This is a genomic window from Rhodothermales bacterium (genome assembly GCA_034439735.1).
Taxonomy (GTDB): Bacteria; Bacteroidota; Rhodothermia; order Rhodothermales; family JAHQVL01; genus JAWKNW01.
The window spans coordinates 1-50,602 of the sequence record JAWXAX010000239.1 but is presented as its reverse complement, the minus strand read 5'-3'; the positions used below and the strand labels follow the sequence as shown (position 1 = coordinate 50,602).

Annotated in this window: 40 protein-coding genes; 25 read left to right on the top strand and 15 right to left on the bottom strand. The window is 61.6% G+C overall.

Going from position 1 to position 50,602, the window contains the following annotated elements; all coding sequences use genetic code 11:
* Positions 1-54: 54 nt before the first annotated feature.
* Entirely contained in the window at positions 55-516 is a 462-nt protein-coding gene (locus SH809_17500) for a DUF126 domain-containing protein (GenBank protein MDZ4701512.1), read from the top strand.
* Between the two features lie 97 nt (positions 517-613).
* Here SH809_17500 and SH809_17495 read toward each other — a convergent pair whose 3' ends face one another.
* The 3 genes from SH809_17495 to SH809_17485 form a co-directional block, all read right to left on the bottom strand.
* Positions 614-1,933 (bottom strand): tetratricopeptide repeat protein, encoded by a 1,320-nt coding sequence (locus tag SH809_17495; GenBank protein MDZ4701511.1) that lies wholly within the window; start codon positions 1,931-1,933, stop codon positions 614-616.
* Positions 1,934-2,101: 168 nt separating this feature from the next.
* Positions 2,102-4,282, bottom strand: a complete 2,181-nt coding sequence (locus tag SH809_17490) for a DUF4331 family protein (protein ID MDZ4701510.1) — start codon at positions 4,280-4,282, stop codon at positions 2,102-2,104.
* 206 nt (positions 4,283-4,488) lie between these two features.
* Complete coding sequence (locus SH809_17485; protein ID MDZ4701509.1) at positions 4,489-6,579, bottom strand: AAA family ATPase; 2,091 nt, start codon at positions 6,577-6,579, stop codon at positions 4,489-4,491.
* A gap of 203 nt (positions 6,580-6,782) precedes the next feature.
* On the opposite strand from SH809_17485, the gene SH809_17480 reads away from it, so the two are divergent.
* Positions 6,783-6,962 carry a hypothetical protein gene (locus SH809_17480; GenBank protein MDZ4701508.1) on the top strand — a complete coding sequence of 60 codons (180 nt, stop codon included), beginning with the start codon at positions 6,783-6,785 and terminating at the stop codon, positions 6,960-6,962.
* Positions 6,963-7,098: 136 nt separating this feature from the next.
* The gene (locus SH809_17475) at positions 7,099-8,526 is read left to right on the top strand and encodes an FAD-binding oxidoreductase (GenBank protein ID MDZ4701507.1); all 1,428 of its coding nucleotides are present in this window, start codon (positions 7,099-7,101) and stop codon (positions 8,524-8,526) included.
* A 78-nt stretch (positions 8,527-8,604) separates the two neighbouring features.
* Here SH809_17475 and SH809_17470 read toward each other — a convergent pair whose 3' ends face one another.
* From SH809_17470 to SH809_17455, 4 genes are all read right to left on the bottom strand, one after another.
* Positions 8,605-8,877, bottom strand: a complete 273-nt coding sequence (locus SH809_17470) for a DUF4242 domain-containing protein (GenBank protein MDZ4701506.1) — start codon at positions 8,875-8,877, stop codon at positions 8,605-8,607.
* Positions 8,878-9,064: 187 nt separating this feature from the next.
* Positions 9,065-13,720, bottom strand: coding sequence for a tetratricopeptide repeat protein (locus SH809_17465; GenBank protein MDZ4701505.1), 4,656 nt, complete (start codon positions 13,718-13,720; stop codon positions 9,065-9,067).
* A 12-nt stretch (positions 13,721-13,732) separates the two neighbouring features.
* Positions 13,733-14,320 carry an ECF-type sigma factor gene (locus SH809_17460; protein ID MDZ4701504.1) on the bottom strand — a complete coding sequence of 196 codons (588 nt, stop codon included), beginning with the start codon at positions 14,318-14,320 and terminating at the stop codon, positions 13,733-13,735.
* A 372-nt stretch (positions 14,321-14,692) separates the two neighbouring features.
* Complete coding sequence (locus tag SH809_17455; protein MDZ4701503.1) at positions 14,693-14,869, bottom strand: hypothetical protein; 177 nt, start codon at positions 14,867-14,869, stop codon at positions 14,693-14,695.
* A 496-nt stretch (positions 14,870-15,365) separates the two neighbouring features.
* On the opposite strand from SH809_17455, the gene SH809_17450 reads away from it, so the two are divergent.
* From SH809_17450 to SH809_17420, 7 genes are all read left to right on the top strand, one after another.
* Positions 15,366-17,747, top strand: coding sequence for a winged helix-turn-helix domain-containing protein (locus SH809_17450; GenBank protein ID MDZ4701502.1), 2,382 nt, complete (start codon positions 15,366-15,368; stop codon positions 17,745-17,747).
* 141 nt (positions 17,748-17,888) lie between these two features.
* Positions 17,889-18,500 (top strand): fasciclin domain-containing protein, encoded by a 612-nt coding sequence (locus SH809_17445; protein MDZ4701501.1) that lies wholly within the window; start codon positions 17,889-17,891, stop codon positions 18,498-18,500.
* 165 nt (positions 18,501-18,665) lie between these two features.
* Positions 18,666-19,385, top strand: coding sequence for a hypothetical protein (locus SH809_17440; protein ID MDZ4701500.1), 720 nt, complete (start codon positions 18,666-18,668; stop codon positions 19,383-19,385).
* A gap of 279 nt (positions 19,386-19,664) precedes the next feature.
* Positions 19,665-20,492 (top strand): FIST N-terminal domain-containing protein, encoded by an 828-nt coding sequence (locus SH809_17435; protein ID MDZ4701499.1) that lies wholly within the window; start codon positions 19,665-19,667, stop codon positions 20,490-20,492.
* Positions 20,482-21,516: a HAMP domain-containing sensor histidine kinase gene (locus SH809_17430; protein MDZ4701498.1), complete on the top strand. Its 1,035-nt coding sequence runs from the start codon at positions 20,482-20,484 to the stop codon at positions 21,514-21,516. The genes SH809_17435 and SH809_17430 overlap by 11 nt, the downstream gene beginning before the upstream one ends.
* Positions 21,513-22,643 carry a response regulator gene (locus SH809_17425; GenBank protein ID MDZ4701497.1) on the top strand — a complete coding sequence of 377 codons (1,131 nt, stop codon included), beginning with the start codon at positions 21,513-21,515 and terminating at the stop codon, positions 22,641-22,643. Before SH809_17430 ends, SH809_17425 begins: the two co-directional genes overlap by 4 nt.
* Positions 22,644-22,697: 54 nt before the next feature.
* Entirely contained in the window at positions 22,698-23,411 is a 714-nt protein-coding gene (locus tag SH809_17420) for a DUF2786 domain-containing protein (GenBank protein MDZ4701496.1), read from the top strand.
* 104 nt (positions 23,412-23,515) lie between these two features.
* Here the strand turns inward: SH809_17420 and SH809_17415 are convergent, their stop codons facing one another.
* Positions 23,516-25,531 (bottom strand): hypothetical protein, encoded by a 2,016-nt coding sequence (locus SH809_17415; GenBank protein MDZ4701495.1) that lies wholly within the window; start codon positions 25,529-25,531, stop codon positions 23,516-23,518.
* Positions 25,532-25,666: 135 nt separating this feature from the next.
* On the opposite strand from SH809_17415, the gene SH809_17410 reads away from it, so the two are divergent.
* Positions 25,667-26,284 carry an alpha/beta fold hydrolase gene (locus SH809_17410; GenBank protein MDZ4701494.1) on the top strand — a complete coding sequence of 206 codons (618 nt, stop codon included), beginning with the start codon at positions 25,667-25,669 and terminating at the stop codon, positions 26,282-26,284.
* 46 nt (positions 26,285-26,330) lie between these two features.
* On the opposite strand, the gene SH809_17405 is transcribed toward SH809_17410, so the two are convergent.
* A complete protein-coding gene (locus tag SH809_17405) occupies positions 26,331-28,484 on the bottom strand; it encodes a hypothetical protein (GenBank protein MDZ4701493.1) in 2,154 nt (717 codons plus the stop codon).
* Positions 28,485-28,594: 110 nt separating this feature from the next.
* On the opposite strand from SH809_17405, the gene SH809_17400 reads away from it, so the two are divergent.
* Positions 28,595-29,449 carry an amidohydrolase family protein gene (locus SH809_17400; protein ID MDZ4701492.1) on the top strand — a complete coding sequence of 285 codons (855 nt, stop codon included), beginning with the start codon at positions 28,595-28,597 and terminating at the stop codon, positions 29,447-29,449.
* Positions 29,450-29,523: 74 nt separating this feature from the next.
* Positions 29,524-31,188, top strand: coding sequence for a hypothetical protein (locus tag SH809_17395; protein MDZ4701491.1), 1,665 nt, complete (start codon positions 29,524-29,526; stop codon positions 31,186-31,188).
* 10 nt (positions 31,189-31,198) lie between these two features.
* Here SH809_17395 and SH809_17390 read toward each other — a convergent pair whose 3' ends face one another.
* Complete coding sequence (locus tag SH809_17390) at positions 31,199-31,375, bottom strand: DUF6435 family protein (GenBank protein ID MDZ4701490.1); 177 nt, start codon at positions 31,373-31,375, stop codon at positions 31,199-31,201.
* Between the two features lie 729 nt (positions 31,376-32,104).
* Between SH809_17390 and SH809_17385 the strand changes: the two genes are divergently transcribed.
* Positions 32,105-32,650, top strand: coding sequence for a hypothetical protein (locus SH809_17385; GenBank protein MDZ4701489.1), 546 nt, complete (start codon positions 32,105-32,107; stop codon positions 32,648-32,650).
* A 205-nt stretch (positions 32,651-32,855) separates the two neighbouring features.
* Here the strand turns inward: SH809_17385 and SH809_17380 are convergent, their stop codons facing one another.
* Positions 32,856-33,314, bottom strand: coding sequence for a hypothetical protein (locus tag SH809_17380; GenBank protein MDZ4701488.1), 459 nt, complete (start codon positions 33,312-33,314; stop codon positions 32,856-32,858).
* A gap of 273 nt (positions 33,315-33,587) precedes the next feature.
* Positions 33,588-35,252: an FAD-dependent oxidoreductase gene (locus tag SH809_17375; protein ID MDZ4701487.1), complete on the bottom strand. Its 1,665-nt coding sequence runs from the start codon at positions 35,250-35,252 to the stop codon at positions 33,588-33,590.
* Between the two features lie 379 nt (positions 35,253-35,631).
* Between SH809_17375 and SH809_17370 the strand changes: the two genes are divergently transcribed.
* Positions 35,632-36,054, top strand: coding sequence for a hypothetical protein (locus SH809_17370; protein MDZ4701486.1), 423 nt, complete (start codon positions 35,632-35,634; stop codon positions 36,052-36,054).
* Here the strand turns inward: SH809_17370 and SH809_17365 are convergent, their stop codons facing one another.
* Positions 36,055-36,348 (bottom strand): acylphosphatase, encoded by a 294-nt coding sequence (locus SH809_17365; GenBank protein MDZ4701485.1) that lies wholly within the window; start codon positions 36,346-36,348, stop codon positions 36,055-36,057.
* A gap of 238 nt (positions 36,349-36,586) precedes the next feature.
* Between SH809_17365 and SH809_17360 the strand changes: the two genes are divergently transcribed.
* The 4 genes from SH809_17360 (at position 36,587) to SH809_17345 (ending at position 42,756) form a co-directional block, all read left to right on the top strand.
* Positions 36,587-36,922 (top strand): hypothetical protein, encoded by a 336-nt coding sequence (locus SH809_17360; GenBank protein MDZ4701484.1) that lies wholly within the window; start codon positions 36,587-36,589, stop codon positions 36,920-36,922.
* Between the two features lie 257 nt (positions 36,923-37,179).
* Entirely contained in the window at positions 37,180-38,175 is a 996-nt protein-coding gene (locus SH809_17355; protein ID MDZ4701483.1) for an NAD-dependent epimerase/dehydratase family protein, read from the top strand.
* A gap of 148 nt (positions 38,176-38,323) precedes the next feature.
* The gene (locus tag SH809_17350; GenBank protein MDZ4701482.1) at positions 38,324-40,900 is read left to right on the top strand and encodes a GH116 family glycosyl-hydrolase; all 2,577 of its coding nucleotides are present in this window, start codon (positions 38,324-38,326) and stop codon (positions 40,898-40,900) included.
* A 26-nt stretch (positions 40,901-40,926) separates the two neighbouring features.
* Complete coding sequence (locus SH809_17345; protein MDZ4701481.1) at positions 40,927-42,756, top strand: CocE/NonD family hydrolase; 1,830 nt, start codon at positions 40,927-40,929, stop codon at positions 42,754-42,756.
* A gap of 10 nt (positions 42,757-42,766) precedes the next feature.
* On the opposite strand, the gene SH809_17340 is transcribed toward SH809_17345, so the two are convergent.
* Entirely contained in the window at positions 42,767-43,816 is a 1,050-nt protein-coding gene (locus SH809_17340) for a hypothetical protein (GenBank protein MDZ4701480.1), read from the bottom strand.
* Between the two features lie 314 nt (positions 43,817-44,130).
* Between SH809_17340 and SH809_17335 the strand changes: the two genes are divergently transcribed.
* The 4 genes from SH809_17335 (at position 44,131) to SH809_17320 (ending at position 48,752) form a co-directional block, all read left to right on the top strand.
* Complete coding sequence (locus SH809_17335) at positions 44,131-45,942, top strand: hypothetical protein (GenBank protein ID MDZ4701479.1); 1,812 nt, start codon at positions 44,131-44,133, stop codon at positions 45,940-45,942.
* A 163-nt stretch (positions 45,943-46,105) separates the two neighbouring features.
* Complete coding sequence (locus tag SH809_17330; GenBank protein ID MDZ4701478.1) at positions 46,106-46,333, top strand: hypothetical protein; 228 nt, start codon at positions 46,106-46,108, stop codon at positions 46,331-46,333.
* 195 nt (positions 46,334-46,528) lie between these two features.
* Positions 46,529-47,842, top strand: coding sequence for a Gfo/Idh/MocA family oxidoreductase (locus SH809_17325; protein ID MDZ4701477.1), 1,314 nt, complete (start codon positions 46,529-46,531; stop codon positions 47,840-47,842).
* A 10-nt stretch (positions 47,843-47,852) separates the two neighbouring features.
* Complete coding sequence (locus tag SH809_17320; GenBank protein MDZ4701476.1) at positions 47,853-48,752, top strand: sugar phosphate isomerase/epimerase family protein; 900 nt, start codon at positions 47,853-47,855, stop codon at positions 48,750-48,752.
* A gap of 15 nt (positions 48,753-48,767) precedes the next feature.
* Here the strand turns inward: SH809_17320 and SH809_17315 are convergent, their stop codons facing one another.
* Positions 48,768-49,448: a WbqC family protein gene (locus SH809_17315; protein ID MDZ4701475.1), complete on the bottom strand. Its 681-nt coding sequence runs from the start codon at positions 49,446-49,448 to the stop codon at positions 48,768-48,770.
* Positions 49,449-49,521: 73 nt separating this feature from the next.
* On the opposite strand from SH809_17315, the gene cruF reads away from it, so the two are divergent.
* Both cruF and SH809_17305 read left to right on the top strand, forming a co-directional pair.
* Complete coding sequence (cruF, locus tag SH809_17310; GenBank protein ID MDZ4701474.1) at positions 49,522-50,358, top strand: bisanhydrobacterioruberin hydratase CruF; 837 nt, start codon at positions 49,522-49,524, stop codon at positions 50,356-50,358.
* 55 nt (positions 50,359-50,413) lie between these two features.
* On the top strand, positions 50,414-50,602 hold a 189-nt coding region (locus SH809_17305; GenBank protein MDZ4701473.1), incomplete at its 3' end, for a hypothetical protein.

Below are 50,602 nucleotides of genomic sequence, written 5' to 3'. Positions count from 1 at the left end.
GGAAGATTGCGTGACCTCCGCCGTCGCCGGCCGCATCCTCCGAGACGATACCCTATGGAACGCATAATCCATGGAATCCCCGTCGTCCCCGGCGCGGCCGAGGGGGCGGCGCTGGTCACCGACGAGCCGATCAGCTTCTGGGGTGGTTACGACCAACGAACGGGTGAAATTATCGACCGACGGCATCCGCTTTCCGGGCAGATAGCCGCCGGCCGGGTGCTCGTGGTGCCGTTCACCCGGGGCTCGAGCACATCCACAGCCATCTTGCTGGAGTCCGTCCGCGCCGGCGTCGCGCCGGCGGCCATCGTCAGCCGCGAAGTGGACACCTTCATGGCCCTGGCCTCCATCGTCGCGGATGAGATGTATGGCAAGCCGATCCCGATCGTGGCGCTGGCCGAGGCGGACTTCGAACGGATTGAGGGGGGGCAGCAGGTATGCATCGAGGCGGATGGGCGGATTCGGCTTTTAAACCGTGGTCATCCTGAGCCTGTCGAAGGACCTCCCGAATCACAGTAAAAGGGCTGAAATGAGGGTCTTTGGTCGGCCGGGAGGTCCTTCGACACCTCACGATTACATCGTGAGGGCTCGGGATGACGGGGTTTGGGGCCGGGTTTTATTCCTCAATCAACCCCCGCGCCTCCTCCGCCGCCGTCAGGCTTTCGATGTAGAGATTCGCTTCGAGCGCTGCCCGGAAATGGCGCTCGCTCAGGATCGTATCCCCGATGGCCCGGTAGATGTGGCCGGCGCGGAAGTGCACCATCGCATCACCTGTGTTCAGCCGCATGGCCCGTTCGATCGGCGCGACGGCCTCGGCGGACCGGCCGAGTTTGTGGAGCACCCAGGCATGGGTCTCATTGGCGTGGAGGTGGCCCGGCCGGCGCCGCACTTCAGCTTCCGCCAGCTCCAGTGCCTCCTCCAGACGCTCGCCACGGTCGGCAAGGAAATCGGCGTACTCCATCCGGTTGTTTTCGCCCATCGCGGAGGCCGCGCGGTAGCCGGCCTCGACGCGGTCGAGGTACAGGTTCGCCGTGGCTTCGTCGCCCGAGGCGGCGAAAACCTCCACAAGGACCTCCAGAAACGCACCACGCGGCTCCTGCGCATAGGCCTGGCCGAGGTAGGCGATGGCCGATTCCGTGGCGCCTTCGATATGGGCGATGTGCCCGAGGCCGGCCAGGGCCTGCGCATACCCGGGCGCCTCTTCCAATATCCCATTATAGATCCGTTCGGCGCTTTCCAGATCGCCTTGACCCAGGTACAGGGTGCCGAGGTGCATCAGCGCCCACGTGCGGTCCTCTTGGCCGGGCACGCCGGCTTCGACGGCCAGCTCCATCGCCTCGATGGCGCCTGCCGCGTCGCCGTGCAGCTCGCGCAGGTACGACGCGCGCGCGTACGCCGCAAGACCCGGCCGCATCGCCAGCAATTGGTCGCTCGCCGTCACCGCCGCCTCGTAGTCGCCGAGTTCGACGAAAGCATCGACGAGGATGCCCTGAACGGCAGAGTCGTGCGGATAGACTTTCGCCAGGGCCTCCGCCTCGCCGCGTGCCTCGTCGAATCGGTGCAGGATGTTCAGCAACGAGGCGTGGAGGACCTGCGCGTAGTAGTCATCCGGATTCCGGGCCAGGGCCTGCTCGATGCGCTCCGACGCGAGCGGGACAAAGCGGGTCTCGTCGCCCGTCTGCCTCGATAATTGGAGGTATACCTGGGCGAGGCGGGTGTAGGCTTCCAGGTCGTCCGGCGCCTTCCGGATGCGGTCTTCATAAAAGGCCGCCGACGACTCGGCGTTGAGAAATAGAGACGCCGGCGTCGCCGGCACCTGCGCCACATCGGGCGCCTCCTCCGGTTTGAGCCAGCTATAGGCCAGCCAGCCGGCGACGACTACGACCCCCGTCAGCGCGAGTCCGGTTATTATGGAGGTGAGCTTATGTGTTTTCATGGGACGGGAATGCTTGTCTGATTCCTAAAAATGGTGGTCATCCTGAGCTTGTCGAAGGACCCCTCGATTGTGCAAGACCTGTCTAAAGCGAGGCGCAGCCCATTCGGGAGGTCCTTCGACACGCCCGGGATGTACATCCCGGGCGGCTCAAGATGACCCTCTTTTATTTCACTTCACCAGAATTGCCTTCTTCGTCTGGATCGACTTTCCTTCGGCCTCCAGGCGGTAGAAGTACGTCCCGCTTGGCAGCGCCGAGGCGTCCCAGCTGAGCTGGTGGTTACCTGAGGCGTGGTCCTGATCGACGAGGGTCGACATGAGCCGGCCCTGGAGGTCGTATACCCGGATCGCCAGGTTGCCCGGACGCGTCACCTGGTAGGCGATCGTCGTCGAAGGGTTGAACGGATTCGGGTAGTTCTGGTCGAGCATGAACGCGCTCGGCACCGCCATCCCGAGGCCCTCGATACTCACCGGCAAGTTCATCGGATCGAGCGCGGTGAGCTGCTTGACGTAATCGAACCCACGGTGCGGGGTCGCCTGGTATGGGAATTCGTCGAGCAGGCGGACGTCATTCGCGACGGGGCCGGCCGTGTAGTTGAGCGCATCGACCAACTGCTGCGACGCGAGATCGCTGTAGTCGCCGGCCGTGGCGTCGTCGAACGGCAGCCCGACAGCCGCAAGCACAAGGCCGCCAACCGCCTGGAGGGCGATCGTGGTCACGTCATCCTCCAGTCGGCGCCCGTTCGGGAAGCCGTCCATGTGCGGAATGAACTCGAGGTCCGACGTCATGTTGTACGGGGCGGCCGTAAGACCGAGCACGGCGGTGCGCACGAGGCCCTGACGAGAATACAGCTCAAACTCTTCTCCCGACCGTGGCGTCACCGGCGTGGCCATGTTCAGCCGCAGCATGTCGCCGCCGTACAGCTCCCCTTCTGGCCCCTGGGTGTGCGGGAGGAAGTTGTGGATGAATGGCTTGCCGGCGCTGAGCGGGCCGCCGGTCTTCCCGGTAGCCAGCTGATAAGGGATGGCGTTCGGCACCCCGAAGTAGAAGATCGGGTAGACGTCCACCAGCCTCGGCTCCCCTTCTCCCACCAGCCCTTTCGCCAGCGGAACGGCGAAGGCGGTGCCCGAGAGATCGGGCGGCGGGTCGAGCTTCGTCACTTCAAACGCCCCATCTTTTCCATTCCGGAAGTTGAGACCCGGAGCGCCATCGCCATCGATATCGCCCAACGCGGGGTAGGACATGGACGGCATCCGCAGCGCGGCCAGCGCCGGCACGGCGCCGCCAAACTGGGTGTCGTCCATGTAAAGCCCCAGCTCCGGGTTGGCGAAGTAGGTGATGAAGGTCTGCTCGGCTTCGCTGTACGGCGTCGCGGCGTTCCAGCGGTCCTTTTCGCCGATGGGAATCACCGCCTCGTTGGTAAGCGGCATCCCGAGCCGGGATACCTGAACCCAGGGCCCCGAATACGTAGGCTTCGCGCCTTCAGGAGAGAGTGTAGTGATCTGTGGCCGGCTGGCCGAGGCCCAGACCCCGATCACGAAGTTCGGATCGAGGATGCTCGTGGCCTGATCCGTCCCGTACCCATCTTTCTGCAAGTTTTCGATCGGAATCTTCAGGGAGATCGTGTGGACGTTAAAGCCGGCGATGGCGTCGCGGGCGTTGTCGGCGTTGGAGGGATCCCCCCCGTACTGGCTGCGCGTCTGCCCGAGGTCGAACACGCCGCCGAGGTCGACAAAAAAGGCGTCGTCGCGCGGGCCGGCGAAGATCACCTCGCCGCTCGAGGCGGTCGCGATAGCGTCGTTGACGAGACTTTCGTAGTCCGTCGAGAGGCCGACATCACTACCGAGCGATCTAGGGCCGATGCGGTTCGGAGGCACGATGCCATCCTGCAGAATCGTCAGGAACGACGCTCCGCCGTCCGTGCTTTTCTCGACGGTGTAGGTGGTTTTGAGATTCTGCTTACCGAGCCGGATGTTGAAGAACGTCGTGGGATCTTCATTCTCCTGCTCAAACGTAAAACGGTACGTGATGTCGTCCGTCGCGCTGCCGAGCGCGCCGGCCGAGGGCTGGTTTTTGATGTGGATCTCATACCGGATATTTTCTCCGAACGTGTTGTAGTTCGGGCCGCCCTCCGGCAGTTGGAGCGGGATGTAGTTGGCGATGATGGTGACCGTCTCCGGGTCGTCCGGCGAGCGGAAGGCATAGAGGTCGGTATTATCGGCCAGCGGGTCGTTGCTGATCATCGGCGCCTCACGGTGGCTGGAGGCGTCCCCAAAGTCGGGGAGCCCGAGGCCGGCGGCGACGAGCGCGCCGAGGGCCAGCGGGAATAGAAAACGTTGATATGGTTTCATATGTATATTTCAATCGAGTGAAACGGGCCGCCCCGATCGGAGCGACGTTAACACAATGAGAATACCAGCCCATTCCGCTTACCCACCAGCCCAAAACCCGCTCACCTTTCGCTCAAAAATGGTTGCGGCTCTGCGAAATCATCTCTTGTCAACCTTCCCTTAAGCCTCGAACCTTGAACCTTAATCCCCTATGCTACCCTACTTCCTTATGCCATAACGCCTCGGCGATGGCCTCCACGCCGACGGTGAGGTGCCGGCGGAATGAGCTGTACGGGACGCCAAGTTGTTCGGCGGCGAGCTCCTGGGAGGGCGCCGGCTTCAGGTAGGTCTTTTCGACGGCCTTGAATAGCTTCCGTTCGCGCGGCGAGGCGTCGAGCGTGCCGGCGGCATCCGCGAGCATCGTGCACAGGACCTCGATTCGGTCGGCCGTATCGGCGCCGTGCTGGCAGGCATCCACCACCAGGCGGGAACGGAGGAGCGGGTTGTCGCGCAGCTGCGCGGGGCGTTTGTACATGCATGCGTAATGCATCGCGCACAGCGGTATGAAAATCCTCGCGGCTCAGGACAAATAGCGACGGCTGCGACTCCGGCGCTCGGCCGGCGTCCTCGTGCGAGGGCACCCGGCTGGCGATACGCTTCAGCCATTCACCTGGCGGCGTCACCCGCCAATCGTGCCCGAAGGGGACCCACGTGCCGGCCTCCAGGGCATAGTCCGCCTCGGGTAGCCGATGGAGATCGACATAGGCAAACAGCGTCTGCCAGTGGTCGGGCTCGGCGCAAGGGAGGAAAGAGAACGCCAGCCCCGGCGTTGTCAGATAAAGGCGCACCATCTGGATGAAACACATGCTCTGGATGAGCGAAATGCCCTGATACGTCTCATCCGATAGCCAAAACCGGAACAGCAGCGCGTTTTCGCCTTCTCGCAGTGGCGCGAAGTGCTGCAGGTAGGTCAGGGCGCGATCGACGGCAGGGTCCGCCCGGTCCTCTTCCCCCATGTCGGCCTCGAGCCGTAGCGGCACGAAGACGCCGAGCGGCGCCCCGGCGGGGTCCCGGTAGACGCGGACGCCGGCAGGTTGACGAACGAGCCAGCGACGCGCAACCTCCACCGCCGCCGCTCCTTCGTGGCGCTCGATCATCGCAAGAATCGCCTCGGTATCTGAAATGTGGTAGGCGTCGTCGATGATCGGACTGTTGGACGATTGCTCCATCCAGTCGCTCTGGAGCTGGGTGAAGATCGGCTTGAGGAGCGGATTGTCGCGATGCAGGTACAGATAGTCGATCAGCACCTCACGTATCTGGACGCCGCCGGCGCCGTTCATCTGCCCCATATAATAGTGACGCGCGCGACGCTGGAGTTCGGAGTGCCATTCCGGTGCCCGCCACTGGAGGTCGGCCACAAGCACCTTGCGCGCCATGTCGTGTAGGAAGAGGCCGGCCGGACCGGCATCGATAAATGACAACGTCCGCAACCACTCGAATGGCGCGTGTACGTCATCCTTTTCGAGGAGCGAAGCCAGCGCCTGCTCGGTGGTATGCCGGATCGTGGCGCATACCTGCAGCGCATACCGATGCTCGGGCGTCGGCGCCACGTCGAGGAAATGGGTGAGCAGCGCCTGGATGATGTCCGGCTCGGCCGCCGCGACGGCGCCGGCGTGCTGCTCGATCATGTCACTCATTAGCGACAGCGCGAGCGGGTATCCCCGGGTGAATTCGAGGATGTCGCGATGCCGTTCATCTGGCACCTGCCGCTTCTGGAGGTAGGCGAGGGTCTCGTCGGCGCTCAGGTTACGCAGCGGCGCCACCCGCACGAGCGCCTGCCACCCCGGATCCATCCGCCAGGCGAGCGATGGTTTTAAACGGCCGGCAAAAACCGCCACGACCCGCTCGGGTAGGGCCGGTAAAAACCGCTCGCGCAGCCACCAGTCGAGCGACCCGATCGTCTCCGTCGTGTCAAAAAACAGCGCATGCTCGTTGCCCGAAATCGCCAGATGGGCCAGCGGGTCGGCGCCGGCTTCCAGACCGAGCCCGGCGGCCACCGCCCGCAGGAACGCATCGGGCGCGGGTTCCAGCGACCGGGTATCGATGTACATGGGGGACCAGCCCCGCTGACGGGCCCGGTCGGCGAACATGTGCAAGAGCGATGTCTTCCCGACCCCGCCGGGACCGTAAACAAATAACACGGCGTACGGTCGACTCCCACCGGTGAGCGCCTCGTCGAACAGGTCAAGCTCTGCCTTCCTGCCGACGAACAGACGCTGGCGGGCCGCATTGAGCATATCGGCGAACTTAGTATACATGCGGGACTATCGGATAATTCGCATAGCCAAGGTACGCACCGGCGAGCAATTCTCCAGCAGGTTGTTGAGATGACACCGCTGTGGAACGAGCGATGCTTGAGCATTTCTTGATCTTCTTTCCGTGCAGAATTGAACTCGAAGTTGGATATTCAACCGCACCCGTCGTCAACCGGTGCACAGCTATCCACCTTGCTCCCTGTCATATGAGCCGTCTGCTTTCCCTTCTGCTGCTCGCGCTCGAAAACGCCCTCGATGTCGCGTGGAACGAAGCCCAGCTCGACACCGAATCCCGCCTGCGCGGCGAGGCCGGCCCGGTTTCCGAGCTCCATTTTACACCCGGAAATCCCCGCAACGTGCGGGTGAGGCTGACTTACTTGTTTTAGCCCGAGTTCGGACTCGGGCCGCATCTATCCATCCACGACTACTCACTTTCTCGAAAAAAATGCGTGCCGCGTGATAGGATTCGCGTGATTTTCTCGCTGCATAAGGTAGATCCCCATCCACTTTACCCATCCAGCCATGACCAACGCCACGCTCCGTCTCCGCGAATCCGGCACGACGACCCTCTCTGCCGACGCGCTCGCCACCCTGTCCGGCGTCCTGCGAGGACACCTCGTGTTCCCCACCGACGCCTCCTACGACGAGGACCGCAAGTTATGGAACGGGATGTTCGACCGCCACCCCGGATTGATTGTCCGCTGCAAAGGCCCGTCCGACGTGATCGCCACTATCCAGTTTGCCCGGCAGCACAAGCTGTTATTTACGGTAAAAGGCGGCGGCCACGGCATGGCCGGTCACGCCGCCTACGACGGGACGTTGATGATCGACCTGTCCCTCATGCGCGGCATCCGCGTCGATCCTGTTGCGCGAACCTTGCGGGCTCAGGCCGGCTGCACGTGGGGGGATGTCGACCGGGAGAGCCAGGCCTTTTCGCTGGTGGTCCCGGGCGGTGTCGTGGCCGATACGGGCATTGCCGGCCTCACCCTCGGCGGCGGCTATAGCTGGGTGCGGCGCAAATACGGCATGAGCATCGACGCCCTGTTATCGGTGGACATCGTAACCGCCGACGGACGGTATCTGACGGCCAGCGAAACGGAAAACCCCGACTTGTTCTGGGCGATACGCGGCGGAGGCGGGAATTTCGGGATCGTAACCTCCTTCGAATACCGGGCATTTCCGCTGGGCCCCGAGGTGATGCTCGCCGCCGCCATGTATCCGCTGGAGGATGGCGTCAAGGTGCTGCGCGCCTGGCGCGACCTCGTGCCGAGTCTGCCGGACGAGGTGACCACGGATGCTATTTTGTGGACGGTACCTCAATCGGCTCCATTCCCCGAGGCGATCTGGGGCCGGGCGTTCGTGATGCTGGCCGGCGTCTATGCGGGAGGCGTCGAGGAGGGCCGGCAACGCCTCCAAGCGCTGCGTGAAGTAGGCACGCCGTTCTTTGATATGAGCGGCCCGATCCCGTGGATTGTCCTGCAGGGGATGTTCGATCCCTTTTTCCCGAAAGGCGGACGGTACTACTTTAAATCGGCCTTCCTGAACAGCCTCGGCGACCAGGCTATCGATGCGATCCTGAGCCATCAGGCGGCACGCACCTCCCCGAAAGCCCTCACCAGCATCCGGCTCATGGGAGGCGCCATCGCCCGCCCGGGGGCGTCGGCCACCGGGTTCGGCAACCGGAACGCGCCTTTCCTGCTGAGCATCGACAACCTCTGGGACAAAGCCTCCGAAGACGACGCGCAACTCGCTTGGGCGCGGGCGTACTGGAACGACACGCAGCGGTTCTCCAACGGGCAGATGTACTTCAATTTCCCGGGCGCCCTTGAAGAGGGGCAATCGCTAATCAAGAACTCGTTTGGCGGCAACCACGGGCGGTTGCAATCCATCAAGGCGCAATACGACCCCGAGAACATGTTCCGAATGAATCAAAACATCGTGCCGGCGTAAGACATACATGAGCGTGGGTCGGGTTACGGCCTTTGGCCTAACCCGACCTACGGGGCTTTTGAATAAACGTGCACCCGATCAAACGAACATGGCCGGGTTGATTTCGAGCTTCACTTCCGAGATCTTGTCGGCCGGAATGCCCATACGACGGGCGTGTTCGAGCAGCAATTCGGGGCTGGCTGCCTCGTATTCACAATACATCTTCCCTTCCGCTTCCGACATGTAGGTCCGAATCCACATGATGCCCAGTTCGCGCCCGATTTCAACGGATTTTCTCCCATCCCCGTAAAGCGCCTCTACGGAAGGAGCCTGGAGCCCCTCGATATTACGTTCAATGATATACCGTGGCATCGCTTTGGCTGTTTGATGGTGAGGACAACTTAGGCATTGACGTTACACGCTAAGCCTGAACATGTCCTCCTGAACTCAGTGAAGGATCTGTCTAAAACGCAACCAATGCCGTTATTAGTAGGGATTCGCGTTTCATACAGATGCTTCGCGAGGCTCAGCAGGACAAGATCGCGAAACCTGCGTAAGATCAGTTATTCAAGAGGGCCAATTGATTCAGGAGGTTAATACAGGCCACCTGTAACGTTCGTTCCCCGGTCTCCGTGGCGATATCGAGGGCTTTTTGTGCCGATTTCCGGGCCTGTTCGTGCTCCCCACGCAACGTATGGATTTGTGCGATACGTTCCAACATCCATCCCTCGCCGGCCCGATCCTCCAGCGCCCAGCGCACTTCGAGGGAGCGGCCGTAGGCTTCCAGGGCCTTGTCGAAAGCCCCTTGCGTGCGGTGCGCGTCTCCCAACATAGCCAGGGCGTGGGCCTTGAGCGTGCGTTCCCCCGTCTGTTCGTGGAGGCGAAGGGCCTCGATTAACGTTTCTAGTGCCTCATCGTTTTTGCCGAGTTTGAGCTGAGTGGATGCGACGGAGTTCAGCATCAGGCCGGCGTGTACGGCATCCGCTTTTTGATCATAGAGGTGATACGCCTCTTGAAAAAACCCGAGGGCGCTTTCAAACCTTGCTTGCTCCCAATCGAGAATTCCCATTGTATTCAGTAGCTGACCGCGTTCCTCCTCGAATCCATCCAGTGAGGCATAATCAAGCGCGGTGTTGTACAGATCTCTGACTATTTCCGCATCTCGCCCCTGAGCCCGCGCCAGACGCGCTTTGCCCTCCAGCGCGAGAAAACGCTTGCGCCGGTCGCCGAGCTGCACGGAGAGCTCATCGACTCGTTCCCAGTGCACCATGGCGCCCGGGTAGTTTTCAATGCGTTCATACAAAATGGCCAGACTGGTGCAAACGGAGAGGAGCAAATCCCGAATCTGCAATCGTTCAAAGATGGAGTAGGCCTCTTCGAGGAGCTCCGCACTCTCCCGAAAACGTCCATTATGCATGTAGAAGTTTCCAGTCACCAGGAGTAATTCGGCCAATTCACCCGGCCGGCGCAGAGAGGACTTGCGTTGTAAATTTATTGCGGTTAGATACAACTGTTCGACCTCCGTTGTCCTACCCTCTCTGCGCAGAATCTCCGCCAGGCCCTGATGGTTTAGTGAAAATCGGAAGAACGTACCCTTCGGTGACATATTCTTCCCATCGGCATACATGGCTTCCCAGTCAACGAAGGACTCCTTGTAGGAAGCAATAGCCGCTTCAACTTCACCCATTGCGTACTCATACTTGGCTTTCGCTTGCAACAGAGCGGCGTGTTGCCAGGCGCTTTTCCATGTCGAACGGCTGAGCGCCGTGTCGAGATAGGCTCGTGCTCCCTCAAAATCACCCATCCTGGTCGTAATCGAGATGAGATTAAAGAGTGCACCGATGGTCTCCTCCGGGGTAAATGTGTGTTCCGATAGCTCGAGTACGCGCTGGCTTATCTGAAGGGCCGCTGGAAAGTCTTCCTGTCGCAAGTACAACCATCCGACACTCCGCAAGGCTCGACCTAATAGAGGATTGGCGTGTTCCGCTTCGGCAAGAGCAACAGCACGATCCAGTACGATCCGAGCCTCTTCGTAGTTGATCGTCTCGATCAGAAAATCACCTTTTCGACACAACCACTCACATTCCAACAGGGGGTCTTTTTCCGCCTGGATAATCGATTCGATGGCCTCCAGGCAGGCGCGTCGTTCGTCCATAAAATGAAGACCTTCGAAAATGGTCTCGTTGGCGAACAGGACGTCGAGCCGTAAACGCCACGTCTCGGCGGTGGTCGGGGCGCGGTCGAGCCAGGACAGAAGCGACTGATTGATCGCCAGGGCTTCCGTGTATTGCACGAGTTGCCAGGCCTTCTCCGAGGTTAGCTTCGCATACCGCACGGCGAGCTCCCAGCGTTCCGCCTCCGCGAAGTGTAGGGCGAGCATAAAGGGTTGTTCGTTCGCGCGCTCCGGATATAACACCTCGATGGCCTCGCCCACCGCCCCGTGCAAGCGCTTGCGCTGATGGGCGAGGAGGGTGTCGTAGGCCACGTCTTGCACGAGCGCATGTTTAAACCGGTATTCGATTTCCGGGAGCACCTTGGTCTGCTGGACAAGCCCCGTCTGCCGTATGCCGTCCAGCAAGGCGTCGAGCCCACCCTGTTCGGGCAGGACGCGCTGTAAAAGCGGCAAGGTAAACGTGCGCCCCACGACGGACGCGGCCAGCAGCAGCGTCCGCGCCTCGGTCGAAAGGCGATCGATACGGGTGCGCAGCACGGCTTGAACGGTGGCGGGAATGGTGATCTGGTCGATGGCGCCGGCCGTGAGGAGCCGGCCGTCCGCCACCGAAAGCACGCGTAGTTCCTGGAGCGAGTTCAACAGCTCCTCCAGAAAAAACGGATTCCCCTCGGTGCGCTCCATAAGTGTGTTCACGATATCGCGCGGCACCTCCGTCACATCCAGCATCGACGCCATCATGGCCTCGATTTCCAACGCCTCCAGCGGACGGAGGCGGATCGGGACGTGGCACTCGGGCTGCCCCCAATCTGGCACAAACGTCGGCCGATACGTGAGCAGCACGAGGATCCGGTGGGAAGAGAGCAGGTCCACGACAAGGGCGAGGGCATTGCGCGAGGCCTCATCGGCCCAGTGCCAGTCCTCCAGAACCACCACGAGGGGCCGATGGCCGGCCAGGGTCGTCAGAAAAGCCGTCAGACTTTCCATCACGGCCCGATGCAGCTGTTCTCCCTCCATGGCAGCGGGTATGCGAAAGTCGGGGTGCTCCAGACCCATCAACCGGAGCAACACCGGCAAGTAAGGCTCCAGCACATCCCCGATGTGCCGGACCGCGTCGACCACCCGAACGGCATCGATATCCGTCGGCTTTATCGCGTCGACCCCGGCGGCCATGCGCAACACGTCGATAAACGGGAAATAAGGGGTACGGCTGGCCTGGGACTGGCAGCGCCCGATCAGCAGCGCCACATGCTCCTGGCCGATCGATTCCCGAAACTCGAACAGGAGCCGGCTCTTCCCAAGGCCGGCCTCGCCGCTTAACGTCACGAACTGTCCCTCGCCCCCCCGCACCCGGTCGAAACAGCGCACCATCGTATCCATTTCGCGCTGCCGGCCCGCAAAGGCCGTCAAACGGAGGTCGGCGGGAAGCGGCTGCGTCGATCGCCGTTCATCCTCCACCCGATACACAGGCACGGGCTCTCCCCGTCCCACCGAGATGGCCCCCAGCGGCGCGAGGTGATACCGGGAGCGAACGAGCCGGAACGTCTCCCCATCCACGAGGATACCCCCTTCTTCCAACCGGGCTACCATGCGCTGGGCCCGGCTCAGCAGCGGACCCGTGAGTTCGAAGGGAACGCTCCCGTCCGATGTAGTCCTCGCGACCACCATGCCGCTGGTAATGACCGACTGCGGCGCCAGATCACCCATGACGGCGTGTAACGCCGTGGCGGCGCGCACCGCGCGCAGGCCGTCGTCTTCATGGACTTCCGGCAGACCAAACAGGATAATCAGCTCTTCTCCGGAAAACCGGTAGGTCAGGCCGGCATGGGCTCCCACGATCTGCTCGACCTCCCGGAGGAGCGATTGATGCTTTTGCTCCAGTTCCGACGGGGGTAATTCCTCCGCCAGTCGCGCATATCCTCCCAGAACCATCAGGAGTAGGGAGGCTTGCCGGCGCTCGCCCTCTTTCGAGAGCAGGGGGCGAGGAACGGCTGCCGGCTCGGACGCCTTCGCGGCCGGCGGCGCGGATGCGGCCTCCAGCGCCACAAGAAACGCGGCCAGATCGGGCCAACGCCCGTCCGCCGTTTTGCTGAGTGATCGGTTGATCAGGGTCTCGTACGCTGGCGAGACCTCTGGCCGGAGGGTTCGCAGAGACATCGGATCTTCATTCAACTGCGCATACATCAAGGCGTAGTGATACTCGCCCTGGAACGGACGCTGCCCTGTCAACAGCTCGAACAAGACGACACCCAGCGCCCAGATGTCGGCCCGGTGGTCCACCCGTTCACCGCGGAGCTGCTCCGGGCTCATATAGGCCAACGTTCCGAGCTGCGCTCCGACACTGGTCAATTGGGATTCCGCGCGCCTGGCGACCCCGAAGTCGAGGATTTTGACGATGCGGTCGGTGGTGACGAGGATGTTGGCCGGCTTGACGTCCCGGTGTACGATGCCGGCGGCGTGCGCGCGCTGCAGTCCAACCGCAACCTGGCCAACGTAACCCACCGCATCCGCCAGGGGTAGCGGACCTCGTTCTAGTTTCGCCCGTAATGTCTCCCCTTCGTAGCAGGGCATCGCGAGGTAGAGCAGCCCCTCGGCCGTTTCGCCCACCTCGTATATCGTGCAGATATTGGGATGCTCCAGGCTGGCGACCGCCTGCGCTTCCACGAGCAGCCTGGCTTTGGCATCGGGATCGGCCGTCAGGTCCTCGCGCAGAAACTTCAGCGCCACCTCTCGCCTGAGCCGCGTGTCGAAGGCCCGGTACACCACCCCCATGCCGCCGCTGCCCAGCGCATCCCGGATCTCGTATTTATCGATGATCCGGGCCGGCACATCCATTTTTGAGGAGGGCGTCGTCTGCTGTTCCATTTGTGCGATCAGCCCATCAAAAACGCCAGGCCGGCCCACGCCGGCGATTAGCGCCCAAACGCGTTCTTTTAACCCATCATCATCCCCACAAACCGCGTCCAAACGTTCGGCGCGTTCACCCTCGGGCCAGGTGAGCGCCTTCGCGAACAGACCATATGCGCGATCATCCTGATCCGCCATCTTCTTTTCCCTTTAGAGCACAGGGCGGGCGGCATCACGTCCGTCCGCCATCACCTGATTCAACCAATCCCGCGCGTGTTGCCAGTCGCGGTTCGCGGTTGCCACAGAGATGGATAATTCACGGGCCGTCTCTTCCGCAGAAAACCCGCCATAAAAGCGAAAGGAAATCACCTGGGCCCAACGAGGATTCACGGACTGTAAACAGGTTAAGGCCTCTTCCAGATCGAGCAGGAGCGATGCCGTCTCTTCACCAATCTCCAGATGGTCATCCAGGGCGACGTGTACATGATCCCCCTTTCGTTTAGACGCCAGCCGCGCCCTGGCATGATCAACCAGGATGTGTCGCATGATCTGGGTGACCACGGCAAAAAAATGCGAACGCCCCTCCCAATTCACCATGTCGAGCGCCGCCAGCTGTTCATAAGCTTCGTGCACCAGGCCGTGCGTGTTCAGCGTGTGATGCGCGCGTTCACCCCGCAGTCGCCGGCGGGCAATTCGAACCAGTTCATCGTAAACGGACGGAATCAAGACCCCGAGCCCATCGGGATCTCCATGAGCCCATGCATGAAGAAGCCCGGTAACCTCCGCGGATGTGTCCATAAGTGTGGTCGACGCCGGTAATACATAACGACTCCCTCATAGTATAACATTCCAACGAGGAAGTCCAAATACTCACGTGTCACCAACGCATCATCGAGGCCGAATAATGATCGTTTCAGGGCCGTTTCGCGCCCCCAACTCCCCCCGGAAATCCCCGAAACGTACGGGTGGGGTTGAGTTACTTGATCTAGGATTAACACTTCGGACAGTTTACCACGAACGGTGTTGCCGCGTACCTGATCAGGCCCCTCCTCGATCCGAGGAGGGGCCTGGTAGTCAAGCACGTTCCCTTACGAAAACTGTCCGAAGTACTCATGTTTGAGGTTTAAAGTACTTCCCCTTAATCCGCGCACCTTGAACCTGCAACCCCTTTTACCCCACACCCACCCGCAGATACACCTGCGCCGACACCGGATACCGGCCGTAAATGCCTTCCAGCAGCGCCGGCGCGCGGTTCACGGTGGCCTGCGCGCCGGCCTGAAGCTGCATGATCCCGTAGCGATGGATATGCCGCGCCGTGCCGGCCGTCAATCCGTTGAGCCAGAACACATGGTGGCCGAGGGTGGTAGGCCAAGCTCACTGCCTCGACGGCCATACACAACAGGAAGCCGCAAAGCAGGCTAGAAATACGGAAAGACATACTACACCGGGTACAGATACGGACGAGTTGCCGGTTGCGGGTGACTTCATTCGGTCGTTGCAACATAGGCCCGACAGAAGCCGGCTGAAACAATGGAAATCGTAGGCACCCTTCCCCGCGCGTTAGGAGCTGGGCGTCCGCGTTCGGCTTTCGGAACGCGCGCATCTGGCGACGGGCGAGTCGTAAGCGCCTAATCCCAGCGTCTGGAAACAAAGTCTTCCCTTGATCTTACCTAGGTATCTGCAGCTTCACGAGAAGAGTCGACGTCATCCCATCGCTCTATTCCCGATACCCGCGCGCCGTCGCGTTTCTTATCCAGGCGATATATCCTAGTATCCTACACGTACTCCGTTTCCCAGGCAGTAGACCTCGTTCTGTCGCCCCTATAACCTGCTCGAAACGTGCATGGCCGAGACCGATTTGCCCTTCGGAACCGACGGTGCCACTCGAAGTGAGTCCGCACCCGACACGCGTTCGGTCCGCACGGCGCCCTTTCGTTTTGCCGACTGGTGCGCCCGACCGTCGCTGAACGAGTTGATCGGCCCGGACGCTTCGATCCGTGTCGAACCCCGCATGATGGAGGTGCTTGTGTGCCTCGCGCGGGCCCGCGGGCAGGTGGTCAGTCGAGACGAATTCATGGACAGCGTGTGGGCCAACATGGTCGTCACCGACGATGTGCTTGCACGATGTATCTCGGAGCTTCGAAAAATTCTAGGGGATCAGCCCAATGAGCCCCGGTATATCGAGACGATTCGAAAATCGGGCTACCGGCTGCTGCCGGCCGTCGTGTTCGATGCGACAATCGACACGGCCGCCTACTCGGCCGCCTACTCGGTCGCCAGCACGGCCGCCCACTCGGTCTCAGACCTCCCATTCGCCTCGCCCCCCGACATTGAAGCGGATGCCGTATCAGGTACTCGAACCACCGCCCTACCCGATGGAGCCGACTCTGGATCCACCAATGGATCGTCCGCTGCCGCCCTTTTGCCGCCGCCGCACCCAATCTCGTCTGCCCTGCCGTCCTTCGCCGGGCAACATCGACCGCCATGGACGTGGTCGCTCCTAGGCGTAGCGTTTATGCTGGGGGTCTTTCTCGTTTACCATCGGATGCTGGATCCCTCGCCGGCGCAACCGTCCGTATTGCCGTTTACAAGTCTACCCGGCGAAGAAGTCGACCCCGCCCTGTCTCCCGATGGCGAATCGATCGTTTTCGCATCGAATGGAGGCTCAGGAGATAACTTCGAGCTATACATCAAGCAGGTCGGAGGCGAGGCGTCGCTTCAGCTGACCCGGTCGCCGGGTAACGAGCGGGATCCCATCTGGTCTCCGGATGGCCGGCAGGTTGCCTTCATCCGCGAGCGAGCCGGGACCACAGGCATCTACCTCACGCCCTCGCTCGGCGGCAGCGAGCGGGAGCTGGCCACCTTCGGCGCACGAGACGTGCAAGGCATGACCTGGTCGCCCGACGGCTCCATGCTGGTGCTCTCCATCGAGCGCTCGCCCCATGGCGTGTTTGCGCTGTATGAGATGCCGATCGAAACCCTCGCCCTGCGCGAACGCACCTTCCCGCCGAATCACATCTACGGCGATCTTTCACCCACCTTCTCCCCCGACGGCGACCGTATCGCGTTTGTCCGCGCCCTATCACCGCCCGTACAGGACATCTATACGATCGCTCGCCGAGACAGCCTACCGTCGCGACTCACCCGGGATAACACAGAAATCAACGGGATCGAATGGGATCCCAGTGGCCGGCACATCCTCTACAGTTCCCTGCGCGGAGGCATGTCCAACCTGTGGCGCATCGCCTTACTCGGGGGCAGACCGATCTGGGTGGCGACGGCCGGCTACAATGCTCACCTCCGCGAGCCGTCGATCGATCGGAGCGGTGCACGCATCGCGTTTGAACGCCGTACGTCCTACACGGACCTCTGGCAACTCCATCGTTCCCAACAACCCCGCCCCCTGATCGTCACCACACGCTGGGATTCCGACCCCGCCATCGCTCCCGATGGCTCGAGGATCGCCTTCGTATCCACGCAATCGGGCTCCCGCGAGATCTGGATCGCCGACGCGGACGGTGCCAACGCGTTTCAGCGTACGACGCTCGGAGACGGCATCGTCAGCACGCCGAGGTGGTCGCCCGATGGTGCTTCGTTGGCCTTCGTGCACTGGCGGAATGGCCATGCCGATGTCTACCGGATCGATGCCGTCGCCGGCATGCCACACCCCATCGCCGCCAGTCCAGCCGACGAGTTGGCGCCCGCGTGGTCCCGCGATGGAAGGTGGATTTATTACGCCTCGAATGCAAACGAACGCTGGCGTATCGTCAAGTCCGCCCTGCCGGTGTCTCCCGATACCTCAGCGACCCCGCCGGCCGATTCACTCGCTCACCCGCCTATCGATTCCGTGTACACGGTGGTGGATGGCATCGCGGCGATGGAGTCCGAAGATGGTACGGTGCTGTTCTTTATGAAACCTCACGAAGCAGGCATCTGGCAATTCTTCCCCGAGGCCGATTCCTCGGCCATCGTAGTGCCTGGCGTGGTACCGCTCGATCAGGGCAACTGGAGCGTCGTCGGCAACGGGCTGTATTTCATCGATCGATCCACTACCCGTTCCTCCATCAGTTACTTCAGCCTTACTACGCGTCGCATCACCCCCATCGCCGCGCTCGGCCCTACTCCACAGGGCAGTGTATTTGCCGTCTCTCCCGATGGCCGTTGGTTCATCTACGCACAAACCGAACGCATCGAAAGCGACATTCTCCTCATCGACAATAATTGATCAGCACCTCAAAAACCGCCAAAAAAGCGCTACCGACCCGGTTTCAGCCATCCCTCAGGTTTCCATCAGGTAATAATCAGGCATTCATCGGACCTTCATAAAGCATCTCCTTCCCGTATCGGCCTATGTTGGGTGCGTCGAATGAACGGCTACTCGTTCACGGCATGCTACAACCGTTCACTAGAAGAAGGTTCTCATATGAAAACGTCACTTCGTGCCTGTTTCGCCCTGCTCGTTGCAGGCGCTTTGTTTGCCTCGTCCCCGATCTCGGCGCTTGCGCAGGATGTCGATAAACCGGTCGAGCAGGTCAGCTTGACGACCGAAGAAGGAGTGGATGTGCTTGCCGCGCTTAAGGAGGCCGGCCAGTATTCGAAGCTCATCGCCGCCCTGGAGAAAACGGGCATCGCTCGTCAGCTCGAATCGGCGACCGCCTTCACCCTGTTTGCCCCCACGGACTCCGCATTTGATAAAGCGACCTCCTTTAACAGCATGAGCATGGAGGAGATGACCGAGGTTCTGCGTGGCCATCTGGTCATGGAAACCATCCCGAGCGAAAAAGCTACGGATATGGAAACCGTTTTACTGGCTAATGGCGGCGAAGCGAAGATTGTGAGCGAGTCCGGTAAGACGATGATCGGCGAAGCCACCATCGTAACTCCCGACATCATGAGCACGAACGGCGTCATCCACGGTATCGACACCGTGTTGAAACCGGCCGCCAAGAAGTCTGACGAGGATAACAACCGCCGGTAGACGACGTAGCGATCCCCCCGATCGCTACGCCCAGCGGTAGGGGCCGGCGCCCCCCAATGGTTCCGATAGAATGCCGGCCCCTGCCCGAACGGGCGCCTCGTCCTCCGATCACCTCACTCTCCAATCTCCGACGCTTCCATGGATGTATCCAACGTATCCCGCGCTATGCTCGCCACCCTTGTGCCTATGCTGCTTTTCGCCGCCTGCACTGAAACCCCGCGCGAGTCTGAAATGCCGCAAGACGACGCCATGACCGAAGTGCCCGGCGCATATGCCGGCGCCATGGACGACTACCGTACCCGGGTCGAACGCGACCTCGACAATCTCGATATGGAAATAGATGCCTTCCGCATGCACATGGAATCCGACACGGAGACACTGTCAGACAGCTTCCGCGTTCGTGTGGCCGGCTTGCAATACCGTCGTGACGCGCTTGAAACGGAGTTGCGCGCCCTTCCGGACGCAACGGAAGACCAACAGGAATCCCGCCGCCAGGCGATCGACACGCAGTGGCGTCGCATCGTGGAGGACCTCGAGTCGTTGCGCCTCTCGGCGATCGACGATCGTGGGGCTTTTGAACAAGCCATCGATGCCCGCCTGACGGAGCTGGAGATGGAGTTGTCCGACTTCCAGCGCTACGCCGCCGCCGACAAGCCGGCTAACACGGAGCGTCACGCCGAAACCATGCAGACGTTGCAGGAAGACCTCAACGAGCTGTCCACGACGCTAAGTACGTTCCAATCGGCCTCCGATACAGCCTTTGAAGCGCAGCGAACGGAGCTCGCCGATGCCGTGGCCGACCTTGGCGCACGGATTCGGGAAGCTACCCAGGAAGTCCGCCAGAACGACGATTCGGCAACCGTTGTACGGTCCAGTTTACCCTGAACGCACTAACCCAACACCAACCATCACAATCGCGGATGAATATAGAGCCGTCGGCTGATCAGTAATCTGGCCGGCCGGCTGCCTTGAGTACCCGTAGGGGGGTCTGTGTCCGCAACAGACCCCCCGTATTTTTTATCCTTTTTTCATGTCCTGGATGAGTTAACCAACCACCTCTCGGAGCCGATACTCCCGGTCAAACCTCGCGGTTCGTCTGTCCTCACCCCGGCGAACCGAACCGCCTGCGGCGTCTCTTCGCCCGGCACCGCCGTATCGCTCTCCATGATCGCGCAAGACACCGCCAGCCTCCGCCATGGCGCCTCGCTCGCAACGCAAGAACTCCACGACGCGCTCTTCCAGCGCGACGCAGTGCACACGTTGTTTTTTTGTTCGCCTGGCTGTCCCCTCTCCGAGTTGGGGGAAGCCCTGCGCGCGCAGTTTCCAGCCACCCCGCTGGTGGGTTGCACGACGGCCGGCGAAATCGGGCCGCTCGGCTATCGGACAGCATCCTTGACCGGCGTCAGTTTCGAAGTAACCGACTTTCAGGTCGCGATCTCGCGCATCGATGAGATCGACGACTCGCCGATGAGTAAGGCCGCGTTCCTCGCCCAGTCGGCCCTAACCGACCTTCGGGCACGCGGATGCCTCCCGACGGGCAGCAACACGTTCGGATTGATGCTCATCGATGGGCTTTCACATCAGGAAGAAGTCATTGCCAATGCTCTATTCGGACAACTGGGCGACATCCAGCGGTTCGGTGGTTCCGCCGCCGATGGTACGCGCTTCGAACACACCTTCGTTTTCCATGAGGGCGACTTCCACGAACGCTCGGCGGTGTTTATCCTCATAGACACCCACCTCCCCTTCACCCTATTCAAAACGGAACACTTCGTGGCGACGGACGACAAGATGGTCGTCACCCAGGCGGACTCGTCCCGCCTGCTCGTCGCCGGAATAAACGGCGACATGGAGCAAAATGGGATCAAGGAACAGGTCGGCCGGATCTATGCCGCCAACAACGTCATCGGCTTCAGCACCTACGACGACCAATTTAATGCGATGCACGTAAACCAGACGCTGACGGGCGTGGCGATCGGTCATGCAGCCTGAATCGACCCATACCTCCCCGTGTGACGCGCCGGACTGCCCCTCCTGTGAACCCCTCCAAGCACGCATCGTCAGGCTTGAAAAAATCAACCGGGCGCTGAGCAACCGGGTGGAGCGAGGCCTCGACTGGCAGGGCGATTCGTTTGTGCTGTTCCAGGCGGCCATCGCCATGGAGACCAAGGTCCACGAACGCACCTCGGCGCTCAACCGCGCGTTGGAAGACCTCGCGGCCTCCAACCGCGAGCTGCAGCTCGCCAAAATCGCCGCCGAGCAGGCCAGCGAGGAAATGCGCAAGGCGCTCGAACAGGAAAAGGAGCTCAGCGAATTAAAGACGCGGTTCATCGCGATGGCCTCGCACGAGTTCCGTACGCCGCTGACCACCATCCATTCGTCGGCGGAACTCCTCAATCGGTTTTATACCCTCTGGCCGGCCGATAAAATTCAGAAACATCTGGATCGGATCGAGAGCAATGTCGCGCACATGACCGGTCTACTCGAAGATGTGTTGATCCTCGGCCGTATCGATTCCGGCCACATGGAATGCCACCAACAGGAATTGGACGCGCGGGCGTATCTGTTGGATCTCATGGAAGAACTGACCATGGGCGGCCTTCTGAACGCACACAGCGTGGATCTGACGTTACCGGAGAACGGCGTGATGATGACCTCCGATCCGAGTCTGATTCGGATGGCCGTCACCAATCTGGTGTCCAACGCCGTCAAATACTCTGACCCCGGCAAGCGAATCGTTATTACCATGCGCTCCGAGGTCGATACTCTCATCCTGAGTGTCACGGACGAAGGAATCGGCATTCCTCCCGAAGACGTGCCCTACCTATTCGAACCGTTTCACCGTGCCAGCAACGTCGACACTCGTCCGGGCACTGGCCTGGGCCTGACGGTCCTGCAGCGCGCGGTCTCCATGCATCAGGGAAGCATCACCGTCGAATCGACCTTGGGAAAAGGGACTGCGTTCACCATCATGCTTCCCCGACATTGTCAGCTTGAACCGACCAGCGATTCATGACATCGATCCTGTTGATAGAAGACGATCCGAACATCCTCGATAACCTGACCGACCTCCTGGAGGCCAAGGGATTCGAGGTGTTCGGTGCTCGAAACGGATTCGAGGGCGTCACGCTCGTCCGGAGCGAAATTCCGAACCTCATTATCTCGGATGCGATGATGCCCGAGATGAGTGGCTACGATGTCCTGGCCTCGCTCCGCAGAGACCACACAACCGCGACGATCCCCTTCATCTTCCTCACGGCGCTGGCCAATCCCGCCGAGCAGCGCCTCGGCATGAACCAGGGCGCGGACGACTATCTCACCAAGCCCTTCAAGGCGGACGACGTGTTAAACGCCGTACGAGTACGGCTGGACAAACAGGCCCGTCATCACCATACGTTCGAGGAGCGACTACGCGAACTCGGACGCAATATCTCCCGGGTCATCCCGCACGAATTTCGGACGCCCCTGGGCGTCATCATCGGGTACGCCCAGATGATCTCGGAAGAGACGGATCTGTTTAAGATGGGGGAGATTAGGGATATGATGCGGGATGTGTACGCCGCCGGCGGCCGGCTCGAGGAACTGGCCGAGAAGTACGCGGTCCTCACCGAGATCGAAGTCCTGCAGTCCGACCCCGAAAAATTCGACGCGCTCAAACATACCTATATCGAGGATGCGTTCGAATTCATCCGGTGTATCGCCGAAAAGGATGCCAACAAGCGCCAACGGCTGAATGACCTCGTGCTGGACCTTGCGCCGTCGGCCATCCGCATCAACCCGGACCACTTCCGAGTCCTCATCCACGAGTTACTCGAAAACGCGTTCAAGTTCTCGACCACCGGCGCACCCGTCCTCCTCACCTCCCACACCACGCCGGATGGGTTCTATGTGATCGAATTTCGCGACTCCGGGCGCGGCATGCGCAAATCCCACATCGACCAGATCAATGCGTTCATGCAATTTGAACGCGATAGCTACGAGCAGCAGGGCCTCGGCATAGGGCTCTACATCGCCAAACGCATCGTCGAACTCTACGATGGCGCACTGACCCTGGAAAGCGTGCTCCAGAAGGGCACCTGCTCCCGTATCGCCCTCCCGATCGTCATCACGGAAGCCATTGCCGAGGAGTTGATGGGACGTTGAAACGTTCAACGATTGAAACGTTCAACGAGAAAACGTTCAACGAATCAACGTTTCATGCCCGTCGATCCCAAAATCATCGAGCGCATCGGTAAGCTCCTGGCGCTGGCCGCCGGCACCTCCAGCGTCCATGAGTCGGAAAGCGCCGAGCGCCAGGCGATGGAGCTGATGCGCAAGCACATGATCTCGCCGGCCGACCTGGAGACGAGCCGCTACGTCATCCAGCAGCACCACACCCGCTGGCACCGGATCCCGGGGTGGGCGTCGCTCCTCATGCATACCATCTGCGCGTTTGTCGGGGTATACGACCTCTACATTTCGGGCAGCGCAGAAGGCCGCGTACGCGCGCGCTGGGTGCTCAGCGGCATGCCGGCCGACATCGAAAACGCCCTCTACCTGTTCGACGCCCTCGTCGCCCAGCTCGAACGACACACCAGGGCCTTCACGGGGCGATATGACCCCCCACCCGAACGCTGGGAGGTCAACGACTTTCGCGCCGGATGGGTGGACGCCGTCCACGGCCGGCTGCGCACCATCGCCCAGCGCGTCTTTCCACACAAACTGATTGATGGCGCCATCATCCCTGTCGACAAGCGAGAGCAAATCGAAGTGTGGTACAAACAAACCACCGGCCAGAAGCCCCGGATGTCGACCGTCACCCTACGCAAATCGGAAGGCTATTACGACGGCATAAAAAAGGGCACGGAAGCGCAGGTCAACCAGGGGCTGACCCGCACCTCCGTGCCCGAGAACCGCCGGCTGAGGTCTTGAAGACGGTTTAAGGTTCGAGGCTTAAGGTTCAAGGGAAAGGCATAGGCCAAAGCACCTTTTACCTTTTACCTTTTACCTTTTACCTTTTACCTTTTACCTTTTCCTTAAACCCCTTCCGTAATGACGCAGATCGCGCGTCGTGGGTGCGAGCGGGCGTACGCGGGGTCGTAGTGCCAGTCCGCCCCGGGGCCGCCGTCGCTGCCGGCGGGGTTAAAGGCGCGTCCATAGGCATCCAGGGCGACGGTATAGGCGCCATCCGGTGCGCCCGCGGGCAGCACAAACGTGCCCGTGTGGCCCCACGCGTTGTCCGCCGGCCCGATGTGCCAGTGCTCGAACCGGCTCCGGTCGGCGGCGACCGCCATGTTGCCCACCCGTGTCAGCGCCGCGCCGTCGCAGCCGCTCACGCCAAGCCGCACATCACGGAAGTGGTCGGCCGACGCCGCGTAGTTCACCCGAATCTCCAGGTCGATCCCGGCGGGGCGATACAGGACGGGGCAGATGGAAGGCAGTGGATTCCAGCTGCCGCCGGCCGGCCGCCAATCGATCGTTCCAAAGGTGGCATTCGGCGCCGCGTTATCCACCACGAACGCCACGGTCGCGCTTTCATCGACCACGGATTTTGCCGCGTTGCCCAGCTGGAGTTTTACGACGTAGCGTCCGTTCGGTAGTCGCCAGGTCTCCCAGTTGAGCAGCCAATGCGGGAAGACGAGGTCGGCCGCCGGCACGATCCCGTACCAGCCGTTGGCATCCGGGATGAAGGGCACAGGGGGGCCGCCGCCCAGACGAGGCGCATGCCAGCTGAACGAGGTAAACGGTACCTCGGAGGCGCCTTCCAGCACATACACCAGGCGGTAGTAGGAGGCTCCGGTAAAGCGATGGCATCCATGGAGTTGGATCGTCCCCGCGTAGGGTGCTTCGCCGACGGCCAGCCGCGGGCTGTCGGAAAACCCGAAGGCGTTGTCGGGCGCCGGCAGCCGGCGGGGCCGGTTCGGCCGCACCGCGTAACCCGAGGCCTGGTGATATGCCGGCGTAAGCGGCATCAGGCCGGCCGTCACGATGGTCGGCTGTGTGCACGTCGGCATAATGGGCCCCTCGCAGATCGACGAGGCCAACGCGCTGCCAGAGGCCACAAGCGTCACATTCGGGATCGAGCCGGCGTTCCAGCGAACGTCAAAATAGCCCTCGCTGTAGATAACCTCCTCGACGCCATCCAGGTCGTAGTCCTGCGTCACCCGGAAGGTGATGTCGGGCATGTCGAACAGCGGCGTCCACTCCGCCACCAGCACCGTCTTACACTTCAAGAACGGTCCGACATACTGGCCGAGAGAAAGCTCACCGACGTTCAGGCCCTGACGGGCTACAAAGTCCGCGAACGCCTTGTCGCGCTCGTCGCGGCTCAGGCCGGCGAGTTCCGCCGGCATGGGTGGCGGCTGCGGGGTCGTGAAGGCCGGCCGGGCCAGCAGCGCCCGCGCCGCCTCGTCATTCGCCCCGAACACGGGGGCGCTTCGCAACGCCTGGAGCGGCGCGCTCGCGGCGCTTCCGAGTACCTCCTGGAGCCGCTCGAACACCTCGGGCCGATCCAACCGCAGCGGCCCCGGATCCGGCTCGGGGAACGGGAAACGCTCGCGGATGATATCCTCAAGATTCGGAATCCGGATGTCCGGGAAGCAGATCAATTTGAGCCGGAACCGCAGGATCCAGTCGATCTCCCACCGCGGCACGAACACGCAGAAATTGCCGCACGCGTCGGTTTTGACAGTGGCGATGACTTCGCGGTGGCAATTGAAAGGGAAAAGCCAGTAATACGGAGACGTGGAAGGCGCATAACTGAGGAACGAACAGTCGGTATCTTCGACATGCACCGTGGCGTTGGGCACACCGTACGCCACGCCGGTCGCCGGGTCGTTTTTTACGACGCGCCCGCAGATGCGGCGGAAAAAGAGTAGCTGGGGATCGATCAGCCACTTGACGCGCTCGTGCGCATCGGTAAACGTCGTTTTGACGAGTTCCTTCGCCGGCACGCCGGTCAGTTCGCTCAGGCGGAATGCCTGACGTTCCGTAAGCTGTTGCTGGTCGGGCGCGACGTCAGCCGCCACGCGTTCTTTGGTTGACTTGGCCATACGAGTTTGTCTGGGACAGTTACAGGATGTACGCGTAAAACGAGAGGCGAACGACGCGGCGAGGATGAGGAGGATGGCCGCGTCATAGGAGTGTGTATGGGGACATGCGGATACGCCGCGCCAATCCCGACACAAATGCCAAAGCTTCTTTCGATGCCCAACGAATCCCCCACGCACCGACCTGTTGTGCTCGTGCACGGCTTTCTCGACACCGGCGCCGTGTTTCGCCGGCTCACCTCCCGGCTCGCCGCGGAAGGATACACGCCTCATGCGATCAACTTGCGGCCCAACGATGGGCGGATAGGCCTAGAGGCCCTCGCCGGCCAACTTGACGCCTTCGCCAACACGCGGTTGGCCGGCCAGCCGTTCGACCTCATCGGGTTCAGCATGGGCGGCCTGATCGCGCGCTACTACGTCCAGCGCCTCGGCGGCATAGAGCGCGTGGGCCGGCTCATCACCCTCGCGGCCCCACACCACGGCACCGTCTGGTCCCACCTCGCCCCCCTCCCCGGGCTCCGCCAGATGCGCCCGGGAAGCCCGTTTATCAACGACCTCAACCGCGACGCGGAAGTGTTGCGTCGTGTCGACTTCGTCTCGCTCTGGACGCCGTTCGACCTCCTGGTCTTCCCAGCCCGCAGAGCCATCCTCGCCAACCACCCCGACATCCGCATCCCCACCGCCGCCCACCCCCTCATGTTATCCGACCCACGCGTACACGACACCCTCGTCCGCCTGCTTGACACACCCCGATGACCACTACCCGACCATGACACCTCGCTAATCGCTCATCACCAATCGTTTATTCGCTAATCTCCACCCACGTCCACCCTTTCGCCGGCACGCTCACCGCGACCTCGACGCCATACCCCCGGTCAAGCCGGTATGTGCGCTCCGGCCCATCGCCAATCCGGATCGTCGCCTCGTCCGCCAGACCGGTGTAGTACAGTGGCAGTCTCAGCGTTTTCTCGATGACGTGATCAGTCGGGTTGTAGATCATCGCCAGGCCCTTGACCTCGCCTGAGGGATCGACATGCAGCATGGCGTCAAGGTCCCGCCCGTCGGCGCGGCGGACATGGATGATGTCGCCGTCGAGCACGGAACGGTACGCTTTGTAGAAATCCACCCACTTCTTAACGACGGCCTTCGTCGAGTCCGTATCGTACAATCTCGGCCCACGGTACGCGGCCATCACGCCGTTTCCGAACAGGTTGGCCAGATGGGCTTCGTACGCATCCAGATGCCTGGACAGCGGCTCGAGGGTCGCGGCTTCACCACCACCATGGTATTCGACAAGCGGAACGAACATCCAGCCCATCGACGGGGTCTTCTCCCACGTGCCGTCATAGATGTTCTGCCGGGCGTGGATGATCTGCTGGTCACGCGGCAGGCTCCAGTTGGTCTCCCGATAGCCCATCGCTACCTTGGTCGATCCATTCAAGAAGTAGAGATCGGGGACGTTGAGGTACACCCCATTCGCCAGCGCTCGCCCATAAAATCGCGTGATACGCTCCCACTGACGCCACTGCGAATCCTGTAGGTCGCGATGGCCGGGATGGGCCGTGGAGGCACACACATCGCCAGGATACGACCCATCGTGTTCGAGGATGTCGAGGCCGGTGGCGTCCAAGAAGCGCTCGAGTTTCTGAAAATACAGATCCCCCCAGTCGCTCATCAGACAGGGCGCGTGGCCAAAAACCGCCCCGCCAGGCCGGCCCGTCGCCGGGTCGATCACGTCGGTGGCATCGTCGATCCGCCGGCTGGACAACAGCGAATAACCGCCGAGCTCCACGCCCCGGCTGTGGGCATAATCGACATCCGCCTTGATCCGAGCGATGTACGACGGGTCCTCGTTTTCCATGTCGAACCCGCTCCCGAAGGTTACGATGACCATCTCGAACCCGACGTCCGCCGCTTGATCCACGGCGCGCCGGATGGATTCGGAGTCCGACTCCCGGACATGCATGAAGATGGGGTTTTCGGTCACCCAGGGCGCGACGGTACGGTACATACGCCGGAGCGCGAGGCCACGCCGCTCCCGGTCGTCGCTGTCATGGAACAGCTCGTAGGTGCGGTAGGTGACGAGTGAGTCCCCGGGCGCCAGGTCCACCGCCGGCCCGATCGGCGGCCGGCTTTCGAGTAATGCCGGCGTCGCACGCAGATAACTGACCTGCGTTTCGTAAAGCGAATCCGGCAGCCAGCGCGTCGTCACGTTCGCCGAGGCGGGGTCCATGCCGTGGAAACTGTAGTCGCTCTGGATGTGGATCGGCGGCAACACCCAGCGCTCGCGCGGCTCGACGGACGACTCCGCTTCCACCACCGCCAGCACTTCGCTCACGAACGCATCCAATCGGACCGACTCCGTCCCCCCATTACGGACCGTCAACCACTTTGCCATAACGGGCATCGCATGGTATATTGCGTAATGAACGTCCACCGTCAACCCGCCGGCAACGGGGGCGACAAACCGCAGGGTCAACTCACGGCCCGGCGGCGGCCAGGTCGTCGAACCGGCATAGCGGCGCTGTTTCCAGGTGAGATGGGGCTGGATGGGCCCCTCCTGGTAGCCGGCGTACCGAAAAGCCGCTGTATCCGCCTGCAAACCCTCCAGCCAGGCTTCGGTGAGATAGGCCTGGTTGGGCTGGCCGGTCAGGCCGCCTACATCGAACCAGACGCCATTCAACTGAATACGTGCCTCCGGACGGACAGCTCGCACCATCGACGCTCCGGTGGCGAGGTTGTCGAGGGCGATCGTTGCCGCGTTGGGCGCCAGGCGGAAGGTGCGGCGAACGAGCCCATTCTCCAGCGTCATCTCGTTCCGGCCGGCGTCGATCGTCACCCGCGCCGGAACGTCCAGGGCGCGCACCAGCCAGTCGGCCTCCCCGGGCACTGCAGCCCGCCCACAGCCGGCGAAGACGAAAATCAGTAGCAGAAGAAGGCGGAGAGTGTGTATCATGGGCTCTCGAGTGAGACGGCGATTGGTGTTCTCGAACAGCCGTAGAATACCAAACACAGGACGATCGGCCAATCGCTTTCATCATTCTCGCTCCACATGCATCCAGACCCATGTTTGCACACACTATCATCGACACCCACCTCCATCTGTGGGACCCGGGCAGGCTCCGCTACCGTTGGCTGGACGACCTTCCGCTGCTCAACAAACCGCACGTGCTGGCGGACTTCTACGCCGCAGCCGCACCGATCGAGGTCGAAAAAATGGTCTTCGTTCAGTGCGAAGCCGACCCCTCTCAGTCTCAGGCGGAAGCGGACTGGGTGACGGACCTCGCCATGACCGATCCCCGCATCGCCGGCATCGTTCCCTGGGCGCCCCTTGAACGCGGCGAAGACGCCCGCAAAGACGTGGCCCGCCTCGCCGCCAATCCACTCGTAAAGGGGGTCCGACGCATCATCCAGTTCGAGCCCGATCCCTGGTTCTGCCTCCAGCCGGCATTTGTCGACGGCGTCCGGATGCTGGCCGAGTATAACCTGCACTTCGAACTATGCATCAAGGGAGACGATCAATTCCGCAATGCGATTACACTCGTCGAACAGTGCCCGAACGTCCGCTTTGTCTTGGACCATATTGGCAAGCCGTTTATCAAGAGCCACATCCTGTCTCCGTGGGACGAGTTGATGGAGGTCTTCGCCCGGCTACCCAATACGTGGTGCAAACTATCAGGCCTCGTGACGGAAGCCGATCATGACGCATGGACACTCGCCGACCTCGCGCCCTACATTGAACACGTAATCGAATGCTTTGGATGGGACCGCGTGATGTACGGCAGTGACTGGCCCGTCGCATCCCAGGCCACCAGGTACGCGCGGTGGGTAGAAACACTCGCCAAATCGATCAAAACCGCCTCAAAGACAGATGTTCAGAAACTGTACGCGGAGAATGCGCGGGCATTCTACCGGCTGTAAACGAGAGCGCGTTGAACGTTTAAAACGCTGAGCGTCCTTCCTATTTTTTAGATCACGCCATCGCCGTACCCACCATGGTTTCGCCATTAAACGTTCAACGAAAGAACGTTCAACGCCTCCTCCTTCTACTCGCCTTCATCGTCCCCGGCGCGGCGCTGGCCCAGACGCTTGACGGCGTGTTTTTCCAGAAGACCGCCACCTCGTATTCGATCGACGACGCATCGATTCCGTACGCGGTACGCGTCGAGGGCGCCGGCGAGCCCTGGAGCCATGCCGAACGCGGCCCGGTGGAAGGGCTCCGGATACTGGCGCGCACGCCGGCCGGGGTGCTCTGGCTGGGCGGCCCGCAGGGGGCGGCTCGGTTCGACCCGGCCGCCACCGAACGATGGGAACGCTGGCAGTATTTCGCCGGCAAACGCTGGCTGTCGGACGACTCCGTCCGGCAGATCGTCGTCGCCCAGGCGCCCTTCGAAACCGCCTGGGTCCGGACGTCCACCGGGGTTTCGCGGATTGCGTTTGAGCCGATGACCTTTGCGGAGAAGGCCGGCCGATTCGATGCCGTGGTCGAAGCGCGCCACGTCCGCCATGGCTTCGTCTCGCGCTCGAAGCTGCTCACCCCCGGCGACCTCGCCTCCAGCGTCACCAGCGACGACGACAACGACGGCTTATGGACAGCGATGTACCTCGCCGCGCACGCCTATCGCTTCAGGGTCACGGGCGACGCCACCGCGCGCATCAACGCCGAACGCTCGCTCCGCGCGCTCATGCGGCTTGAAACGATCGATCCCATCCCCGGCTATTATGCCCGCACGTACAGACGGCTCGACGAGCCCGCGCCCCATCAAGACAATGGCGAGTGGCACCGCGTGCCTGGCGCCGATCTGGAGTGGAAAAGCGATACCAGCTCGGACGAAACCGTTGGTCACTATTACGGCTACGCCATCTATTTTGACCTCGTGGCCAATGAGGCCGAAAAGGAGGAAATCCGGACCTATGTGCGCCGGCTCAGCGATTACCTCATGGCCAACAACTACGACCTGATCGATATCGACGGCCTCCCTACCCGCTGGGGGCGCTGGAACGAGGAGTACTTCGCTACCCCCGAGGGCGACTACGAGCGCGCTCTGCGTGCACTCGAGTTACTGGCGATCCTGAAAACGACCTATCATATCACTGGAGACTCGATCTACCAGCACGCCTATCTCGATCGGGTAAACCGAGGGTATGCGCACTTCACGCTCGAATACCGCCGCTGGGGCAGCCAGGAATGGGAGATCAACTATTCGGACGACGAACTGTATTTCCTGGCCATCTTTCCCCTGCTTTCATACGAACAGGACCCGGCGCTACGAGCGACCTATATCGAAACCCTGCGCTTCACCTGGTCTCAGGTGCAGCCGGAGCGCAACGCGCTGTGGAATTATATGGCTGCCGCGCTCGGCGCCGGGCCGCTCACGCCGCGCCTGGCCGCAGAAAGCCGGCTCACCCTCGCCCGCACGCCACTCGATCTCATCGAATGGAGTGTCTCCAACAGCCATCGAACCGATGTTCGCCTCAACCGATCGCCCGACCGACATGGCCTGGCCGACCTGGTGTATGTCCTCGCCCCGGATGAACGCAGGGTCATGAAACACAATGGCAACCCATACACCGCCGACGGAGGCGCTGCAGGTACAACCGAAGAAGCTCCTACTTTCTGGCTTCTACCCTACTGGCTCGGGCGACACTTCGGATTCTAGCGGAGCCGGCTCAATCGGATGGCTTTCGTAGTGCCTCGATGCTCCGCAGGACGTCCTCTGCCTGACCGGTCAGTTCTGCATATCGTTTGATGTCGCCGCCTCGCTGGGCGTCGCGGGCTTGCTCGAGGAGGGCGCGGTACTTCTTTTCGAGCCCGCGGGTGGGATCCTTCTTGAAAAAGGAAAACATGGCGTACATGGATTGGTCCGCAGGATCTCCAGGCAGGGTGCGCCGGATACCTGTGGCAGGGAAGATTGACTATGGAACACGGCGCCGTAAGGCTGTACCTATTCGAACTACCCATTCAGCGATACGACCCAACAGCATGCAGTCTACGGCTCATTCCGTGGCGTCAAAGGGGCCGAACGGCCTTGAGTCTCTGGAAATGTGGCGGTAGAGATGATAGGCGCTGTCCGGCCCAATGAGGCGGACCGCACTTGCGTGGGAGAGCGATGTCTTCCTCTTCATGATGAGCCGGCGGTACTGATATTTCTTCCGAATCATATCTGCTTTTTCCGCGATATCATCGGATAGTTTGTTCTGAATTGAATCGCTCATTTTGCAGATTGCTTGTTGTTGAACCGAAAGATCGACAATCGTTTCCGAAATATCATCCCATTACGTGACGTCCCCTCAATTTTTTGCTAGAATTTTCTATGCAACCATTTGAGGATATGCGGCATTAATATGTATGTTCAGCCGCTCTATTAGCCGAGTCCATCCTTCATAAAGGATCGCAATCTACTCGTCTGACCGACAACTCACGAGGGCCGTTCGTTCTGATTCGCCGGCGCTGGTAGGCTCGACTACGCACACTACCCCTGAACATCTACCCCTATAACCCACATAGACACTGCGGCATACATCGCTACCAGATCGCCGCAGCGTCCGCTTCTTACCCTAGACATTCCGATAGACATGTCACTACAACACATCACGCGTCTGGATTACCAGAAGACGCACGGATGGTGGGTCCGAATTCGACGGAAGTCGAACCCCTGTTCGAAATTATTCTCCGACGGTGTCCATGGTGGCAAGGAGGAGGCCCTCGCGAAAGCCGTTGCGTGGCGCGATGAAAAGCTAAAAGATGCGCCGAAACTCGCCTCTCGCACGGTGGAATCAGGCTCAAAACACGTGAAGACCGGCGTTCCTGGTCTGAGCCTTACCTTCGTTGAAGGGAGCGAAGGGCCTCTAGCCCATCTCCAGGTATCCATCCAACGGGGTGGCAAACGCACGGGCACCCGGTACTCCATCAACAAATGGGGCTTGCGTGCATCGCTCTGGAAAGCGTGCGTGGCGATTGCAAAGGGCACATTACCCGCCGCCAACGGCTCCGGGCGCTCTTCGTTGCAAGAAATGGCCGTCCAGCTTTATGACGATTCGTTCCCCAATATTTCTGCGGCACTGCAGGATATGAACCTGGTCGTGGAAGAGCCGGCGGAAGTTGAAGGGGAGGCGAAATGAGATCGCCTGGATGATCGAACTAGCGTACGGTGATACGTAAAGTTCAGCCAATCGGCCTATGCGGGCGCGAGGGCAGATCCTTATGTTAGTCCCAACAAGCCCCCTGTGCACAATGTACCCTCGCTCGCCCATCGTTCGGGGGGCCGAAGGGCAAGCGATTCGCGACGTGCACAGGGGGTGTTGTTATGTTGTCCATACGAACGGTCTACCGGTAGTATGCCGATAATGCCGCCACCGTGAGACGTTTCACACGAGGCGAATGCTCCCGGGCGATGCCATCACGCAGGTCGTCCATCGCGGCGCGATTGCCGATTGCATGTAATGCAGCCAGCGCCATGATACGTGTCCCCTCGCGTTCATCGTCGCGATAAACGGCGAGCAGGTACGGAACTGCCGGCTTGAGGTTCAGACGCTTGCCGTGTACCTCCGCGAAGAAGATGACATTCTGCAACGCCGCCTCGTCGACTTCTCCAACCGGCCGAGCAACGCCCAACACCAGTTCAGATGCCAGCGCGTCCCACCACAGGGGACCATAGGCCTCCGTGCCGTTTGTAATGTACTGGTTGACATACGGCTCCGAATCAGCCACGAGGGTCTGCGCCGCCGCCGGAATGACGGCCATCATTGATAGCAGCGCGGTAAGCGGGAGCTTTCTATTCTTCATGGGTGTATCCTCTTTGTCTTGTAAAAGGCCACTCCTCCAACAGGATGGAGTGTCTACCGACGCCGGCGGGCGGTCGCACGCCCGCCGATGTCACTGCTCTCAATAGACCCGGGACCCCACTAATGTTTCGACCAGGAAGGGCTTACATAATAATCACTTAACATTGTAAGCGGTTTCTTCACGATAACCTAATATAATTAGCACCCCGCGACAGGGATCAATCTCCATCAGAAGCGTTTCCAGCACCAAGCGCCTGCCGCTCAATCGTTGTGATCAGTTCTCGCGAGGCAGGCCCAACACCTGTCCATCCGCCAACAGTCGCGCTTCCAAGACGCTGTATCGCACGTCCTGAACCCCTACGCCGGCCTCCAGCGCCAGCGCCGCGGCCGTAGCGGCGGACTGGCCGAGGATCATAAACACAGGCTCCATCCGGATCGACCCGTAGGCGATATGCGAGGCCGAGACGGCGACAGGGACAAGCACATTCGTCGCCTCTGACGCCCGGGGGACGATGGCGCCGTAACTGATGGCGTACGGACCGCCCGGGTTTACCTGAATGTCTCCTTCGTTCCGCACAAATCCGTTGGTATCGACATATCGTTGGACATTGTGGGAGTCCATATTGTAGGAGCCCATGCCGATCGGCCGGGGCGTCGCTCGGATGCTGCGCAGATGCATTTCCGTCGCCACGAAGTCACTCACCATACGCCGAGCCTCGCGGATGTAGATCTGGTATGGCCAGTGACCGTTGTCGACGAACTCGTCCTTCGCCAGGCCCCACACACTCATGGCTTGCTGGACGTCCGCCGGCACCCGCGGGTCGTTCGCCAGAAACCAGAGGAGCCCCTGTTGGTATTCGATATGCTCACGCAGGATCGCCCGACGCTCCTCGTAGGAGGCCTCGGGATAGGCGTAGTTCATCCCGATGTTGTCCGTCGAAAACGCGCCATGGTTGTTGGTGTCGGTCTTGTTGTTGGGGATGGAGTCGAACTTCGCGAATACTTCGCGCCACCCCAGATCGAGGTATCGCGCCAGCAATTCGTAGTGCATCGGATCGTAGCCAGCCGGCTTCGGAAACGGCACCCGGTTCTCTGGCACATTGGTCAGGCACATCCGGTACGTGTAGGCCTGGATTCGGTGATCTCCTTCCCCCTCTTTACCGGGGTCGCGCCCCTGAATACGCGGCAACAGCCCGCTCTCCGGCTTTCCCGGAATGATGTACGCATCCACGGGGCGGTCGAACTGGTGCTTGATGGCGTTGCGCGTCTGCACGCCGTTTAGCATCTCGCCGTAGGTACTATTGGATTCACGCCCGACCGTATAGCTGATGCCGGCGGCGGCCATGAGGTCCCCTTCGTACGTCGCATCGATGAACATACGCCCCCGATAGGTGGCGCCGTCGAGCATCGAAATCGAAACCACCGTGGCGCCTTCTTTTACGACCCCTCGTTCGCGATCGAGCCAGGCGTCCCTGCGGATATCGATGCCGTGTTCAGCCACGATCGCCTCGAAGGTGAGTTCGGCTACCCGGGGCTCGAACATCCAGATCGCATCGTTCTCCGTGTCGTACCCCGCGAACGAAGCGGGGTCCTGGAATCCCCAGGCATCAGGCCCATCGTAATGCGCTTTCACGCGGCGATAGAACCCGCGCGCTATCCCTCCAATGGCCTCCTTTACACCCGAATCCGTCCAACCCAGGCCCGAGGAGGTCAATCCCCCCAGGTGACGTTCGGGACAGACAACAATGACACTTCGGTCCATCCGCCGCCCCTGCACGGCAGCCGCGATGCCGGCCGATGTACAGCCGTAAATGACCAGATCAAAAACCGTGGTGGTATCGGCGGGGGATATCCGCGGTGGAAGGGCGCGTGCCTGAACCGGCGCCACCACCTCCGCTACCATCCCCACGGCCGCCACGAACAGGAAGGCCAGTCTCATGGGTCGTTCTGCTTCATACAATCCGGCATCACGCGCCAGCCATCCCGGAGGTCGCTGTTCGCTGGCTCGTCTGCCCGGGCGATCTCCGGTGCGGCGCACTCCGCGTCCGTACGATCCCCAGCTAAGCTTAGCGACTGGTTGGCAATTCCACAAGGGAGCTTCACGGATTCCGGAGGTCCGTCTTTTCTACTAAACCATCACTTTAAGTGGGCACATCCATCGCGTTACAGGTGAATGGAGAACCTTTCGGCTAGCCGGAGCGTTTTGCACAGAGTGAAGGGCGCGATAGCTCGGTTGCCGGCTTGCACGTTGCACCCGCCGAAACGATCTTACACGTCCGATCCTTTCGATTTTTCTGAGAGCAATAGCCTGTGCCACCATGAAACGGCTTTTCCTGTTGAGTGTGCTGCTTGTCGTCGCCGGCGGATGCGACGCCTTCCGTCTCAGCGACGAATCGAGCATTGTCAATGGCAACTGGTCGAGTACCGTCGCGGCCGTTTCGGGCGCCTGTTGCCAACTTGAGATCGAGATCAAGAACAAGGATGGCCGGCTGACAGGCTCCGGGACCGTCGAAACCCCGGGCCGGCGGGTGGGTACGTCGGACGTGTACAGCATCGCGTTTACGGGCTCGCTGAACAACGACCGCGTGGAGCTGGAGCTGGACAGTGAATTCAACACGGGCACCATCGTGGGCCAGGTCTTGCGGGATTTCAGCACGACCTATGCGATGGTCCTGGAAGTCGACTTCTCCGGATTCGGCTACGATGGCAAGGATATCATCCTCTTCCCCCGCAGCGAATAGTCAGGCCGGCCCGATCGAGCGAATCCGGAAATCGGCATATCCTTCCGGCTCTCGCGCCGCTTCCTCAAATCGATCAACACGCGCCATCGAGGGACCGCGTCGTAGTCGCGCTTCAAGCGCACGCATGCCTTCCCTGCTTCCTTCGGCTGTCACCACGACCGCTCCGTCGGGCCTGTTGCCCACCCAACCTACAACCCCGTACGCCCGGGCGCATTGCGCGGTAAACGCACGGAAGCCCACGCCCTGAACCCGACCGTACACCACCCATTCTCTGGCTATGCGTTGAAGTTCCATAGACATTTGGTGTAAGGTGTGGTTTCATGGTGCCCGCATGTCCCGACGCCGACTCAGGCGAATGCGCCATCCATACCACGCCTCCGAGCAAAAGCTCCTACCTGTAGTCGGACCCGTACGTGTACCATCGTTACCCGTCATGGTCAGCTCCCATGATCTCCTCTACGGGTATTTCGATGGATGATGATCCCGAAACAACCCTCCATCCTCCACTACGAACCAGGCCTTTTATTACTACATGATCGCACTACTCAACCGATGGGCTGCTCTCGAACCAGCGTGGTGTCACAACGATGGACGCCGGATTTATTTCGGCCCACCGGGTCAGCATGAATCGCTGGAGCCCTCCCGTGGAACGATTACCTGGCGCCAGGCCGGCGCCATCCAAATGGCCGTTTTACTCGCTCTAGACTCCCGCGCCTGGCGATGGCAACGAGGAGCTGATGGACTATTGACCGTCGGTCATCCGGAAGGGGTACGTGCGGTCGTTCGCGCAGGGAATAATTTTGCGGCCGACCTGCTGGGCGCCTATGTGCAGCGTCTTGAAATCGACCGTTGCCTCCTGGCCGCGTGATGTGCGGATTATAGAGCCGCCTCTGGAGTACCGGGCTCTAATACCAGACCCCTATAAACTGAGAAAGGCCCTACCTCCACCCGGTAGAGCCAATCCCATGATCAGTACTGCAAGCGTCGTTTAGTGCCCTCCCATTTCGTTTCGTTACAGACCATCTGTACTTTTTTTCCACTTTTTTAAAAATGGCCTCCTGTGCGCCAGAATAAGCGATTTTTTGTGCATTAGTTTTGTACCACACCCTCCTTCGCCGCCCCCACATGGTCTTTGTCGTAACAGGTACAAACGGTTTTATCGGTAGCCGGCTTGCAACCACGCTGCTCACCCACGAAGCAGGCCAGCACGCGGAAGTACGGGCGCTGGTCCGCTCTCCAGACGCCGGCGCTCCTCCGGGCATTACCCCCTATGTAGTGGATTACCGGCGGCCGGAGAGCATCGCGGCGTCCGGGGCACTGGAGGGGGCCGGCTATCTGATTCACCTCGCCGGCGTCACCAAGGCGCTGTCGCTCGATAGCTTTCGGGAAGGAAACGTGGAGCCGGTCGCTTCCCTGCTCAAGGCCATCAAGTCCGTAGCGCCCCCGCTAAAGCGATTTGTACTCGTGTCTTCCCAGGCGGCCGCGGGCCCCGCCCCCGGCCCTGGTCGCCCCAGGTCCGAGTCGGACCCCGCCGAACCTTTCGATGTTTACGGCATCAGTAAACTGGAAGCCGAACAACTGCTATCCGATCAGGCGGGTGCGTCGCCGTTCACGATCGTGCGCCCGTCGGCCGTGTACGGACCTCGGGATGTCGATTTTCTGAAGTTGTTCAAACAACTGCGGCTGGGGGCCGGCTTGTATCCCGCGAACCGGAACAACCGGCTCGCCACCATCTTCGTCGACGACCTGGTTTCGGGACTTATTCAGGCCACCTACAGCGAAGCCGCCCGCGACCAGGTCTTTTTTATGACGAATGAAGAAGATATAGGATGGCCGGAAGTATACCGCGCAATGGCCCGGGCCCTGGAGGCGCCTATGCGTTTCGAATGGGAGATTCCAGCGCCGATCGTACGCGCCACTGGTCTCCTCGGCGACGCGGTTTCACGCCTCACCGGCCAGGTATCGGTGGTCAATAGCCAGAAGGTGGCTCTGGGCATGGCGCCTTACTGGACCTGTTCGGCCGAAAAGGCGCGCCGATTGATCGGATTTTCGCCGGCCACCCCGCTGGAGGCCGGCATGGCCGCCACCCTGGCCTGGTACCGCCAGCAGGGTTGGCTCTGAATAACGACCCATACGGCCCCGTCGGCATCGATCCATCCATGAAACAGGCGTCAGCTACTTATTACGTGTGCCCGTGCAGCATTTTTGCCTGGCATTTCCGAACTTCTGCCCGCCCCCGCCTCTGCATCGCAAAGCCCCTCGCCATTTCATGAAAGGAGCCCCCATTCGATCTTCCATCACCCGTCGCCACTTTCTGCAGGTCGCCTCGCTCCCTCTTGCCTCGTCTTTTTTTGCCGGCTGTGGTCTATTATCGGGTGCACGCACCACGGAATCCGCATCCGTTGCCGACACCTTCAACAGCGACCATCCACTGGCGGCGCTGCGTTTTATGCACCAGGGCGTCGTGTCGAAGGACATGCGCTTCGAGTTCGCGCCCCAACCTGTCCACATCGCCGAATCCGCCGGAGCCTGGCATGTCAAGGGATCGCTGCCCTATCTCGCGCAATCGACCGGTTCGGAGGAGGTTCGCCGGCTCGTCGCCCCCCCTATCGGGATGCGATCCGGCTTGCCCCTGGGGGGAATGGGAGGCGGCACCATCGAAATCCGGGCCGATGGCAGCCTTCGAGACTGGCAGATCTTCAATGGCTCGCCGGCCAGCACCGAGGAGAAAGTAGATGTGGAGGACTTTTTTGTCGGCCTGCGTACACAACGGGGCACGGAGGCCCCGCGCGCCTGGACGCTCCGCACCCAGCCTCCCGGAGAGCTTCCGGGGGTCGACCGGATGGCATTTGCCGGCGCGTATCCCGTCGCCCGCCTCGTACCACAGGCCGAGGGCCTGCCACTCGATGTCGCCTGGTATGCGTATTCGCCGTTTATCCTCAACGATCCGGCCTTCAGCAACACCCCCGCCCTGGGGTTCACGCTCCTGCTGCATAACCCGGGCAATGCCCCGGTGGATGCCTCGGTCATGTGTAATCTGCCAAACCATACGCAGGGTACCTTCCGCCTCCAACGCGGCATCACGCTCACACGGAACGGCGATACGCCGGACGCCGGCACGATGACGCTCGAAACGGTCACGGGCTTCAACCTGAGCAGCATGGTGGCCAGCGAACTCGGTGAGATCTGGGAGATCTTCGAGAAAGCGGGCACGTTCGACGGTCAGATTTCGATGGGGTTATTCGACCACGGCGCCGCGGCCGCGCGCGCGGTCGTCGAACCCGGCGCCACACAGGCGGTGACGTTTGTGCTCAGCTGGCATTTTCCGAACCGAACGTTTAACGGCGCCAACATCGGACAGGGGTATGCCGGCCGCCATACGTCGGCTCCGGACGCCGCGAAGGCGTTTATCGACCGCCTGCCGGACGTATGGAACAGCCTCTCGACCTGGCAGGCGCTCTGTTTCGACAATTCCATGCCCGATGCGTTGCAAGACGCCCTGGCCAACAGTCCGTCCATCCTCGCCAAATCGGCCGTCTTCACCGGCACGCAGCACTGGCGATTCTGGGACACCTTTGCCGCTCCTTCGCTTTCCGGTCTGCCCACGAGCCTCCACCGGGCCATGCCGCTCGCCCTCTTTTTTCCGGATATCCTCCGCGACCACCTCCGCGCCTATGCGGCGGTGCAACACGACGACGGAAGCCTGCCGGCCTCCCTGGGCATGGGCCGGCGTACCCCCTTTGACGGCGCGCACGGGCCTGTGCATAGCGATAACGCCCCGGCGTTTATCCTCCAGGTCTATGCCCACCTTCGAGCCACTGGAGACCGGGGTGTGTTCGCCGAACTGTGGCCCCATGCCCGTAAGGCGATGGGTTGGCAGTTGGAGCGTGCGGCGCGGCTCGAATTGCCGGACCGACTGGACTCCCTCTACCGGTGGTGGCAATACGACCGTAAGGATCTCGCGGCTTACGGCTCAATGCTGCACCTCGCCGCCGGCCAGGCGGCGCTCCGCATGGCGGCCCTCGCCGGCGACACAGCCTTCGCGTCCTCGCTGAAAGATCAGCTAACGACCGCCTCCAAGGCGTTCGACGAAGCGTTCTGGACCGGCGATCATTACCGCGCCTGGCGTACCGCCGACGAACCGACCACGGACGCGCTCCAGGCCGATACGCTGTATGGTCTGCTTTGGTGTTTCCAGCTGGAGATCGATCTCCCCATCCCACTCGATCGGGCGCGAAGCCATATCCGAAAAGAACTCAGGGACAACGCGTCCCCGTACGGCCTGCTGGCCATGCGCCACGCCGGCAACGACGCAGACGCCCTTTCCTCCGAAAAGCCTTACCGATTCCTCGCCGATGGACGGGGCGGGCCGACGGACTCCGTCGTCTGGCAGGCGGCTACCTACAACAGCGCGGCGCTGGGCATTTGGCTCGAAATCGATCCGCGCCGTACCCTCGAAGGCGCGGAACGAGCCGCGGCTCATCAGTACCGTACGCTCCGCGACCCCTGGAATGTGTTTGAGATGCAAGCCGGCTGGGATGGCAGCCCCTGGGCATACTCCCATCATCCCGCGCACCTCGCCCTGTGGCTCCTGCCGCTGGCCCTTTCCGGTCAGCAATACGATGCCGTAGCCAGGCGCCTGACGTTTGAGCCCCGCATCGACGCGCCGTATCGCATCCCATTCGCCATCCCCACGGCCCGCGGCGTACTGGACGTACGCGGCGGCGGGCGCTACACCGTAGAGATATCCAGCGGCCGACTCATCCTCGAAGAACTACGGATCGGAGGCGAAGTGGTCCAGCGCGATGTGCTCCTCGAAGCCGGGCAGGCCGTACGCATCGGATGATCTTTCCAACCGGACTCCTCACCCCCATGAAGCTCCGCTATCTGCTCACCGCGATTGCCCTGTGTTTGGGTTTCGCCGCGCCGGCCGCAAGCCAATCGGCCAACCATCTGGATCATGCGCATACCCCCGCGACGTATGCGTCGTTCGCCGAGTGGGAATCCCGCGCTGCCTGGCTGCGCGATCATATCCTCGTCAGCAATGGTCTCCATCCAATGCCCGAGGCGACGCCGCTCCGCCCGCGTGTTTCTGAAATCACGCGGGGCGACGGATACAGCGTCCAGGCCATCGCCCTGGAAACCTGGCCGGGGTTCTTCCTGACGGGTACCCTGTACCGGCCTGCCGAGGGCACAGGCCCCTTTCCCGCCATCCTGTCGGCGCACGGACACTGGGAAAACGGCCGGTTCGAACACACCGACATCGCCTCGATCCCCGGCCGCGCCATCTCGTTTGCGCGGCAGGGCTACGTCGTTTTCTCGTATTCGATGATCGGCTACAACGAAACGGCCGGCCGCTTTCCTCATCGTTTCGATGACCCGCTCTACCAGCTGTGGGGTTTCTCCGCGATGGGCCTCCAACTCTGGAATAGCCGACGCGCGCTGGACTACCTGAGCGCCCTGCCGGAGGTCAGCGCCGAACGGATCGGCATGACCGGCGCCTCGGGGGGTGGGACGCAGACGTTCATGCTCACCGCGATCGACCCCCGTATTCGCGTCGCCGCGCCCGTGAATATGATCTCGGCGCACTTCCAGGGCGGATGTATCTGCGAAAACAGCCCGCTCTTGCGGATCGACGCCCAGAATGTGGAGATCGGCGCCCTGGCCGCGCCACGGCCGCTCATGATGATTTCGACCGCCGGCGACTGGACGGTGAACACGCCCGACGTGGAATTCCCGGCCATCCAGGCTATTTACACCCTCCACGGCGCCGCCGATCGGGTGGCGAACGTACACCTCGGTTACCCGCACAACTACAACGCCGAGAGCCGGGCCGCAGTGTATGACTGGTTTGCGCGGTGGCTCACGCCGGCCAACGGCGCCCTGCCAGAACCCGCCGACCTCCGTCTCCTGCCGGCCGACACCCTCCATGCCGATCTGCCCCGTCCGCCCGCCGGCCCGGATGCCCTCTTCCGTCAGTACAAAGCCGCGGCGGAAGAGGCGTTCGAGCGGGCGCGCCCAGTCGATGCGGCGTCCCTCGAGGCCTATCGCACCTTGTACGGGAAGGCGCTGACCCACGTCCTTCATGAGGCTCCGAGCGACACGGCCGATCGGATGATGTATTTCGCCCCGACTCCCTCGGATGCGGTCGATTCCGCGGTACTCATCGTCCACTCCGGCGCCGCGGCGTCCGCCCGTACGGCGCGGTCTCTGGCCCGTCAGCACCAGATCGGCGGCCGGCTCGTCGCAGTCCTCTCCCCGCTTCCCGATCCCCCGCACCCGCCCGATTCCATCGAGTACTCCACGACCTACAACGCGACGATGCCCGTCCGCCAGATCCGCGCGATCCAGCGCGCACTTGATGCGCTCGGGGCCCGAGAGGGGATCGAGCGGGTAGAGGTGATCGGACTCGATGAGGCCGGGGTCTGGACGCTGTTTGCCCGCGCGCTGTCGCCGCACGTCCGAACCGCCACGATCCACCTGAATGGGGTCGATTTTTCGGATGATGAGGACTTCCTCGCCCATCTGCCCATACCCCTGATCCGCCGTGCCGGCGATCTTCGCACCGCCGTTGCCCTCATCGCGCCGGCCCCGCTCACCCTCACCCACCTTCCGGAAGGCCCTCTGGCGGAGTGGATTCGCGCGCTGTACGACGCCCTCGACGCATCACACGCGCTCCATATCTCCGCCGTCGCTAACTGAGCCCAACAGGTCAGGCCTGTGACGTGGCCAGGGCATCGATCATGTGCCAGCGCTGGAGCAGGTCGGTTAACACCGGTTCGATGCGCTCGTAGAGGGCGCCATTGGCATAGCCGGCCCACGCTACGTCGTACACGAGCCGCAGCGGGGCATCGACCGGGCCGCCGGCCGGATCGACAATATGGATCCCGAGTTCCTGCGCGATGAGCATCGTGCACAGATCATAGGGATGACAGCAGATGCCGTTGGATTCGCCGCGTTCGGATAGGAGCGCCGCGAGATACGGACGGAGGTCGGCCACGAAGCGGTCGTGCCCGGTCATCAACTCGTACAACTGGCCGCCGGTCGCGATGTATTGGTCCTCAAAACAATGCGCCCTACCGGGCTGTACCGGCCCCAGCAGTGTTTCGACGAGCGCGTCATCGATTGCAGCGAGCACGTCTCGACCGCCGGGGAAAAACCGGGAGATCGTGGAGAACCCGTGTTCGATCGTCGTGGCGCGCGAGGGACGCAGCGTCAGGGGCCGGCGCTCGCCCGTGAGTCGGTTGTACCGTTCTGCCTGCGCGCCTTCCCCCCGGATGGCCCAGAGCGTGTCGCACAAATGCTGCTTCACCAGCGGAATCTCCGTCTGCACAGCCAGCACGATATCGCCCAGCGATGTCTCCGGTCCCCGGTTTGGGGCCACGCCCGTCAGGATCCAGGCGCTGCGTTTCTGATACATCAGGCCACGGGTTCCGTCGATAGGATCCATGATGATCCGCCACGGCGCTTCGTCTTCCGAAGCGCCGTGCGGGAGCACCATCTGGCCCCCGGCCAGGCCTTCGGCGATGAGGATAACCGGGAAATGAGGTGCGACATGGCGTTCAAGAAAGGGCGCCAGTTCAGCTTCACCGACGCGGTCGATCTGATAAATCGTATCCTCGTCCGTTTCGTCCGCGACATCGGAGAGATGATCCGTATCGGACTGCTCACAGGCCGCCACGACGCGATCGCGGATCTGCTCGTGCAGCTGACGGATGGCGGCGAGAAGGACAGTGAGATCGTGTAGGGAGGGCTTTTCCACGATAGCTTTGTGAGATGAAAACGTGATGAGAAGGGACTGTGTCCGATGCGCTGCCGGCGAAGACGAGCCGCGAGAGGTGAACGCGCTGTCGGTTACGAAAACTCAAACACCATGCCATTGAGGGCATTCCTCACACACACCCGATCACCCGGAAGAATTCGCCGTCATTATCTCGTCACCCCACCCGTCATTACCCTCTCATGGTATTGCGCTGGAGACGTCTCGCCAACCATCCGCTTACGCATGATCGAGTGTGTGGCCGGGGGTTATACTGGTAGCGCCCTCCCTTTTAGCTGCACCCGTCCGCCACAACCATGGGTAAAGGAGCCGTAATCGCCGCGCTTGCGCTGGCCGTACTTATCGTCACGCTGCAAAACAGTTCGCGCCTGACGAACCTCGAAGCCGAGGCTCACACGTCCACCCATCAAAACAGCCTCGTGGCGCGAGATATGGCGCTCGAGGCGCGGAAGGTGGTGTTGTCCCACTGGGTATCGACGAACGGTACGGGGATGCACGCGCCCTTCGACAGCGTAGAGCAGGCCGGCGGGTCGTACCGGATTCTGAACTACACGCGGAACGGAAATGGGCTCGACTACACCGTCCTGGCCGAATACCGCGGCACCGCCCACGAAATCCGAAGCCGGTACGAGTGGAACACGTACGCCGCGCAGGGGCTGCAGGTGAAGGCCGCCAATCTGAATGTCGAGATCGCCCCGCTGGCAACACTCGATGTGGACTATGTCGTGCTGGACGATCAGAGCCTGCACGACCTGGATACCATGCTGGTCGCGGAGTTGGGCACCATCGATAGCCTCGGCCAGATCGGCCTCGGGTGGTCGGATCTTCAAAACGATCTGTCCAGCGCCCTGTCCAATAGTGGCCACCTGCTTGTGGATATCTTGCCCGTCACCCAGATCGAGCGTGATGCCTACGATCATTCGAGCGGCGTCTACTTCCCGGACCAGGTCAGTCAGGCCGTCGCCTCGTATGTCGGGAGTTATCCGGAGAAAAATCAGGTCGTGACCGACATCGCGGATGTGGGGGCCTCGTTCGGCGCCGCGGATGGATATGAAGTGCTCACGGTAAAAGGTGATGTAACCCTCAGCAACGATTTAAGCGGGGTAGGGGTGCTGGTGATCGAGGGCAACTTCCGCGTCCTGCCCGAAATCACGTTTGATTGGACGGGGATCGTGCTCGTAAGACCGCCATCGACCAACCTTAACCCGTACGTGGACCTGGGCGGATTGGTGACGATTTCTGGCAGCCTTGTGGCGATGCAGGAAGGCGTGCCCAACTTCGGCCATATGGACGTTTCCGTCCTCCGCGACTACTCCGGCGTCTGGTCCTTGCCCAGTGGGCAGGACGGGCTTTATTACAGCCATGTACACGACTACAGCGGGATACACGGCTGGCAGGTGCTGTTCAGGACGGACGGCGTGCCGGCCGTGCCGCTTTCGGCCACGAAATTCAATGCCTTTCTCTCTGCCTACAACCCGGCGGCTGAAATTTATCTCGAGCTTTTTAATGCCAACTTCCATGGCCGTGCACTGCTGACCATGGAGCTCGCCGATGGCGAACGGTATGCCTATCCCGTCGCCGCCGGCTTTGACCCGAACCTTCGCTCCGCCGGCAGCGCGTATGTCTCGCAGCCTTTCAGGATCAAGGACCTCGTGTATCTGGACATCGTGGTCACACGGCTCAGCGCCCTGAATCGTCTGTGGGACAGCGAAGATGCCTATCCAAATTGTGCCTACAATTCCATCACAAAGACACGCACCTGGGCGACCAACTGTACCTGGGGTACGCCCGATAGGATGGGAGACCTCACGCTGCGCGTCCGCCTCGGGGATGGAAAACTGGTGTATGAGGCGCCACTGTACTGGCATCGCCGTCGAGACGAAATCGAAGATTTTAAAGAGGAGATGGCGGACCTGCTCGACACCATCACTTCGGCGGACTACGGTCTCGACCTCACAATCGGCCCGGATGTATCCCTTTCGACCAATGCCGCGGCCATCGCCACCATGGGCGCCTTTGGTGGAAACGCGCTCGGCCTGATTCATCTTGGCACCTGGCAACGGGCGTGGGCGGCCGGCGAGTCCGGAAACCCCGTAAATCACGATTAAGCGATTAAAGATCGCAGATTCGCAGGGACCTTGGCTAATAAAAGCCATTAGCCCTGTTTTGAGCCGTTAGTCGAACCCCGATGCGCCGTCGGCGCATGGCTGCGGAAAGTGGGTTGTCGTATCCTTATTCCGCACTCAATCAACACGGGATCTCGACGAACCTATGAAAGCGAACAGCAACGTCAACATCGAGAAGCTCGAATCCGCACTGCGATCGTTGCGCGAAGCCAACGGCCGGCTCAAGCTCCAGGTAAAGGCGCTCGACACAGCGCTCCAGCGTCTCCACACGACGATGAACAAAGTGTATGAAAAACACGGTTCACCGTTTGGAAACAGCCTCGAGGCTACGCGGATCTGGCACAAGTACCATCAGTACACCACGCAGAATTGAAGGTAGGCAGGCGGCCTACGATCTCCCTGCCCGATTATTCACCCTGTCCATGCTGCATGGGCAGGGTTTTTTATTGCCTCACTGCTGGTTTCGTTCGTTTATTGAGCGCAGGTTCAAAGGAGCCCGCTTGGCCTCGCAGGCCTGCCTACACCCGCGGTTCCATCCTCTCATCCGTAACCCTTCCGAGGTATCCCCGTGCACGGTAATCAGCGCATCCTCAATCCGTTCTCGCGGCGTGATTTTCTAAAGACGGCGGCCGCCGCCACAACCGGCCTCTCGGCCAGCCTGATGACCTCGGGCAACTTTGCGTATGCCGGCGGATCGGACGTCATCCGAGTCGGCCTGGTCGGCGCGGGCGGACGCGGGTCGGGCGCGGCGCGGGACTGCTTCGAATCCGCCGAAGGCGTAGAAATCGTCGCCATCGGAGACCTCTTCCGGGACCGGATCGAAGAGCGCCGCGAGGATCTAAAGGAGGCTCTCGGCGAAGGCTACAAAGTCACCGACGACCGCATCTTCAGCGGATTCGACGCCTATAAACACGTCATCGATAGCGACGTGGACCTCGTCATCCTCGCGACACCGCCCGGTTTCCGGCCGATCCATCTGCGGTACGCCGTCGAAGCCGGGAAACACGTGTTCGTCGAAAAACCCTGCGCGGTCGACCCGAGCGGGGTCCGGTCGGTGATCGAATCCGGTGAGATGGCGATGGCCAAGGGCCTTTCAATCGTCGCTGGCACGCAGTACCGCCGGCAGCCCAGCTACGTGGAAGCCATCAAGCGCATCCACGAGGGCAGAATCGGCGAAGTCGTCAGCGCGGCGGAATATTACCTGACCGGCCCCATCTGGCTGCGTCCGCGGAAACCCGGCATGTCCGACATGGAGTGGCAATGCCGCAACTGGTACTATTTCACCTGGCTTTCGGGCGACCACATTGTCGAACAGTTCGTGCACAATCTGGATACGATCGACTGGGTGATGCAGGGCCCTCCGGTGAGCGCGATCGGATCGGGCGGCCGGCAGGCGCGCGTCGATCCTTCGTTTGGCCACATCTGGGACAACTTCAACATCCAGTACACCTATGCCAACGAGGTGCGCGTGACGGCCATGTGCCGGCAGATGGAAAACTGCTACACGAACGTGTCGAACCGCATCATCGGCACGGAGGGCGTGGCGGACATCCATCCGGACTTCTCCCGCCTCACTTCGCACAAGGGCAAGGTCATCTTCGAGCATCCTGAAAAGGGCAACAACCCGTACGTGCAGGAGCATACGGATCTGATCGCGAGCATCCGCGCCGGCCAGCCGCTGAACGAAGCGAAACACGTCGCCTACAGCACGATGACCGCCATCCTCGGGCGTGAAGCCTGCTACACCGGCCAGGAAGTCACCTGGGAGCAGCTCATGAAGTCCGAACAGAAACTGGTGCCGGACACATTCGCCTTCGGCTCGCTGGCCGAAGCGCCGGTGGCCGTCCCCGGCATCACCCAGGTCGAACGCCTCTTTTCGTGAGCACGCCCCGATGAATCGACGTACCTTCCTCGCCGGCGCCGGCCGCATGAGTCTCGCACTCGCCGCGGCGCCGGCGTTTCCGGCCCTGTATCGCCCGGCCCCCCGTAAGCGCATCCTCAAGGCGCTCAAGTTCGGGATGGTGGATGAGCCGCTTTCGGTGCTGGAGAAGTTCAAGCTGCTCAGAGAGATCGGGTACGACGGCGCCGAACTGGACAGCCCGAGCGACCTCGATCCCGCCGAGGTCGTCGCGGCGCGGGATGCGACCGGGCTAGTCATCCCCGGCCTCGTGGATTCCGTCCACTGGCGCAAGACATTGTCCGACCCCGACCCGGCGGTACGCGACGAAGGCCGCGCGGCACTCGAACACGCGCTCCGCCAGGCGCGGCTCTTTGGTGCGACCACCGTGCTTTTGGTGCCGGCCGTCGTCTCCCAGGAGGTCTCCTACGCCGATGCCTACACCCGCTCCCAGGCGGAAATCCGTAAGGTATTGCCGCTCGCCAGGGAGCTGGGCGTCAAGATCGCCCTGGAGAACGTGTGGAATCAGTTCTTGCTGAGCCCGCTCGAAATGGCCCGGTACATCGACGAATTCGAAAGCCCGTGGATCGGCGCGCATTTCGACATCGGCAACATCGTCAACTTCGGTTGGCCCGAACACTGGATCCGGACCCTCGGGCCGCGCATCTTGAAGCTGGATGTAAAGGAGTTCAGCCGCAAAAAGCGCGACGACGAGGGGTTGTGGGAAGGGTTTGGCGTCGAGATCGGCGAAGGGGATTGCGACTGGCCGGCGGTGAATGCCGCGCTGGCCGATATCGGCTACGTCGGCTGGGCCGCCGCCGAAGTCTCTGGCGGAAACGCCTCGCGGTTGCGCGATATCGCGGCGCGGATGGACCGCGTGTTGCCTACGGTCTGACCCTGACCACCACCATCACAGGCGGCGGATCCGCTCGATCGTCAGGCCGGCATCCAACCTGCGGCCGGTATCGGGACCACAGGCAAACAACAGATCAATAACTGACATATTGGGCTCGTATCCAGGGAAATTCTGCGGATACGGCGCCAGGGCGAACGTGGCGATGGTTGGGTCGCTCACGGCCCCGCCGTCGTGACGGTACCGGGAGGCGCTCAGGAGCACATCGCCGCGACCGAGGGCGTCGATGATCCCGGAGAGCGAAGCCGGCGCGCCAGCGAGATGAGAGGCGCGTGTCACAGTGGCCCCGGGAGCCAACGTTTTTGCCAGCCATTCGATGCCGCCGCAGCACAGATCACCCAGCGTTTGACCGTCCGCCAGCGCGGTCCGATGCAACTGATCGATGTAATAGTCATAAAACGGCGCCGAACTGTAGTTGTAGCGAATCGATCGAGCGTGGCGTTCGCGCCAGGGCGTCCGGTTGTCGATCTCGGTCTCCCTGATCGGCCTACCGTGTTGTCCGCCGACCAACGGCACCGTTAGCCACTGCCAGCCCTGAGGGGTCCGTACCCGGGCCCGATTGTGGAAGGATTGCCGGCTATACTGGTAGGTATCCGCAAGCACCACACAATCCGCGCACCGCATCATGGCCATAAACGCGCATCCGGGAAGGTATTCGGGGGCGAGTACAACAACCATGATCCCTATCGCTGCTGGGCCGGGCACACCGGCGCCCGACCGTATTTATCCCAGGTAGACATCCAACCACCCCATGACGTTAACCTACTCATGGCTCCCCGCCGGCCAGACTCGTGCGGACCGCTGGCTCCGAGCGCTCGCCATTACATTCATCGCCGCCATGGGATTCAGCATCGGCGGCAGCCTGCTGCTCCGCCTGATCCCTTCCAGCATGGCCCTGTTCGGGCCATATTATCCTACGCTTGTCAAATTTCCAACCTGGACGTACATGGCAATCCTCCCGCTGATCGCCCTCTTCCTGTACGGTCCGTCGCTTGGATGGAAGACGGCTTTTGTGGCCTTCCTCGTAGGCAGCGGCATCGGCGGTGCGAGTGAACTCATCGGCACCACGACCGGCGTACCCTTCGGTCCCTACGCTTACACGTTCTGGCTGGGCCCCAAAATCCTGGAGCATGTGCCTTACTTCATCCCGCCGTCGTGGTTTGCGATGTCCATCGTGAGTTATGAGCTGGCCGGCCGCGTCACCCCTCACACCCTCACCCGCGCGCCCCTGGCTGCGACGTTTATGGTGCTGTGGGACGTCTCGCTCGACCCGGCGATGAGCCGCGCATTTCCGTTCTGGACGTATCCCGAAGGAGGATTTTTTTATGGCATGCCGCTCAGTAATTGGGCCGGCTGGTTCGTGGTTTCGCTCGCCATCATGGGCGTGTATAGCCTGCTCTTCAAGGACAAGCGGCTATTCCATGCGTGGAGCCCTGTTTTTTACCTGCTCAACTGCGCGTTTCCCCTTACCATTTCGCTGCTGTACGGACTCTACGGAGCCGTCGCCGCCGGCCTCATCGCTACGGCGGTGCCGCTTTTCTTGTGCCGAACGGACCGTAAACCGTCGCCGGTCGCCTTGACTTCCTGAAGGCGTCCACGATGTAACCAGCCCTTGCCCGGCTCTACCGACGACGACTGCCCGCATGAAATACGCTACGACAACACCGGTGTTATCTCTTATGGAGCCGGAGGGCTCCCCGTCCTCGGCGTCGCCGCACCGGGTGCGGCGCGCTTGGGAGGATGCCTATATCTGGAACGTCTTCCAGTACTATTCGCGCACCTACTCCTTCGCCGCGAAGCTACTGCCAGGTTCGAAGCGTATGCCCGTCGCG

What these genes read in the sequence shown, in the direction of transcription:
- SH809_17500 (MDZ4701512.1), top strand. Translation starts at nt 55, where the DNA reads ATGGAACGCATAATCCATGGAATCCCCGTCGTCCCCGGCGCGGCCGAG.
- SH809_17495 (MDZ4701511.1), bottom strand. Translation starts at nt 1,933, where the DNA reads ATGAAAACACATAAGCTCACCTCCATAATAACCGGACTCGCGCTGACG.
- SH809_17490 (MDZ4701510.1), bottom strand. Translation starts at nt 4,282, where the DNA reads ATGAAACCATATCAACGTTTTCTATTCCCGCTGGCCCTCGGCGCGCTC.
- SH809_17485 (MDZ4701509.1), bottom strand. Translation starts at nt 6,579, where the DNA reads ATGTATACTAAGTTCGCCGATATGCTCAATGCGGCCCGCCAGCGTCTG.
- SH809_17480 (MDZ4701508.1), top strand. Translation starts at nt 6,783, where the DNA reads ATGAGCCGTCTGCTTTCCCTTCTGCTGCTCGCGCTCGAAAACGCCCTC.
- SH809_17475 (MDZ4701507.1), top strand. Translation starts at nt 7,099, where the DNA reads ATGACCAACGCCACGCTCCGTCTCCGCGAATCCGGCACGACGACCCTC.
- SH809_17470 (MDZ4701506.1), bottom strand. Translation starts at nt 8,877, where the DNA reads ATGCCACGGTATATCATTGAACGTAATATCGAGGGGCTCCAGGCTCCT.
- SH809_17465 (MDZ4701505.1), bottom strand. Translation starts at nt 13,720, where the DNA reads ATGGCGGATCAGGATGATCGCGCATATGGTCTGTTCGCGAAGGCGCTC.
- SH809_17460 (MDZ4701504.1), bottom strand. Translation starts at nt 14,320, where the DNA reads ATGGACACATCCGCGGAGGTTACCGGGCTTCTTCATGCATGGGCTCAT.
- SH809_17450 (MDZ4701502.1), top strand. Translation starts at nt 15,366, where the DNA reads ATGGCCGAGACCGATTTGCCCTTCGGAACCGACGGTGCCACTCGAAGT.
- SH809_17445 (MDZ4701501.1), top strand. Translation starts at nt 17,889, where the DNA reads ATGAACGGCTACTCGTTCACGGCATGCTACAACCGTTCACTAGAAGAA.
- SH809_17440 (MDZ4701500.1), top strand. Translation starts at nt 18,666, where the DNA reads ATGCTCGCCACCCTTGTGCCTATGCTGCTTTTCGCCGCCTGCACTGAA.
- SH809_17435 (MDZ4701499.1), top strand. Translation starts at nt 19,665, where the DNA reads ATGATCGCGCAAGACACCGCCAGCCTCCGCCATGGCGCCTCGCTCGCA.
- SH809_17430 (MDZ4701498.1), top strand. Translation starts at nt 20,482, where the DNA reads ATGCAGCCTGAATCGACCCATACCTCCCCGTGTGACGCGCCGGACTGC.
- SH809_17425 (MDZ4701497.1), top strand. Translation starts at nt 21,513, where the DNA reads ATGACATCGATCCTGTTGATAGAAGACGATCCGAACATCCTCGATAAC.
- SH809_17420 (MDZ4701496.1), top strand. Translation starts at nt 22,698, where the DNA reads ATGCCCGTCGATCCCAAAATCATCGAGCGCATCGGTAAGCTCCTGGCG.
- SH809_17415 (MDZ4701495.1), bottom strand. Translation starts at nt 25,531, where the DNA reads ATGGCCAAGTCAACCAAAGAACGCGTGGCGGCTGACGTCGCGCCCGAC.
- SH809_17410 (MDZ4701494.1), top strand. Translation starts at nt 25,667, where the DNA reads ATGCCAAAGCTTCTTTCGATGCCCAACGAATCCCCCACGCACCGACCT.
- SH809_17405 (MDZ4701493.1), bottom strand. Translation starts at nt 28,484, where the DNA reads ATGATACACACTCTCCGCCTTCTTCTGCTACTGATTTTCGTCTTCGCC.
- SH809_17400 (MDZ4701492.1), top strand. Translation starts at nt 28,595, where the DNA reads ATGTTTGCACACACTATCATCGACACCCACCTCCATCTGTGGGACCCG.
- SH809_17395 (MDZ4701491.1), top strand. Translation starts at nt 29,524, where the DNA reads ATGGTTTCGCCATTAAACGTTCAACGAAAGAACGTTCAACGCCTCCTC.
- SH809_17390 (MDZ4701490.1), bottom strand. Translation starts at nt 31,375, where the DNA reads ATGTTTTCCTTTTTCAAGAAGGATCCCACCCGCGGGCTCGAAAAGAAG.
- SH809_17385 (MDZ4701489.1), top strand. Translation starts at nt 32,105, where the DNA reads ATGTCACTACAACACATCACGCGTCTGGATTACCAGAAGACGCACGGA.
- SH809_17380 (MDZ4701488.1), bottom strand. Translation starts at nt 33,314, where the DNA reads ATGAAGAATAGAAAGCTCCCGCTTACCGCGCTGCTATCAATGATGGCC.
- SH809_17375 (MDZ4701487.1), bottom strand. Translation starts at nt 35,252, where the DNA reads ATGAGACTGGCCTTCCTGTTCGTGGCGGCCGTGGGGATGGTAGCGGAG.
- SH809_17370 (MDZ4701486.1), top strand. Translation starts at nt 35,632, where the DNA reads ATGAAACGGCTTTTCCTGTTGAGTGTGCTGCTTGTCGTCGCCGGCGGA.
- SH809_17365 (MDZ4701485.1), bottom strand. Translation starts at nt 36,348, where the DNA reads ATGGAACTTCAACGCATAGCCAGAGAATGGGTGGTGTACGGTCGGGTT.
- SH809_17360 (MDZ4701484.1), top strand. Translation starts at nt 36,587, where the DNA reads ATGATCGCACTACTCAACCGATGGGCTGCTCTCGAACCAGCGTGGTGT.
- SH809_17355 (MDZ4701483.1), top strand. Translation starts at nt 37,180, where the DNA reads ATGGTCTTTGTCGTAACAGGTACAAACGGTTTTATCGGTAGCCGGCTT.
- SH809_17350 (MDZ4701482.1), top strand. Translation starts at nt 38,324, where the DNA reads ATGAAAGGAGCCCCCATTCGATCTTCCATCACCCGTCGCCACTTTCTG.
- SH809_17345 (MDZ4701481.1), top strand. Translation starts at nt 40,927, where the DNA reads ATGAAGCTCCGCTATCTGCTCACCGCGATTGCCCTGTGTTTGGGTTTC.
- SH809_17335 (MDZ4701479.1), top strand. Translation starts at nt 44,131, where the DNA reads ATGGGTAAAGGAGCCGTAATCGCCGCGCTTGCGCTGGCCGTACTTATC.
- SH809_17330 (MDZ4701478.1), top strand. Translation starts at nt 46,106, where the DNA reads ATGAAAGCGAACAGCAACGTCAACATCGAGAAGCTCGAATCCGCACTG.
- SH809_17320 (MDZ4701476.1), top strand. Translation starts at nt 47,853, where the DNA reads ATGAATCGACGTACCTTCCTCGCCGGCGCCGGCCGCATGAGTCTCGCA.
- SH809_17315 (MDZ4701475.1), bottom strand. Translation starts at nt 49,448, where the DNA reads ATGGTTGTTGTACTCGCCCCCGAATACCTTCCCGGATGCGCGTTTATG.
- cruF (MDZ4701474.1), top strand. Translation starts at nt 49,522, where the DNA reads ATGACGTTAACCTACTCATGGCTCCCCGCCGGCCAGACTCGTGCGGAC.